Below are 57,671 nucleotides of genomic sequence, written 5' to 3'. Positions count from 1 at the left end.
ATTAGTTAATCCAGAGGAACAACATAAATATATGGGGACATTCCGTGAACGTTGCTACTTAAGTATGACTGTAGCTGAGATGAAAGATCCCATAAACAAAGAAAACTTTCTCAAAGAAATCGAAAAACAACCCGATGTTACGGTTCTTCTGAATGGCTCGCTACCTTTAACGATCCAGAATCAATATATCCAACTTGCTACCAAACAAAATGTACGCTTTACGATCGTTAATGATTATGTATCTGATGATCCCAATAGCTTTGGTTTATTAGTCGCTGCTAAAGAAGCGGTCAACGAGCCAGTCATTGATGTAGAAAAGAAATATCCCAAACAAGAGTCTCTTTCTCCAAAAGAACAGCCGAAGAAAAAAAGTTTTTGGGAACGACTATTTTAAGCTTATGCTGACTGTCATATTTCCCATAAAAGGCATGATACTCAAAACAATCTCTAAAAAAGAGAAGATACTAAAATTGACAAGCAATTTAAGTATCTTCTCTTTTTTTGGCGTTGAACACTATTTTCAATCTACAACATACCTCATTCAGTAAAAAATCTTTCACCTATGTTATCCCATAGCTAATTTCTTTTGATCTTCATAACTATTCAATCAATTTTAAGGGGCATTAACTAAATTCCATTCAACGTGCCCCGTATAATTTCCGGGTTGTGCTACCTTTGCATCAGTGATTTTGAGCGAGACATTTCCTAAATCATAATTATAGACAGAGGTATGAATTGCTTGAGTAGCTTTCATTATAACGGTTGGGCTATCCGTTTTTATTTCTGGTGAAATAGTACCTTGGACTTCACTACCACAATCAACCAAGTCCGTACTAGGATTAAATGGCGCATTTCCATCATTGATATTTTTCTTCACGATACCTTGGTTAGTTAGGACGATCGAGCTTGTTGGAATCTCCTGAGCGCTATCCCAAACAAGTTGCGCTTGTAGTGACCAACTATTATTAGTTTGACTCTCATCACATACACCGACATCAAAAGAAGTTTGTTTAATAAATGGAATATATTGCTCTCCTGATTCTTTTAATGGTGTTTCAAGAAAGCTAAATTTCTTAGGGATATAAGAAAGTCCAAATGAACTTGTTGTTCCCGGTCTCATATTGTCTGAAGGAGATGGCATTTCTGGTAATGGTGACCAGATGGCTTGATAAGTCGTATTGAGTAAGTCTGTCACCTGATTTCCACTGCCCCCTTCTTTTATGTTCCAGCCGATAAAAATGCTATTTGGTTTCTCAGCGACTAGAGTAGCTTTGAATTGATCAAGTGTTGCCATTTGTAGTTTAGGATCGGTAGGAGAAACCGCAACAGATTGGAAATAGTGTTTTGTTATACTATTATCTTCAAACGTCCCCCCGTTGGCATCAAAAGTTGGACCAGCGATTATCCGATTATTTGAAAGATAATTATAATTCAATAGTTTATTATCTTTGGCAATAACTAATAGTGGAGTCTTGTTGTCTGTAGTAAAGATATTAGTAGTATCAGTGACATTCGTCAGATCAAATTGTCTTAAATCTAATAAGTTTAACTCATTCATGCCAAGAAACATGCTGTTCATAATCTTTACTTTTTCGGTTTGAAAAGAGCTCAAATCTAATTTTTTTACACTAGATAAATAAGAAAACATATGATCCATATTTACTACTTGACGAACATCCCAATTTGCTAGTTCTAATTCTTGTAATTTTCGATCTGCATTGAACATATAATTCATATCTATAATATGGGAAGTATCCCAACCACTCAGATTTGCTTTAGTTAAAAGGGGATCATTAGCAAACATCGCTCCTGTGTTTGTCACTGTACTAACATCCAATCCCGTCAAATATACTTCCTTTAAATTCGACCAAAATTGAAAAGCATGTCTTAAATCTGTCGTTTGAATTGGTACTTTATTCCCCGAAGCAATTTTAAAACTGGTAATCGATTTATAATTAGGGAAAACTGCAGTGTTGATATTGTTCAAAATAGTCGGCTTTCCATTGATTACTGTAGGTACAATTATTTCTTGGCTCTTTCCAATGTATTTCGTTAAAAGATAACGATCCTTTTGTGGCGTCAACTGATATTGCCATTCCGATACAGTACCGGTTGCTGCTGTAACAGAGGAAGTTATTTGATCTACAGGCGATGTCGCTACATAACTTCCCTCAATAGAATGTTCATTCATTAGGTCTTTTAAAATGACACTGTTTGCTAGTTGTTCTTGCAATTGATTCTGTAATGAAACAGGCCAATGACTTAAATCTAAATTTTTTAATGCGTGACAATTAGTGACGAATCCTTTGACACTTTTAATCATGGTTGTCTTCCAATTGTTGATTCCCTCAATTTTTGTTAACTGTGGACAATCATTAAACATATCACTCAAATCTTCTGGCATTTCATTTTCTAAGATTGTCACTTGTGTTAAATTCGGACAATTCATAAACATGCCTCCTAAATTAGTCGCATCAAGTTTGTTGATCTTTACAGATTGTAATTGTGCACAGTTTTTAAACATTTCACTTGTATTAGTCACTTGACTAAAATCAGTCTGCCCAAAATCAACATTTCTAAGTGTTTGATTTCTAAAAAATACTTGTGACAAGTTGACACTATTTCCCTGATCACTAGCAATACAAGGGGCGAAAGGAAGATCAGCAGATACCGTCAAAGAATGCACTTCATTTTTGTTGATATCTCTCAAAAATTGTGGAGATAAGATTAGTTTTTTTATATTTGGTTGAATAGCATCTAAAAATGAAGAATTAATCACGATGGCTGGGACTTGGGTATTGTCTGACAATCCTGACAGCGTTAGTTCTGAATCATTCAATAGATAGTTGATGTGTTGATAGACTCCCTGATGAATTCCTCCTGTTGGCGAATTTTCTTTCTTAGTGAGTAGTTTTGGCGATTCTATTACTTGCTTCAAGTCGTTGTTTTCAACGGCAGTCGCTGTTTGCTCTGTTTGGCTATCTGCAAAGCCTGATTGTCCATAATAAACCATATTTCCTAACAAAATCATCATAATCGAAACATATTTTATTTTTCTCAAATCAGTCAGCTCCTCTTCACTTATAATTGTTTCGCCACAACGAAAAAGTAACCAATACCTAATAAGATGAAACAAATTGAAGTAATAAGAATTAGTGTATTAAGATAAAGAATCGTTTTATTTTCTTCTCCTATAATCACTCTTTTATAATTCATTAAAAATAGGTAAATGGCTAAGCTCATGAAGAGAATACCCGTTGAAATAATAAAAATCGGTATCGTATACATAATTGTTCACTCCTTCCAATCAAATAAATATAAGACTTATACTTATTTGATTCCTCCTTTGAAAGTATGTTATTTCTGTTCATAAAGTAAATCATTCATACTCCTATTTTTTCTAAAAATGGATATAAACGAAAAAAGAGAATGAGTACTCATTATTTTTTCTTATATCTTATAGCCAGATAGATGATGCCAGCTACATTGACTAAAAAGAGAATGATCCAACTAATTTGGAGTCATTGAGGAACAACAACGTGATAAAGCGACTGTTCATTGATATCATTAGCCGTTGTTGGATTGATCGTAAATTCTTTGCTAAATAACCATTCCTTGCCACCTGCCTTAACTGAACCAGTAAAAACATATGTCCCTGCTTTTAGTTCATCCTTTTTCCAATCAAATTGAAAAGGATAGACTGAATAAGGTGCAATATTTACATTTGTTTTTTGTTGCTCTTTGATGACTTTATCTGTATTTTTTTCAAGAATTTTACCTGCAACAGTTGCTTGATCAAATATATAAGGGTTAGGATTTAAAATATCTGCTTGAATGATTTTTCTTCCATTTGATAAAATCGGAGCGACTTTTTCTAAAGTAACAGAAATAGGTTGATTCATTTTGGTTTTTGCATTGTTGGTTAAAACTACTCCTAATGTGTAGTTATACGTATTTTCGATTGATACTTCTTTTTTCTGATCTTTTGGTGTTTTTTCAGCTTTCTCAGAAACCACGATTCCTCCGACGACCACACCGGGAAATTTTTCTTTGGGTAATGTAACCGTAAGAGAGGTATTTACTTCACTCTTTGCTGGTACTTTGACTTCTGACTGTGTCGATTTGACGATCGAAGTCAATGGTAATTTCAAATCTTTGTTGTCTTTTATCGTACCTGTATAATCTAACAAACCATTCACATTGGTATTTGCGTTTGTAACTTTAATCGTTAATCGTTTCTCCTGATTTGAACTATTGATCAATTTAACACCCAATTGATCTTGTGTACCTGGTTGCTCACATAGATAAAAATAGCCTAAATTAATATCAATTTGATGCACATTGGGAATACGTTCGATCGTATAGCCTCCCATTATTTCTTCTGCTTGAACATCCAACGTACCAATAAACATAAACATAAGAAATAAGATGATTGATTGCACTTTTTTTAACAATACCGTTCTTCCTTCCTTTTTTTGATTATCAGCAGCTCTTTGATCAAAAGCTTGGTCTGCCAATAATCAAAAAAAGGAAAAGAGTAAGTCCTTTCCCTTCTTAAGGTAATTATGGAGCAACCGATAGATTCCATTCGACATGTCCTGTATGTGTCCCTGCTGGCGTAGTTTTTGTATCTGCTATTTTAAGAGACACTTGTCCTAATCCATAATCATAGGTGTCATTATGCACAAATCCCTGTGTTCCTGACATCAATAAAACTTGAGCATCTGATGTAATCTCAACATTAGGCACAGCAGTAACTGAACCAGCTGGAGCGTCCACTAACTGACCATTTCCAGTATTGACCTTCGCATTAGTTCCAGTATGGGCAGTTTGAATCGACATTCCTTTTTCTCCATTATCCCAAACAACTTGTGCTTTTAAAGACCATCCCATAGTTTCCCGAGTTTTGTCTTTGACCCCGACATCAAATGTGCCAGAATTTTGCGGCATGGTCACAGGGATCGTTTGAGAGCCAGTTTCCAATAATTTTGTTGACGGGATTGTAAAAGTACCTGGTTCATAAGCAATCCCAAAGGCAACCGTAGGATTATTTGATTTATTCCCTGGATCAGATGAGCTGGCAGGATCTTTCGTATTACTTGGTGGCGTTGGATTAGTCCCACCATTTGTTGGTAATTCTAATGGCGCACTGATCGGTGTTTCAGCTGTTGCTGGACTCGGAGTCGTAGTTGTGCTTGCTGCGTATACCCTTGGATTATTAATTGATAAAAAAGAAGCCAACAAGCCAGTGCTGATTAAAAAAGTACTTTTTTTCATTTATTTCACTCACTTTCTTTTTCAAACATCGGGTATTTTTATACTGTCCTGATTGAACAAAAAAAGCGTATCATTAAACTAGATTCAGTTTTTGTTCGTTTTTTTTGATTTCATACTTGTTTTCAAAAAAATCTAAGAGACTGAGCAGTAAAAGTAGTAAACAGGGCGATCATTTGCACATGACTTTTAAAAATAAATCGTGTACTTAGCAACCCGATGCATAAAAAAAACCATAAAATCCGAAAATAACATCCTTATTTTCTGGATTCTATGGGTTATTTTTTAGCTAGTGAGTTTTGCCATAATGTGATTAATTTTGAGTCAGGATATTAAGTTCAGGATACAATAAATTCAACACGTCTAAAGTCAATCTTCTCCCTTTACCTGCAAATGGGTACACGTGCATATGCATCGCTGGATTAAAGTTAGCTTCGATAATCCCATAAGCAGTAGCGCTGTTTTCCGGTGCTACCTCTTTGTCCGGAATAATCAAATCGATTCCACTAATTTTTGCGCCTAAAGCTTCAACTGCAGAAACAGCTATCTGCTTATAACTTTCAGAAAATTCGTCTGTGACATCAATCGAATCGCCACCTGTACTAATATTAGAATTTTCTCGTAGATAAACAACCTGATCTTTCTGGGGAACAGAAGAAACGGTAAGCCCTTGTTCTTTTAACATCAGTTGCTCTAATTCTCCTAAATGAATTAGCTCTAAAGGTGCTCGATGGTTTGTGCCTCTTAAAGGATCAAGATTCTTTTCAGCGACCAATTCAGCAACTGTACGTTGTCCATCTCCAACGACATTAGCAGGTTTACGAAGCATGATTGCTTTGACTTTGCCATCAATCACAAAGAAGCGATATTCCGTGCCTGGCATAAATTCTTCTACTAAAATCGAACGATCTTCGCTAAAGGCAATCGCAAGTCCTGCTTGATAGTCAGCTAAATCAGCACCTTCTTTAAAAATCGTGATGCCTAGTCCATAGTTCGTTGATTTAGGTTTAATGACAAATGCTTTGTTTGCGAATCTTGGATAGGCTTTGACTGCTTCCTCCATTGTCGTAAACTCGGCTCCGTTTGGCACACGATAGCCGGCTTCTCTCAAGACTTTTTTAGTGACCGTTTTATTTTCCATGATCAAGGGAACGATATAGCTATCTTTACTTGTCATATTTGCATTTTTCACGTACTCAATATGATCGTGATGCTGTAACCGCAAAAATTGATCCGATTCGTCAATCACTTTCACTTCAATACCTTTTTGGATCGCATCAAATAACAAGATTTGCGTAGACAACTCCATCTCTCTAAATCCTGCGAGTTGATACGGACGTTCATGCGCTTTTTGATAGTAAGAAAGACCCAAAGAGGTAGCAAACTGATGTTGACTACTTTCTTTTGCTGCTTGATAGATTGTTCCTGCTAGTGTTTCACTTGGACGTTCCAGTTCTTCTAACATTTTTTCAATCAATGGTAGTGCCTCTAGTTGCTCAAGTTCGAGCGCCATTTTCTTCATATCAGTTAAAAGATAACGGCCTTCCTCGATAAACTCGGTTTGATTTAGAGGATGTTCAAGAGAGACGATTTCATTTTTTCTAGTTCCTTCTTCTACCCATTGATCAGCTGCTTCTTTTTCTTCCGTCCATAACATATAAGTTAAAAATAACTGTAAGAAACGAACTTGTTCTTGATCAATTCCTAAACGTGCATTGGGATTTAAATCGATATTTCTTAATTCGATATAACGCACACCCGTTTTAGCTAAATCTGCTACCCGTTTACCACCACGAAAACGAAGTGGCGTATAAAATTCTTTTTCTTCTGATAGTTTTCCTTCTTCAACCATCTTTTCAATGTCGAACAAATATTGCTCCATTGAAGCATACGAAACTTTGACATTTGGATGATTCGTATAACCATACGAACTATTCCGAATACTTCGAACTGGCTCATTAGGAGCTGGTTTATCAATGAAATAGTTTGCTTCACTTAATGGTGATGCCCCATAAAAATAGGTAATCAACCACCGATAGCGCAGAAAATTGCGCGCAGTTTTCAAATATAGCTCTGTTTTAAAAGCAGCAAACTCCGAAAACTCTGTTTGTTGCACAAACAACGATCGAAGCAAATCATCTCCAAATTCAAAATTAAAATGGATACCACTAACCATTTGCTTTCTTTTCCCATATTCTTTAGCTAAATAGCGGCGATATAACACATCTTCAAAATTTGCTAATTTTGCAATCATGATGTCTTCATCTTTTGCTGGCAATGCTGGTGGCATACTTAAAGGCCAGATCATTTCATTTTCAGGAATTGAGCGAGCAGCAACATCATAAATGGCTGACATATATTGGAAAAGCTCATGGATCGAATCGGTGACTGGTGTAATTAATTCAATTTGTGTTTCACTAAAGTCTGTCTGTATATATGGATGAAACGTACGATCGCCAAAAACACTTGGATGATCAGTACGTGTTAGATCTCCTGTAAGGTTCACTCGCTGTCCTTCTCGTTCCACACCAAAACGTGCTTGATCGATAAATGGACGTGAACTAGGATGTTTTAGTAATTGTTTAAAATTCATGTTGATTATCCTCCAGTTCGTATGCCTCTAATTATAGTAAAAAATAGCCAGAAAAAGAATGAAATTGTTTCAAAATATAAAAAAAGTCTGTCCAATTTTATGTACGCTTACTTCGTCGGTTGGGTTGGTTCACTCCCATACCTTACTAATACCATCATTATATGTAGAATTACCGTTACCTTTCTATAAGAAAAAGCATCTAGCTAAAAAGATTCAATTTTTTAGCTAGGTGCTCTTCTTGCTGATAAAAAGAATAACTGCTTACTCTTCTTTCAACAATCCTTTAAATAAACCAATAACAAAATCATTAGGTTCAAATGGTTCAAGATCATCGATTCCTTCGCCAAGCCCTACCAATTTCACTGGTAAGTGAAGTTCATTACGGATGGCTAACACGATCCCACCTTTGGCTGTACCATCTAGTTTGGTTAAAACAAGCCCAGTGACATCAGTTGTTTCTTTAAATTGTTTTGCTTGTACCATTGCATTTTGACCAGTAGTCGCATCTAGTACAAGTAATGTTTCATGAGGTGCATCTGGTAATTCTCGTTGAATGACACGTTTGATTTTTTCCAACTCATTCATCAAGTTGACTTTGTTTTGTAAACGTCCAGCTGTATCTACTAACAACACATCTGCCTGTTCACTTTTCGCACGTTCCATCGCATCATACACAACGGCTGCTGGGTCGCCACCAGCATTTCCCCGAACCACTTCGACACCAGCACGTTCGCCCCAAACCACTAATTGGTCAATCGCACCTGCTCGGAAAGTATCGGCTGCTGCCAGCAGCACTTTTTTTCCTTCATTTTTGTATTGGTGGGCTAGTTTTCCGATACTGGTTGTTTTTCCAACACCGTTTACCCCGACAAACAAAATAACTGTTAATCCTTCTTCTTGTAGATTTAATTCATTAACTTCGTTGATTCCTTCTTGTTCATATAAATCCACTAATTTTTCAATGATTGCATTTTGGATCTCAGCTGGTTTCTTTGCGTTTCTCAGTTTTACTTCTTGACGCAACGCTTCAGAAATCTGAATAGCCGTATCAAACCCAACATCCGCACCAATCAGTGTTTCTTCTAATTCTTCAAAAAAGTCTTCGTCTACTGTCCGAAAATTAGCAAACAATTCATTCATTCGTTCGCCAAATGTTTTTCTGGTTTTTTCTAACCCTTTATCATATTTCTCTTGTACTTCGACTTCTTCTGGTTCTTGTTGTTCACCAGTAAAAGCACGCTTGATTTTATCAAAAAAGCCCATATGATCCCCCCTAATCTAAAACAAATTTTTCGATAACTTTGGCTACACCATGTTCTAAGTTACTTGACGTAACATAATTCGCTGCTTCTTTAACAAATGGGACGGCATTTGCCATGGCAACACCCATTCCAGCGTATTCAATCATCGGCAAGTCATTTTCTTCATCCCCAATTGCCATGATCTCAGCTGGTTCTAAACCTAAATCTTTTGCTAGTAAAGAAATACCATAAGCTTTTGTCACACCTTTTGGCATAAATTCTAAAAGCATACTGCGGGTCTTGATGATTTCATAACGTTCATGAAATTCGGCTGGTATTTCTTTGATCTTAGGATCTAATTCCGCTTGCGGATAGGCAATAACTGCTTTATTCAACACAAACTCGTCTGTCAGATCTGCTAAATTTGCCGGTTGAAACTGCAATAATTTATTTAATGTGTTGTATAAAGATTTTTTCCCTGGTGCAGTCGGTAATTGTAAAACCACATGATCTGATAATATATCTAAGGGCAATGCCAATTTTTGCGCAAGATCATATAAACGATGGATATCAGCAACTTCCATCACTTTTTTCTCAATGATTTCTCCTGTATCATTTTTTTGAACAAGACCACCATTGAAGGTGATGCTATAATCCCCTTCGTCCACTAATCCTAACTCTTGCAAATAATGAGCCATTGCTGCTAAGGGACGACCAGTACATAAAACGATCTTAACACCTTTTTCTTTTGCTTTCGCTAAAGCTTGCTTATTCTCATCTGAAATTTGTTTTTCTTCATTCAATAATGTACCGTCTAAGTCGATCGCAATTAATTTAATCATTTATTTCCTTACACCTTCGTTTCCATTTTTTCTTCTTCATTGATATCTTCCATACGGACAGACACAATTTTTGAAACACCTGATTCTTGCATGGTTACTCCATATAAAACATCGGCAGCTACCATGGTACCTTTTCGGTGTGTGACCACGATGAATTGAGTGTCATCTTGGAAATCACTTAAATAACGTCCAAATCTTTTCACATTTGCTTCATCTAACGCAGCTTCTACTTCGTCTAAAATACAAAATGGAACAGGACAAACTCGGATGATTGAAAACAGCAAGGCGATAGCAGTTAATGCTCTTTCCCCTCCAGAAAGCAAGCTCAGACTTTGTAATTTCTTGCCTGGTGGTTGCACTTCGATTTCGATCCCTGTTTTTAATAGATCCGATGGGTCAGTCAATACCAATTCTGCGCGACCACCACCAAACATATTAGGAAAGACTACTTTAAACTCTTGCCTGATTGCTTCAAAGACTTCTTTAAAGCGAGCCCGTACTTCAGCATCCATTTCTTCCATTGTTTCAAACAATTGGTTCTTTGCAGATAACAAATCATCACGTTGTGTGGCTAAAAACGTATGTCGTTCATTCACTTGCTCAAATTGCTCAATCGAACGGATATTCACTGGTCCAAGGTCTGCGATCTGCTCTTTTAAGACTGCTACTTTCGTGCGACTACTTACAATATCGGAAGTTGGCTGGTAATCAGTGACAGCTTTTTCAAAGCTGATTTGGTATTCCGTTTGCAAATAGCTCAGCTGATGATCCAACAACATTTCTGCACGGTCTTTTTGCACTTCCAGTTTCGATTGTTCTGTTAGCTGTTGCTTTTGTTGTTGGTTTTTTTCAGCAAGTACTGTTTCAAGCTGATCGATTTCTTTTTGCGTACGTTCTCGTTGTTCCTTCACTGCCACTAGTTCTGCTTGTAGTTCTTCACGCTGTTGCGCAAGTTCCGTGATTTGGCTCGCTAAACTTTCTTCAGTGATTTCATGATCAGAAAAATCTGCAGTCAATGTTGCTAATTGTTGCTCTAAACTTGTCTGACGTTCAAGTGCTTCATTTTTTTGAACACGTGCTCCACGTAATTGGATCTGTAAATGATTGAATTGCTCTTTCAAGACAGCTAAATCTGCTTGTTCCTGTGCTTTTCGTGCTTGGACTTGTGATCGTTTTTCTTCCATTTGATCACTTTCTTGGTTCAGTGATTTGATCTCTTCATCGATTTGTTGTCGTTGTTGTTCGATTTCCTTTTGTCTTGCCGTTAACTCTGCTTGTTGTTTTTGATATGTTTCGATGAATTGTTGCAATTCTCTCGTTTCAAAGTTTGAGAGTTGCTTTTCTTTTTCAAAGCGTGCTAAGTCATTCGTGATATTTTGCAGTTGATTCGTTATTTCCTGCTCTTCAAACCGCAATTGTTCATTTTGCGTACGCAACTTTTCTTGTTTTTGGCTCAAGTCAGCGACTTTGGTTTGTAGTTCTTGAACAATTTTTTCTTGATTTTGCAACTGCTGATCTGCTTGTTCATATTCAGCTGTCAGCTGTTTCAATTCTTGATTTTGAGAGAAGAGACTGCCTTGATTTCCCCGTTTATTTGCTCCACCCGTCATGGAACCACCAGCATTCATCACGTCTCCTTCCAGAGACACTACTCGGTATTGGTATCGTATGGTCTGAGCAATAGCATTGGCACTAGTTAGATCCTTCGCTAATAAGATCGTTCCCAATAAATTGTGGACCACGGTTTGAATTTCTGCAGGGAATGTCACCTGTTCACTTGCGATACCTAAAAACCCATCTACCGCTGCTGCTTGCGAAAGAACGTGCGCAGGTAACTGTCTAGGTTTAATCGTTGTTAACGGTAAAAAGGTCGCTCTACCCCCTCTTTGCTTTTTCAAATAAGTGATTGCTTGACGTGCATCGTGTTCGTTTTCAACAATGACGTGTTGCGCTGCTCCACCTAGAGCTGTTTCGATTGCAAGGGTAAAAGAGCTAGGTACATCAATCAACTCAGCGACTGCACCTACGATACCAGATAATTGTTGTTTATGTTGTAAAACTAACCGAACGCCCTGGTAAAAACCAAAATAGTTTTCTTGGATTTCTTGTAAACTTTTTTGGCGTGCCTGTAATTGTTGGACTTGGTTCATCAATTGGTACATTTTAGGTTGTTCATTGGTTAATTTAGTTTGTACTGTTTTCCCTTTTGTTTGAACTTCTTCCAACTCATGTTGGTTCTTAACTAAAGCTTGTTGAAGATTTGCTTGTTTTTCAGATAGTTCCTGTTTTTGAGAGGATAACGCCAAGACAGAGGCTTCTACTTCTGATTGCTTCGCTAATGTTTGTTTACTTTTGGACGTTTCTTGTAAATATTGACGTTCAAGATATTTCAATTCATTTCCGACATTCGCTTGTTCTTGCATCAAATCAACATATTGATCTCGTAATTCAGATAATAATTCCTTCGTTGATTTTTGATATTTTTCCAATTCTTGTTGTGTCTTCATCAACTGTTGTTGTGCTTCTTGGATTTCTGTTTCTTTTTCAGTTGTTTCTTTTGTCAATTTTTCCTGAAGTTCCTCAAAATGCGCTACTTTCTTTTGCGCCTCGGCCAAAGAAGCCTGATATTCTTGCGTACTCTTTTGTGTATGCTTTGTCCGCTCTATTAAGACATCTTTTTGCCCTTCTGCTTGTTTTAATCTTTCAGACAATGCCAACAGACTTTGTTGACCTTTTTCAATTTGACGGTCTTTTTTGGCGTTTTGCTTTCTTTTTTCTGATAGTACGGCTTCTTGCGATTGGATATGTGTCGCTAATTTTGTCAGCTCTTGATTGAATTGTGTCAGCTGAGTTTGTTTTTCTTCCCACTCTTTTTTCGCTACGTTGATCTCCGTAATCATCAACGCTATATCCGTTTGGGTTAATTCTTCTTTTAACTGCAAAAATTTCTTAGCGATTTCACTTTGCTCAGCTAGAGGTGTTAATTGCTCTTGCAACTCGTAAATAATGTCTTGTACTCGACTAAGATTATCTTCTGTTTCAAATAACTTTTGTTCCGCTTTTTTCTTGCGTTGTTTATATTTTAATACACCTGCTGCTTCTTCAAATATTCCCCGACGGTCTTCTGGCTTACTACTAAAAATTGCTTCTACTTTCCCTTGTGAAATGATCGAAAACGATTCTTTTCCTAAACCTGAATCTAAGAACAGTTCTTGGATGTCTTTCAATCGACAAGGTTGTTTATTGATAAAAAAATCACTTTCGCCTGTTCGTCGATAGCGACGAGTCACGCTGATTTCTTGATAATCCAATGGTAAATAATGATCGGAATTATCCAAAAGTACTGTAACTTCTGCCACATTCAAAGGCTTACGAGAGTCTGAACCAGCGAAAATAATATCGGGCATTTTCCCCCCTCGAAGGCTCTTAGCAGATTGCTCGCCTAAAACCCAGCGGATTGCTTCAGTGATATTACTTTTGCCACTCCCATTTGGTCCAACGACGGCTGTCACACTATTTTCAAAATCAATCACTGTTTTATCTGCAAAGGATTTAAATCCAGCTATTTCAATTCGTTTTAAATACACGAAGCGTTCCCTCACTTACTTTTACAGTGCTGCCAGTGCATTTTCTGCAGCAGCTTGTTCTGCTAGTTTTTTCGATTTTCCTTGCCCAGTCCCAATCAACTTGTCATCTACATAGACTTCGATCCAAAAAATCCGTTCATGTGCCGGACCTTCCTCTTTTATTAATCGGTATTCAATAAATACATCACCTGATTTTTGCAACACTTCTTGCAACTTCGTTTTATGATCCATCTCATGTGAAAAAGCACCTGCTTTGACTTTTGGAAAGACAACTGTTTGAAGAAAGGCATGGGCTGCTTCAAACCCTTGATCAAGGTACAAAGCACCTAGAAAGGCTTCAAATAAGTCACAAAGAAGAGCTGGTCTGGTTCTTCCCCCAGAATTTTCTTCTCCTTTACCTAACATGATATATTTATCAAATCCACATTCTTTGGCAAACTTGGATAAACTATCTTCACGAACGATCGCCGCACGTGTCTTTGTTAGTTTCCCTTCTGGGATATCTGGATATAAACGATATAAATATTCTGAAACCATTAATTCTAATACGGCATCTCCTAAAAATTCTAATCGTTCATTATCTGATAATTGAAGGTTGCGATGCTCATTCACATAGGATGAATGGGTAAAAGCTTGTTCAAGTAAATTGAGATCGTGAAAAACGATAGTATACTTTTCTTTTAATTCATTTGTCAGCTGATTGTCCATTTTTCACATTCCTTTATGGATATTTTTTCAATACTTCCTTATTATACTGGTTTTTGTCTAAATTTGAAATGGTTCCGACAAAAGGTAAGTAAAGGTTTAATAAACCTCAAGAATCCAATGATTTTTTCGATTAAAGAATTTATTAGCTGATCATTTGATTGATTTGATAAATAGTATTCAAAAGTTGCCAGCTATACGAAAAGACCTCCCAAACCGTTTCCGTGTTTGGGAGGTCTTTCTCATTGCCAGATTCGTTCAATACTTTCGCTAAACGGCATGTATGTCCTTATTTTAAGAACGTGATTCTGCTGTTACCGTTACTTTCGCCCATGGATTTGGTGCATCATATGACCAATCCCAATCTTTAGTACGATCGCTCACTGGTAGTACTTCATTACGGAACAATGTTGGAATTGCGAAAGCTTCTTCAAATGCATATGCTTGCCATTTTTTATATGCTTCTTTTTGGTAATCTGCATCAAATGCTTCACTTGAATTGATATCATTGATCAATTTCGTATTTTCTTCTGATTCAAAACGAGTGTAGTTGAATGCTGCATTTGGTCCCCATAGTCCGTTTGGATTTGGATCAGTTCCTGTACTCCAAGCTGCTTGATATACATCAATTTCAGGATCGTCATTTTCTAATTTATCGTAGAATGAGTTAAATTCGATTAAACGTCCAGTCGTGTATTTCACATCTAAGCCGATTTTTTTCCATTGTTGCACATAGTAATCAGATAATGGTTGCGCTGTTTCGCCACCTGACATTGAAGCAAAGTTGATCGTTAATTTATTTCCGTCTTTATCTTCACGTAACCCATCACCATCTACATCTTTATAGCCAGCATCATCCAATAATTTGTTTGCTTTATCGATATCTTGCGTAAATCCTTTTAGATCGTCATCGTGGAATGATTCAAATACAGGAGGAATCAATGAAGTAGCATTGCTTCTTAACCCTGCATAGAAACGTTCTCCTACTGCATCGTTATCTAATGCATAACCCATTGCTTGTCGCAATGATTTATCTGCCATTTTAGAATTTGGATCGTATTCAACACTGCTCTTTTCAGCATTCCATTTACCTAATTTGAAGCCTAAGTAAGTGTATGATGTTTGTTCACGTCCTAAGTTTGTGTAACCTGAGACATCTTTATATGTGTCATACGTATCTGTAGGCATTTGGAAAATCATGTCATAAAGTTTTGAGTTCAAAGCTTCTGTTGCACTAGCAATCGGCAATGATTTCATCGTGATTTTTTTCAATTGTGGTTTGCCATTCCAGTAATATTCATTTGGTAGATACTCTACTGATTCTCCTGCAACGATATTACTCATGTAATATGGACCAAAAGTCACTGGATTTTTACGTACTTGATCACTTGATTCCATGTCTTTGATTGCTACACCTTCAAGTGTGTGTTTTGGAGCTGCATATGCCCAAATCCCACCACCTGATTGAAGCATACTTGGTTCCACTTTTTTATATTCGATTTCAACTGTCTTATTGTCCACTTTTTTGATACCTGAGATTGTCGGAGCGCTACCGCTATGGTATTCTTCCATCCCAACGATGTTTCGGAAGTTATCATCATAACGGATACCTGTATAATCCTTGTTACCGATAATTTCATAAGGGAAAATCACGTCATCTGCGGTTACATCTTTACCATCTGACCATTTTACATTGTCTTTTACTTTGATCGTTGCTTTTTTCGTCTCTTGGTCTAAATCTAAACTCGCTGCACCATCATTTGTGATCTTGAAGTCCGCATCATTTGTAAATAGTGCTTCATGAGAAGGTGCCATAAATGCTGCATCGTAAGAATCTTGATAAAATTCCCATTGGAACAATCCTTTGAATTGACTATCGGTTGCTACTGCAGCCTCCAATTCGCCATCTTTTATTGCATCTTTATCATTTTTCGTTGAGATTGGAAATGTTAATTCCTTCTTCTCACCGTTATTTGCTGAACTCCCAGAAGAGTTAGAACCTCCGCCGCTTCCACAAGCAGCTAATGCCATTACTGAAAAAAGTGTAACAACGCCTAAAATTGATTTCTTCATTCCTTATTTCCCCCTTTGCTTTCTTCTTTATCCTAATCGTTGGCGTGCATCGGCAGAACGCTTAAACGCTTGTCCAACATAGTTTATACTCAACATCAATACTAAAATTAGAATTGACGCAGGTAACCAGATCCATTGTCGATTCACTAAAACCTCACCGTTGCTGGCATAACCGATTAGTGTTCCTAAACTAGGAACATTTGCTGGTAAGCCAAACCCTAAGAAAGTCAAAGTGGTCTCGATCCCAATATTTGCTGCAAAGTTCATCGTTAAGTTGGTAATGATCAATGAACTTAAGTTAGGCATGATTTCACGGAACATGATTTTAAAATCACTTGTTCCCATTGTTTTTGAAGCACTCACATAATCACGCCTTGCTTCTGATAAAGTTTTACTTCTGAATAATCGAGCTTTAGCAACCCAATAAAATGCACTCATAATGAAGATGAACGACCAAACATTATATCTAGAGATAATCGATACAAATACGATAATAATCAACATAATCGGTAAAATCATAATGAAGTCAACGATACGCATCAAAATATTATCGATGATCCCCCCATAAAACCCAGAAATGATCCCTAGTCCAACCCCGATAATCGAAGTGATGACTGTGATTGCAAAACCAATGGTGACGGAGTTTCTTGCACCGATAATCAGTTGTCCTAAAACATCCCGACCACCTTCATCTGCTCCTAAAATAAATTTTGTCCCCTCGGTAGAGATAGCACCTGGAGCTGCATATTTATCAAAGATGCTGACATACATTACTTTATCTTGGTCTGTAAATAACGCACCGATAAAGATAACTAACAATAAAATAACGAGTAAACCTAATGAAAAAATGGCGATTTTATCTTTTTTAAATTCACGGGCAATCATTCGTAATCCCATTGGCGGGATACTTTCTTGCACAACGTCTTTCTTTTTATCACTCATTTGTCTTTTCTCCTTTCTGATTGAATTTTATTGGATACGGATACGTGGATCAACAATGCTCATGATGATATCTGAAAGCAAGGTTCCGATCAACGTCGCAATTCCTAAAATCAATACTAAGGAGGTAATAACTGTATAGTCACGTTGTCCGATCGAATCAATAAACAATTTACCGACTCCTGGGTAGCCAAAAATCTTTTCAATAACTACTGAACCAGCAATCAAGGAAGTAATTTCATAACCCATTTGTGAAGCCATCGGCAATGCCGCGTTTCGGAAAATATGACGACTAAATACTTTATTGGTTGGTACCCCTTTTGAACGGGCAGTTCGCACAAAGTCTAAAGATTTTGAATCAATGACTTCGCTACGTAAATACTGAATCGTTACAGCTGTAGCTAAAAAGGCTTGAGTGATCGATGGTAAAATGATGTATTTCATGCGATCAATCAACTGGGTGAAAAAGCCCCCTTGGATTCCTAACGTCTGGGAGCCGCTGGTTGGGAACCAACCTAGACGATAACCAAATACAAATAACATAATCAATCCAAAGATAAATAACGGAACAGCAAAACTAAAGAAATTGTAGATTACAACAGCTTTATCCAAAAATGAGTTTTGGTATCTGCCCGCCAACATACCTAGTGGTACAGCAATCAAATAAGTAATGATAACTGTTAAGATCGACAAGTAAAGAGTATTGACGATACGCTCACCAATCAAATCAGAAACTGAACGTTTGTATAAGAAACTTTGACCGAAGTCTCCTTGTAACGCATTCCCGATCCATCGGAAATACTGGACATACCAAGGATCATTCAAACCAGCTGCCTGTCTCATTTGCTCGATGACTGCTGGATCTTGGTTGGGGTTGATCAACCCGGTAAAAGGATCTCCAGGCATCGCTTTTGCCAACATAAAGATCAAAATACTAAGAATAATAACTTGTGGGATCATTAATAATACACGTCGTAATATCGTTTTCCACATTAGCTGGCACCTCCATCTTTCAACGCTACTTTATGCGTCGGTGTGATCGTACGGAGATCGTACACTCGACCAGTTGCATCGTAGTACTCCTTTTGATTTTGGATGTACTCACGTTCCACTCTTCGTCGATTCTCTTTGTGTAACTCCCGATTTTCGACATCAATCCGAGGGATAGCAGACAGTAAACGTTTCGTATAGATATGACGTGGATCATTATAAATATCTTCTCGTGTACCAATTTCAACGAATCGACCTTTATACATAATTGCGATATTATCACACATATGTTTCACGACTCCCAAGTCATGAGAAATAAATAAATAACTTAAACCAAATTCTTGTTGGATTCGTTTCATGAAATTTAATACTTGCGCCTGAACGGATAAATCCAATGCAGAAACTGGTTCATCTGCTACGATGAGTTTTGGGTTTGTCGCAACTGCACGTGCAACCCCTAAACGTTGACGCTGTCCACCTGAAAACTCATGTGGATATTTATACAGCGCATCTTCCGGCATCCCTACGATATCCAGTAGATTTTTCACTTTTTTCTTTTCCTCTTGATCACTCAAACGTTCAAAGTTACGGATCGGTTCTGCAATAATATCCAATACTCGCTTTTTAGGATTCAAGCTGGACATTGAGTCTTGGAAGATCATTTGAACATCTTTGTTATAGCCAATTTTTTGTCGGTTACTTTTTTTAGTGACATCTTTACCTTCATAAATGATTTGTCCTGAAGTCACTTTTTCTAATCCAACGACTGCTTTCCCTGTCGTTGATTTACCAGAACCAGATTCTCCGACTAAGCCATACGTTTTTCCTTTTTCAATAATGAAGTCGACACCATCTACTGCATATACATGATCCGTTACTCGATTAAAGAATCCACTACGAATAGGATAGTGTACTTTCAAATCGCTGATTGTAATTAATTCTGTCATCTACACCTCTCCTTTTTCGTCTCTAAAGTGGAAATGTTTGTAGCAAGAGCAACGAACCAAATGATTCGGAGCAATTTCATGAAGGACAGGGTTTTCTTCGTGATCACTGGCTGGAATCCAAGGAATCCGAGGAGCAAAACGACAACCAGTTCGTGGCATATTTTTCAAAGAAGGAACAACGCCTTCAATCACATGGAGCTCAGCTTCATGGTTCCCCTCTTGAGGAATAGAGTTCAACAATGAACGGGTATAAGGGTGTTTAGGATTTTCAAAAAGTTCTTTGACCCCAGCTACTTCAACAAATTGACCGCCATACATTACCGCTACCCGATCAGCCATTTCTGCCACAACACCTAAGTCATGCGTGATCAGAATGATTCCTGTTTTGGTTTCTTCTTGTAAGTCTTTTAATAAATCAAGAATTTGCGCTTGAATCGTTACATCTAGCGCTGTCGTTGGCTCATCTGCAATAACAATCGGTGGCTTACACGCAATCGCAATGGCGATGATTACCCGCTGTCTCATCCCCCCAGATAATTCATGAGGATATTGTCGTCCGACTCTGGCAGGATTAGGAATCCCAACTTGCTCCAACAATTCCAAGGCACGAGCTTGCCGTTGTTCAGCGTTCATTTTGGTATGATAAGATAACCCTTCCTTAATTTGATCTTCAATACGCATCAAAGGGTTTAACGCAGATAACGGATCTTGGAAAATCATCCCAATATCATTCCCGCGGATTTTGTTATACAAAGTTTCATTCAATTCAATCAAGTTTAAATCATTATATAAAATTTCGCCTGTGATCTTTGTGTTGTTTGGATCAAGTAACCCCATAATAGTAGTCGCTAATGTACTTTTCCCGCAACCAGATTCTCCAACGATTGCTAAGATCTCGTTTTTATCTAATGTAAAAGAAACGTCATCTACTGCATCGTAATACTCATCTTTAAGACGGAAGCCTGTATGTAGGTTCTGAACATCTAATAGTTGATTATCTGACAATCGAATACCCCTCTCTGCTCCCTGGTTGGAAGTTTTCTTAATAAAAAATGATATCCCACAGAATAAAACGTTTTATAATAAGCGTTATTCTAAGGATAGTGCAATATATTATTAATAATTATATATAAAACCCCTCTACAATGCAAGAAAATTTCAGTCAGTTGCCAGAATTGTCAGAAAAATCTATTTAAAATAAAGATAAATCACTTGAAAAATTAAAAAAAAGTGAGTAAAGATCCGATTGATCTTTACTCACTTTCATGCTGATGATTAGTTAAGATGATTGCTGATGTAGTCAACTGCCCCACCAACTGTTTCAATTTGTTCTGCATCTTCGTCAGAAATTTCTGTTCCAAACTCATCTTCAAGTTCCAAAACAAATTCCATGATGCTGATTGAGTCAGCTTTTAGGTCATCTTTGATATTTAATTCATCAGTTACTTTATCTGTATCAATTTCAAAATGATTTGAAATAATTTTCGCTACTTTATTAAATACTTCTTCACGTGACAATGTTTTCACCTCCAACAATTATCAAAATTGCCGATTTCCTTCACCAAGGCTAATTTTACTGACATTTTCTAATATTGTCCACCTTTTTTTCTATAGGGTCGTCGACGAGCAACCAGAAACATTATTCTGCAGGTTTTTCGAATTGTTCAACTAACTGCCCTACCACATTGGTTTCCAACATAGTGTGGATTTGTCTGATGGTATGTCTCACTGCATCTGGTCCAGTCGCACCGTGAGTTTTGATGACTGGTGCCTTTAATCCAAAAAGAACTGCTCCGCCATGTTTTGAATAATCCATTTCTGATTTTAATGAACGTAACCCATCTTTCAACAATAGTGCGCCCATTTTTCCTTTAAACCCTTCATTTAAAATGGCAGCTTTCAAAAGGTCCATCAGATTCATGGCTGTTCCCTCAATGGATTTCAATACTGCATTGCCTGTAAATCCATCGGTTACAACAACATCTGCTACCCCGTTCAATAGTTCCCTCGCTTCAACGTTTCCAATAAAATTCAAACTGGTTTCATTTTGAAGTAATTCGAAAGCTTTTTTAGTTAATTCGCTTCCTTTTGTTGCTTCCGTCCCATTATTCAATAAAGCAACTCGAGGTCTACCGATTCCTCGGACTTTTCTTGCATAAAATGAGCCTAAGATGCCATATTGTAATAAATGTTCCGGTTTATTTTCAGCATTTGCACCTAGATCAAGCATATCAAACCCTGCATTGGGTTGACCGACTACCGGTAAAGTAGACATCAGACCAGGGCGTTCGATGTTTTTGATACGACCAACAATAAAGAGTCCAGCTGCTAATAATGCGCCAGTGTTCCCCGCTGAAAAAATCGCGTCTGCTTCACCATTTTTGACAGCTTGTGCTGCCAAAACCATCGAAGCATTCTTTTTACGGCGAATGGCTTTAACTGGTTCATCATCACTATCGATTTTTTCATCTGTATGAATGATCGTCACATTGTGTTCTGTTGTTAGATATTTTCTTATTTCATTTTCCTTACCATAAAGGATAAATTCCACATCTGGGAAATCTTTTTGAGCTAAAGCCACACCTTCCACAATGGCTTGTGGTGCGTGATCTCCACCCATTGCATCTACGGCAATTTTCATTATTTCCACTCCTTTTTTATCATCACTATAAAGTATAGCACAGTCTATTAATCAAAATAACGATTATCTTGATTTTCCAAGTCTAAACTGCGGATCAAATGTTGGTATTCTGGCAATAGTTGCCAATCCTTTAACTGCCATAGCTTTTGTGCCTCATCACGAGCTACCTCTAATATATTACTATCTGTTACAAGATCAGCAATTGCAAATTGCGGTAAGCCTGATTGGCGAAAACCAAATACTTCTCCTGGTCCACGCAACTCTAAATCTTTCTCACTTAGAATAAAGCCATTGTTCGTTTCTGTCATTATTTTCATTCGCTCAATCCCTAATTCATTTTTAGGATTAGCTACCAATACACAATAAGAAGCATCACTACCACGTCCAACACGTCCACGTAATTGATGTAACTGTGCTAATCCAAAACGATCAGCATCCATGATCAACATGACTGTAGCATTCGGAACATTTACACCCACTTCGATGACCGTCGTTGAAACCAAGATTTGCATCTTGTTTTCTTTAAATGTTTCCATAATTGCTTCTTTTTCCTGGTTCTTCATTTTACCATGTAACAATCCGACTTCATACTGAGGCGCAAAAAGCGCACTTAATTTTTCATAAATTTCAACAGCGTTTTTAACGTCTAATGCTTCTGACTCTTCGATCAACGGGCAAATGACATACATTTGATGTCCTTTCGCCAGTTCCTTCCATGTCCAATCTAACACACTATTTAATTGTGGCGTACGAACCCATCTCGTCTCTATTGGAATCCGGCCAGCTGGAAGTTCGTCAATTACCGAAACATCCATTTCTCCGTATGCAGTAATCGCTAAAGTCCGAGGAATTGGTGTGGCTGTCATAAATAAAACATCTGGACGCCAGCCTTTTTCACGGAGTACTTTTCGCTGATTCACACCAAAACGATGTTGTTCATCCGTAATAACTAAACCTAAGTGTTGAAATTCGACTCCTTCTTGAATCAACGCATGGGTACCGACAACGATATCGATTTCTCCTTGTTCCAGCAATTCGAGTAGTTCTCTTCGTTCTTTGGCTTTCGTCGAACCCGTTAACAGAGCAAGTTTAACTTCTTGCGCATCAAATAATTGAAGAAGGCTTTCCATGTGTTGTTGTGCCAAAATTTCAGTTGGTACCATCAATGCGCCTTGAAACCCTGCAGTGACCGCCGCATATAAGGCAATTGCTGCAACAATCGTCTTTCCGCTACCTACATCACCTTGCAATAGGCGTTGCATATGTTGCGGACTTCTTAAGTCACGACAAATTTCATTCGTGACTCTTTTTTGGGCATCCGTCAATTCAAAAGGTAGTTTTTGAATAAATTGTTTCAAGCGCTGGATGTCATATAAAATTTCAATGCCATTTGTTTCTGCTTTTTCCGATTTTTTAAGCCCTTGAAGTCGCATTTGAAATAAAAAGAATTCTTCAAAGACAATTCTTCGTTTTGCTTGATGGTTTTCTTCATGATTTTTCGGAAAATGCATGCTTTTAACAGCTGTTGGCCGATCCAACAGTCGATATTTCTCAACTAATCCATTGGGAAGATTCTCTTCGATCAAATCACCATACTCTTCGAAACCTCTTCGAATCAAATCGACTAAAGTTGTTTGACGGATTGATTTATTGACATGATAGATTGGAGAAAAATCATCCACCGCTTGAGAACCCAAAATTTTCATACCATTTAATGACTTCCGTTTCGCATCCCATTTTCCATAGACAGCAATTTCTTCGGATAAGATCACTTTATCTTTCAAATATGGTTGATTGAAAAAAGAAACATTGAAAACAGCATGATCCTGCATCATACGAAATTGGAGTCGATTCTTTTTGTAGCCAAAGCGACTCATTACTGGTGGTGAAACAACCAGGCCTTTTAAAGTCACTTTTTCTTGATCAAGTATTTCATTTAAATTTCTTTCTTGAATGTCTTCATAGCGAAAAGGATAATAGGTCAATAGGTCTTCGATGGTTTGGATTCCCAGACTAGCAAGACTATCCGCCCTTTTTGCTCCCACACCGGCTAACATCGTCACTGGATCATTTAAAGACCTCATATTTCACCCTCCTTTACCGTATGTTTCACTATCAATCCATTCCTTAGAAATAGGGCTGCACCAACAACCTGGTACAGCCCCCGTTCTTTTACCGTTCGTTCAGGCGAAAAGGATTGTCCTTTTCTATTCTGCAGAGAATAAATACGGATAAACCGGTTGATCGCCTTGATGAATTTCAATTTCTAAATCTGGATGTTGTTCAACTAATTTAGCTGATAATTCTTCTGCTTGATGAACCGAACCACCTTCACCTGCTAAAATCGTCACAATTTCTGTTTCTTCAGTGATCATTTTTTCTAAGGTAGCGAATGAAGTTGCCATCATGTCAGAATCTGAGATAACGATTTTCCCGTCAATCATCCCTAAGAAATCGCCCTCAGTAATTTTCACACCATCAATGGTTGTGTCACGAATCGCATGAGTAATCTGCCCACTAACGACACTTGCAAGCATTTCTGTCATAGTCGCTTTGTTTTCTTCCAACGATACTTGATCATTAAATGAAAGTATCGCAGTTAATCCTTGAGAGATCGTTTTTGATGGTACGACCGCTACTGGGATATCTGCTACTTCAGCCGCTTGATCCGCAGCCATGAAGATATTTTTATTGTTTGGTAATACGATGACTTTATCCGCATTGACTTCCTTGATCGCTTTAACGATATCTTCCGTACTTGGGTTCATCGTTTGTCCACCACTAATGACATAGTTTGCTCCTAAACTTTCAAATAACTCTTGCACTCCTTTACCGGCTGCAATCGCTACGATCCCATAAGGTGTACGAGCTGCTTTTTGTGGTTTCGCTTGCTCATCGTGTTCTAAAATCGTTTCATGCTGTAAACGCATGTTGTCGACTTTGATTTTTACTAATGAACCAAATTTTTGTCCATAATTTAATACTTCACCTGGATTTTCGGTATGCACGTGGACCTTAATGATCTCATCATCATTAACAACCAATAATGAATCACCGATTCCATCTAAGTAATTACGAAATTCTTCATAGTCAAATTGGCTATCGACGGTTGGCCCTTCACCGATTTTTACCATGATTTCTGTACAGTAACCATAATGGATATCTTCTGTTGCTAATTGACCTTGGACACTGCGATGATGCTCAGCATTGACCATTTCATCCATTTCAGCTGGTGATGGTTCATAGACTTCTGTCATTTTGAATTCACCATTCAAGGCACTTAAGAAGCCTTCATATACAAATAGCAAACCTTGACCGCCACTATCGACGACACCGACTTCTTTTAACACTGGTAACAAATCAGGTGTTTTCGCTAAGGCACGTTTCCCACCTTTTACCACAGCCGTCATCACTTCAACAACGTCGTCACTTGTTTTAGCTTTCTTTTCTCCTGCTTTTGCAGCTTCACGGGCTACTGTCAAAATGGTTCCTTCAACAGGCTTCATGACTGCTTTATAAGCTGTCTCAACGCCATGCGTAAAAGCCGCAGCTAAATCTGCAGCGTTTAACACTGTCACATCAGGTATTTGCTTTGAAAAGCCTCGGAATAATTGAGACAAAATAACTCCTGAATTTCCTCTGGCTCCCATTAGTAGGCCTTTTGATAACATTGCTGCTAACTCGCCTACTTTTTCAGAAGTAGAATCAGCAACTGCTTTAGCTCCACTTGTCATAGATAAATTCATATTTGTACCTGTATCTCCATCAGGAACTGGGAATACATTTAACGAATTGACATATTCTGCATTTACTTGCAGACGATTCGCGCCCGCCTGAACCATTTCCTGGAATTGGCTTGCACTGATTTCTGTTACACTCACCTAGATAATCCTCCTTCAGATCGACTGCTGAATCATTCAGCAAGCCTTCTGCCTAGTCTGGCAGTACACGAACACCTTGGACGAAAACATTAACAGAATTGGCTGTTACACCTAGTAATGTCTCCAAGTTGTATTTTACTTTTTCTTGGACATTGCGAGAAACTTCTGAAATTTTTGTACCATAACTAATGATCGTATAAACATCTACTGCGATGCCATTAGCTTCTTGGCGAACAACTACTCCTCGAGAATAATTTTCTTTTCGTAGAATTTCAGTAATATTATCTTTTATTTGGTTCTTGCTGGCCATTCCTACAACACCGAACACATCTGTTGCGGCGCCACCAACAACTGTTGCAATCACATCATTGGTAATTTCAATGGTTCCAGCTGACGTTTGAATTTTTACAGCCATGAATGAGCCTCCTTAACGGGCAAAATACTCCCATTTTTCTTCTATCATATTTTATCATAGCGTCACCCGAAATAAAAGGCAGTTACCCTAAAGTACTCAAAAACCGCTGAAAATTTTAAAATTAGTCCTGTATAATTTACAATTATTCCCATGGATTGTCAATTCTTGCTATGAAAAGACACTTGCATATTACCCCTTCATATGATATGTTATTCTGGTATGAGCTGAATTATTCTATCGCTCCAAATCGAGGTAAAGGGGGAAAATTACATGGCAAAAGTTTGTTACTTTACTGGTCGCAAGACAAAAAGTGGAAACAATCGTTCTCATGCGATGAACTCAACAAAACGTACTGTTAAACCTAACTTACAAAAAGTTCGCGTTATGATCGACGGAAAACCTAAAAAAGTTTGGGTGTCAACTCGTGCTTTGAAGTCAGGAAAAGTTGCACGCGTTTAATTGAATGAAGTTTGAACCGTTCGGTGCGTGAACGGTTTTTATTTTTATTATAATGCCTTACTTTTCATAAAAGAAGTTAGTTGAAAAGCCTACAAATGATCTTGATGAACGATCATTTGTAGGCTTTTTAGGTTTTGCCAAGTCCTTAATATTAAACATGTATTCTTTTAAAAACTGGTATTTTATTATTTATAAAATCAGTTTATATAAGTTTTCTTGCCTTTTATTTTCAAAATAAACGTTATTTATTATTGTTTTTTTATTTTTTTGGAAATGCCAAGTCTTTTCATGTAGTTAAAAATATGAATATGATAAACTAGAGATAACTTCATATTTCATAGAAATTTGGTGAATGAATCAATGAAAACAAAAATCAAACTTTTTTTAAAAGAAAATGGTCGTTATGCTTTTGCTAGTTTTCTGATCCCTTTTTTGATACTTGCGTTAGTTTACTTAAGTATCGGAATTTATCCAGGAAGTAGCCGAAGCATTCTTGCAAGTGATGCATTTTCTCAATTTTCAAATTTCCATGCAAGCTTTCGGAACATGTTATTAGGAAAGCAAAGTATTTTTTATACTTGGAACGCTTCATTAGGTCTGAATTATTTATCTTTAATTTCATATTACTTAGGCGGATTATTTACTCCGCTTGTTCTTTTGTTTCCTAATAATATGATGCCTGATGCTTTATATTTTCTAACTCTGCTTAAAGTTGGGTTTGCTGGATTATCTTTTTGGTTCCTTGCGCGGACGTATAAAATTCCACGTTGGGGACAAGTGGCTTTAAGTGTTAGCTATGCTTCGATCTCTTTCATTACCGCTCATTCTGAGATCATTATGTGGTTGGATGCGTTTATTTATCTTCCACTTATTATTTTGGGTATCCATCGGGTCATGGATTATAAACGACCAACATTATTATTTGTTAGTTACTTATTGCTCTTTTTATCCAGTTTTTATATGGGCTTTATGATCGGTATTTTTTCTTTTCTTTATTTTATGGCAAGGCTGTTTACAAAATGGTCACTCTACAAAAAATCGATTGTACCTTATGGGATTACTTCCTTATTAGCTGGTGGAGCATCAATGATCATTATTCTTCCAGCAGTCTTGGATCTCCGATCAAATGGCGAAACATTAACACAGATCACTACACTAAAAACCGAAGCTACCTCATATTTGGATATCATCATGAAAAACATGATCGGTGTCTATGACACAACCAAATATGGCTCCATTCCTTTTATTTATGCTGGTTTGTTTCCATTAGTTTTATGTCTATTTTATTTTGCTAGTCGAAAAATCAACTTAAAGAACAAACTTTTGTATGGTAGTTTATTTGCTTTATTGATTGCTAGTTTCTATCTTGTACCACTCAACCTCTTTTGGCATGGTATGCATGCGCCTAATATGTTTTTGTTCCGCTATTCCTATTTGTTTTCTTTTCTCGTCCTTTTGTTAGCGGCCAAAGGATGGGAACGAATAACTAAAGAGGATCAAGGCTTACTCCTAAGTATCATCATCATTTTAGCAGCAGTTTTTGCTATCGCATGGGGACTTAAGCCTAATAATAGTTACTCTTATATTACAACGACATCGTTTGTCTTAACGATTGTTTTCTTGAGTCTTTACGCGTTAACAATTGGCTTTTTCCAGCAACCAAAACAGCCCGTTAAATACCTTAGCTTATTGTTACTGTTACTGATGACAGGAGAAGCAAGTGTCAATACGAATAGTATGATTCATGGGATATTAGACGATTGGAATTATGCTTCACGAAGCTTATATACTGATCCTGCTCCTAGCATCAAGTCACTTGTTGATCAGACAAAACAAGAATCGGATACTTTTTATCGATTAGAAAATCTTGATCCGATTTCTCCTAATGATTCCATTAACTATGGCTATAGTGGTATCAGTTTGTTTTCTTCTATTAGAAACAGGAACTCTTCTGCTTATCTAGATTCGTTAGGCTTTCGTTCAAGAGGAACAAATCTTAATATCCGCTACGCAAACAATACGTTATTGATGGATGGGTTTACAGGAATAAAATATAATATTGCTAAAAACGACAGTAGCTTTAGCAAATATGGCTTTGTGAAAGAAAGTCAGAGCGATGACTATACACTCTATAAAAATCTAAATGCTTTACCGCTAGCTTTTACAGCACCAGTAGATATTAATCACGTGGAACAACCATTAACTGACAATCTCACGAGTCAAACCAATTTGATCAATCGGCTGGCTGATTTAAATGAGCGGTATTTTACTTTCTACACACCAACTTTGAAAAGCCAACAAAACGTCACAGTAAACAAGACGTCTACCGGGGTGACTTATTCTGAAACCACGAATAACCAGCCCAAAACGCTCACTTGGGAAGTGCGTGTACCAGCAAACACACAAGCTTATCTCAGTTTGTTCCCTACTAACTATGCCCAATTAGAAAGTTCTACCGCCACGATTACTGTCAACGGTGTGTCACGAAAGACTCAGATCAGTATTTCTGGACAATATTATGATCTAGGATATTATCCTCAAGACACAACAGTTACTTTCTCTGCTAGTTTTTATGGCACAAAAGAGGTTAGCTTTATGGAACCTAAAGTTCTTGGACTTGATGTTGTTGCTTATCAAGCAGCAATGAATCAAATCAAAGAAAATGGTGTTGCTATGAAAACGACCGGCCGAACCGCCACTGGTACTGTCAACACATCCGAAGAAAGAATGCTAGTCACAACGATCCCTTATGATGCTGGCTGGTCCGCAAAAATCGATGGAAAGGCAGTCAAAGTCGAAAACTTCAAAGATGCCTTTGTAATGATCAAACTACCTGCAGGCAAACATACCGTCACTTTTAGTTACTTACCTCAAGGTTTTATCATCGGATCGATTTTGTTCGTTCTTTGTATCGGACTTTTTATCCTATATGTGTGGTATCAAAAGAAAGAGCCCAAAGTAAATAAGCGATATAAACATAGTTAATGATCCACTCAGCGCCATCATTTCTAAAATTGAAATGATGGCGCTGATTTTTACGTTGATGACTCTTGTAGTTCTGATTACTTATCTACTACCGTATTCAGTAATTTCATTATGTTCTGTTATCTTCCTTACAGGACTTGTGGAGCCTGCAATCCTTGACGTTGATTGCAGACTCGAACTTGATTCACGCCTTTTCTCCAAAAGCTCTCCTAAGCGTTGAACATCACCCTGTTGATTAGATGAACTGCCATTATTTAAATTCCCACCTCCGGAAAGAGAGGGTGAATTGTCAAGGATCCAATCGCTTATTTTTATTATTTCAACCTACAAAACATGTTCCGTCATGGCAAAACCTACCAAATAAAAAAAGACAGAAAGAAACTTTTCTTCTTTCTGTCCCAATTATTCTATCTCTCATAACCAACATCAATTTCTGATCATTCCTCAACGAAGTTAAAAAGTTAAATGTTCTGGTTTATTGATTACTTATCTGTCGTACCCAACGGCGCCCTTAGGATTATTTACCCGGCTTACAAGATTTGGAGATGCTGTAGGTCTTTCAGACTGCGAATCTATTTTGACCACCTGTGTGCCACAGTCTCCTAAAATTACTCTCAGTTCTTTTTTCTGACCATTACTCAACCTACCGTTATCTACCTTTCCATTCTCCACTTCTCCGTTATTAAACTTGCCATTATTCCCCTCTTCATTACTTAATTGTCTAGCGATTCTTTGATATATTGGGTTGTTTTGCAAGTCTCTAATATTATTCACATATGTAGATTTAGACAAAGGAACTCCACCTGTTTTTTTGGTTTGAGAGGTAAGTTGATTTAAACTGCCTGTTTTTCCTTCTTGTCCTGACTTCTCCTCACTCGGTAATATCAAAGAGGTGTTTTCTGTAAATTCTTTTTTTGCAGACTCTGCTGTTCTTTCTTGTGCTACTGGATTATTTAACTTTATTTGATTTAATACGTCAACGAATTTTCTTCTATGCTCTCCTTGATCAGAAGGTTTAGTTTCTGACGATTCCTTTGTTATTGGCACTGGTATTACTGTTGTCTGATGTATGGGCAGGTTCTTTAGGAATATGTTACCCATAGCGTTTTTAAAAATTTCTTTCTCAGTTGCTGTCATAGCCATAAACGATTTTGAACCAGTTGTTTCTCCCAATATGCTAGTTGGATTTTCCATCTTCGCACTCGATAGTACTGATGGATTATTGTTTGCCGAATTTTTTGCTGAGGCTGATGTTACTATTTTTGGCTGTATGGATGGGTTTTGTTGGAATATATTACCCATAGCATTTTTAAAATTTTCTTTCTCAGCTGCTGTCATAGCCATAAACGATTTTGAACCGGTTGTTTCTCCCAATACGCTAGTTGCATTTCCCATCTTCGCACTCGATAGTATTGATGGATTATTGTTTGCCGAATTTTTTGCTGGGTCTGGTGTTACTATTTTTGGCTGTATGGGTAGTTTTTGTTGGAATATATTACCCATAGCGTTTTTAAATTTTTTTTTCTCATCTGCTGTCATAGCCATAAACGATTTTGAACCGGTTGTTTCTCCCAATATGCTAGTTGCATTTCCCATCTTCGCACTCGATAGTATTGATGGATTATTGTTTGCCGAATTTTTTGCTGGGTCTGGTGTTACTATTTTTGGCTGTATGGATGCGTTTTGTTGGAATATATTACCCATAGCGTTTTTAAAATTTTCTTTCTCATCTAGTCTCGTCTCAATAAAGGGTTTTTCCTCATGTACTTCTCCCAGTATGCTGATTAAAGTATTCTGATCTAATTTTTCATTGCTCATATCATTTATTCTCCTTTCGCTCATTAGGTTCTATTATAAAGAAAAGAATCCTCTCTTTAGCAACAACTTTTTCTTTTTTATATACTTTATGTTATTTCGATTGTTATTTTAAATAATAGTTATTTTATATTTCTATAAAATTGATCATTTAGCTACTTAGATGCTAGTAATATCTTTTTACTGTTATTATTTTTTGGATAATTAAAACTCATAAAAAAATAAAAAAACGTTCCGTTTAGAGAAATATTTTTTCTCTAAACGAAACGTGTGAATAAAAGGTCTTTATTAATCATACACCACTTCATACAGATATAACCCTTCTGGATGAGCTGTGGGTCCTGCAGCATTTCGATCTTTTTTCGCAATGATTTCGGGTATACTATCCTCTGAAAGTCGTCCGTTCCCAATCTTCAGCAACGTACCGACAAGGATCCGAATCATCTTGTACAAGAAACCATTCCCACGAAAAGTAAATAACAACTCATCCCCGGCCTCATTGACTTCCATCTTTGCTTCATAGATCGTTCTTACTTTGTCCTCGATTGAACTTCCAGAAGCACAAAAAGAAGTGAAATCATGGGTACCTATTAAGTCAGGCAATGCTCGTTGAATTTTCGATAAATCAAGTGGATAGGGGAAATAACTTGCGTAATGCCGACGAAACGGACTGCGTGGTTTTCCAATATCGACCCGAAACTGGTAAGTTTTTTCTTTTACTAAATAGCGCGCGTGAAAATCATCTGAAACGATCTCAACGGCTTTAACTGCGATATCTTCTGACGATTGCGTATCTAATGCAAAACGCATACGTTCTAAAGGTCGTTCTTCAGGATAATCAAAATGGATCACTTGCCCCATCGCATGGACCCCTGCATCAGTACGGCCAGAACCAAAGACAGTGATCTCTTTTCCATTGGCCATTTTCTTTAGCGTTTTTTCCATTTCCTCTTGGACAGTACGACCATTTGGTTGCTTCTGAAAACCATTAAAATGGGTACCATCATAGGCAATAATTGCTTTATAACGTGTCATACTTTCACCTACTCATCAACTTCTTAAAAAGACTAATGCAATGGTCATCAAGACAAAAACAACAAGGACCATCGTATCTCGTTGATGCCAATGCAGTATGCGGTACTTTGTTCTTCCTTCACCACCTTGGTATCCTCTTGCTTCCATGGCAGTCGCTAAATCTTCTGCCCGGTTAAAACTGCTAACAAACAAAGGAATCAGTAAAGGAATAACTGCTTTCATTTTTTGGACTAGACTTCCTTCACCAAAATCAACCCCACGGGCTCGTTGTGCATTCATGATTTTCTCTGTTTCATCCATCAACGTTGGTACGAATCGTAGAGCAATCGAAAGCATCAACGAAATTTCATGCACCGGAAAGCGAACTGCTTTTAATGGGCGAAGTAAATACTCAATCGCATCAGATAATTCCAAAGGTGGAGTCGTTAATGTTAATAAGGTAGACATAAAAATGATTAGTACAAATCGGCAAAAAATAAACAGCCCATTCATTACACCGAACTCCGTAATATTGAAGATTCCCCAACTCCAGTAGGTAGCACCACCGCTAGTAAATAATACTTGGAGTGCCACTGTAAATAAAATCAACCAGATCAAAGGACGGATGCCTCGGATGAAAAATTTGAAATCTACCTTTGAGAGAAAGACAGCAAGTAAAGTGAAAACAGCTAATAACGCATAAGTCTGCCAATTATTTGCCAAAAAAATAATTCCAATAAAGTAGAAACTTGCTAATAACTTTGCTCGAGGGTCTAATCGATGGATCAAGGAATCTCCAGGCATGTATCGACCAAAAATTAATTTATTCATCATAAGGTTGTCCCCCTACTAATGCTACGAGCTGATCTGCTAATTCATCTGCAGTGATTGGAAGTTCGGAAAAAAGCGCTGTTCGACTATTCAGCTTTTCCGCAAATTCTGTCGCAGTCGGAACACCTAATTGCTTTTCTTTGAGCCAAGATAGATTTTGAAAAACTGCATGAGGTTGACCGCTATTTACAATCCTACCTTTTTCTAAGACATAAACATAATCAGCGTAATTTGCCACATCATCCATTAAATGAGTGACCAATACGATCGTGATTTTTTGTTCTTTGTGCAGTCGCCAGAACATATCCATCATTTCTTTTCGACCTTGAGGATCAAGTCCAGCCGTTGGTTCGTCTAATACTAGTACTTCCGGCTTCATAGCAAGTACACCTGCAATCGCTACTCGACGCATTTGTCCTCCTGATAATTCAAAAGGAGAACGCTCTAAGTAAGTTTCATCTAAACCAACTTGTTCTAATGTTTCTTTAGCTAAATCTCGTGCATCTTCCTCACTGACACCAAAGTTCTTTGGTCCAAAAGCAATGTCTTTTGCTACCGTTTCTTCAAATAATTGGGCTTCAGGAAACTGAAAAACAATACCTACTTTTTTACGAATGGGTTTTAAGTTTTTATTATTCGTATCGGGCTTGATTTGTCGATCGCCAATATGTACGATCCCACTGGTAGGTTTAATCAACGCATTCAAATGTTGCAGTAAGGTTGATTTCCCACTTCCAGTATGCCCGACTAAGGCTGTGTAGCTATTTTCTTTAATCATTAAATCAATATCAAATAATGCACGTTGTTCGAATGGTGTGTTTGGTTGATAGGTGAAATCTACTTTTTCAAAACGGATGTCCATAACCATTCCACCATCCTTTCTTCTGTCATATATTCACTAGGAACATCAATTCCTCGTTGCTTCAAGGCGCTTTTCAATTTTTCAGGAAAAGGAAGATCTAACCCTAAATTGATCAATTCTGGACCAGCAGAAAAGATTTGTTCTGGTGTGCCTTCATTGACTAATTCTCCTTGTTTCATCACTAATATCCGATTGGCATTTGCTGCCTCATCGATATCATGAGTGATAGATATGACGGTCAAATTACTTTCATCTTTGATTTTTTTAATCGTGGAAATCACTTCTTCACGACCTTCTGGATCAAGCATACTAGTAGCTTCATCTAAGATAATAATATCTGGACGTAGAGCTACGACTCCAGCAATGGCTACTCGTTGTTTTTGTCCACCAGAAAGTCTTGCTGGTTCACGTTTGGCAAAATCGATCATACGTACCTTTTCTAGCGCATCTTGTACACGGATCACCATTTCTTCTCTAGGTATACCTTGGTTCTCAAGACCAAAAGCAACATCATCTTCAACAGTAGATCCAACAAATTGGTTGTCTGGATTTTGGAAAACCATTCCAACCATTTGACGGATCGACCAGATATTTTCTTCATTAAGTGTTTGATTGCCAACTTTCACAATACCAGACTCTGGTAGAAGCAACCCATTGATTGTTTTTGCAAGTGTTGATTTCCCTGATCCATTATGTCCGATGATTGCGATCCACTCACCTTGCTTGATGGTAAATGAAATGTCTTTTAATGCTGGACGAGGGTCATCAGGTTGATATTTGTAATTAATCTTTCCTAATTCAATTATTGGCTCCATAATTACTCCTTCTCCATCCTAAGTTCCTACTAACACTATCAAAAAACACCTGATTTTTCAATTGTTTCCGTTTTAATTAAAGTGTTTTTTTACACCTTCAATTAGATGTCTTGACAGGTAATTGAAGGTACAAAAAAACACTTTATGATGAGTGCATACTCCCCAAACCGATAGATTTGGGGAGTAGCGCTGAGCTAGACTCGGAAGAGTTAACTTCCAACATCATAACACTCTAAAAGAATCATCTATAAAGTGATGTTATTAGTGTGATTTTAGACAAGTTCTAAGACAACCATTGGTGCACCATCACCGCGTCTTGGTTCTGTCTTCAAGATACGAGTGTAGCCACCTTGACGTTCAGCATAACGAGGTGCAATATCATTAAATAGTTTTTGTAAAGCTGATTCAATGACGATGTCCTCATTTTCTTCACGTACGCTAGCAACTTCATTACGTACAAAAGCCGCAGCTTGACGACGTGCATGTAAGTCTCCACGTTTGCCTAAAGTGATCATTTTTTCTGTAGTTGAGCGAACTTCTTTCGCACGAGCTTCAGTAGTCACAATACGTTCGTTAATTAATAAGTCAGTTGTTAAATCACGCAACATCGCTTTACGTTGGCTAGATGTGCGTCCTAGTTTACGATAACTCACGTTGGTTTCCCTCCTTCGTAAAAGGTTTTAATCTTCCTTACGTAAACCTAAACCTAAGTCGTGTAATTTAGCTTTCACTTCTTCTAATGATTTACGTCCTAAGTTACGGACTTTGATCATTTCTGGCTCAGATTTATTTGTAAGTTCTTGTACAGTATTGATTCCTGCACGTTTCAAACAATTATAAGAGCGAACAGACAAGTCTAATTCTTCAATTGTCATTTCTAACATTTTTTCTTTTTGTGTTTCTTCTTTTTCGACCATGATTTCAGCATTTTTAGCTTCATCAGTTAGGTTTACAAAGATGTCTAAATGTTCTGTCATGATTTTTGCAGATAAACTCATTGCTTCCAACGGTTCGATTGAACCATCTGTCCAAATCTCCATCGTCAATTTATCAAAATCTTCACGGTGTCCAACACGAGTGTTTTCTACTTGGTAGTTCACACGACGAACTGGCGTGTAGATTGAATCGACTGGAAGTACACCAATTGGCATATCTTCTTTTTTGTTTTCATCTGCTTGAACATAACCACGTCCTGGCTTCACTGTTAAGCGAGCGTGGAACGTAGCTCCTTCAGAGACGCTACAGATGTACATATCTTTGTTAAGAATTTCTACCTCACTATCAACGATAATATCGCCAGCAGTTACTGTAGCAGGTCCGGTAATATCGATTTCAAGGGTTTTTTCTTCTTGACCATACATTTTAAGTGCTAAGCCTTTAATGTTCAAGATGATTTGAGTGACGTCTTCTCTTACCCCTTTAATGGTAGAGAATTCATGCAGTACACCATCGATTTGAATATTAGTGATGGCAGCACCTGGCAAAGAAGATAATAAAATACGACGTAGGGAATTCCCTAAAGTAGTCCCATATCCTCTTTCAAGAGGTTCAACGATGAACTTGCCATAATCTTTTTCTTCATCAATTTTTGCGATTCTTGGTTTTTCGAACTCAATCATTCTTATCTTTACCCCTTTCAAAACGAAAAGTGTCTTGTTCAATGACGTTACTAATAGAACTCAAAATGAGCGGCACTCATTAAACACGACGGCGTTTTGGAGGGCGGGCACCATTATGAGGAACTGGAGTCACGTCACGAATTGCAGTCACTTCTAAACCTGTAGCTTGTAATGAACGAATTGCTGCTTCACGTCCAGAACCAGGTCCTTTAACTGTTACTTCAACAGTTTTTAATCCGTGTTCCATTGCTGCTTTTGTAGCTGTTTCTGCTGCCATTTGAGCGGCAAAAGGAGTTGATTTTTTGCTTCCTTTGAAGCCTAATGAACCAGCTGATGACCACGCTAATGCATTCCCGTGAGTATCAGTGATCATGATGATAGTGTTGTTGAATGTAGAATGGATATGTGCAATACCTGCTTCTATATTCTTTTTCACACGGCGTTTACGATTCACTTTTTTTGCTGCCATGAAGTTCTAACCTCCTTCACTTAAGAATTATTTTTTCTTGCCAGCGATAGCGCGAGCTGGACCTTTACGAGTACGTGCATTGTTTTTCGTGTTTTGTCCACGAACAGGCAATCCACGACGATGACGGATTCCACGGTATGAACCGATTTCCATCAAACGTTTGATGTTTAAGTTCACTTCACGACGAAGGTCACCTTCAACTTTTAATTTATCTACTTCTGCACGGATAGCATCTGTTTGTTCATTCGTTAATTCACGAACACGAACATCTTCAGATACACCAGCATCAGCTAAGATTTTTTTAGCAGTAGTGTTACCAATACCATAGATATAAGTAAGAGAAACTACTACACGTTTATCACGAGGAATATCTACTCCTGCAATACGAGCCATATTTATTGCACCTCCAATTATCCTTGACGTTGTTTATGTTTTGGATTTGCTGGGCAAATCACCATAACGCGTCCTTTACGACGAATTACTTTACAATGTTCGCACATTGGTTTTACTGATGGTCTTACTTTCATGATAATACCTCCTGTAGTTTTACGGAGTACAATTATTTAAAGCGATAAGTAATACGGCCACGGTTTAAATCATACGGAGACAATTCAACCGTCACTTTGTCACCAGGTAAGATACGGATGTAATGCATACGGATTTTACCTGAAACAGTAGCAAGAACTTGGTGTCCGTTTTCTAGTTCAACTTTAAACATTGCATTCGGCAAAGTTTCGACGACTGTACCTTCGACTTCAATCATATCTTCTTTTGCCACGCACAGTACCTCCTTGTACTTGTTTCGCATTTTCACACGATAAAATGGCGGAAACTGCAGTTCCCACCTCAAAATTCTCAAAATGGATCATCTAGAGGATTTCTCTAGAAGTCGGACTGACATATTCTATCATAATTTATTGAACTTGACAAGAGTAACTGCTTAATGCAAGTCGGCTACGGGCAATCGTGCTATTTTTCAATAATTTTTTGGACATCAGTAAATACAGCATCGATTTCACGATCACCATCGATAGTGTTTAGCAAACCTTGTTCTTTGTAATAGGCCAAGATTGGTTCACTATTTTTGATGTTGATAGCCAGACGATTTTTAACCGTCTCAGGTTTATCATCTTCTCTTTGATAGAATTCATGCCCACCACAACGATCACATGTATCTTCAACTTTTGTAGGGTTAAAAATTTTATGATAAGTTGCTCCACAATTGCTGCAAATGAATCGGCCAGCTAAACGCTCAACCAATACATCTTCACCAACATGGATATCGATGACTGCATCAATTTTTTTGTCTAAGTCTTTTAACATTGCATCTAGCGCTTCTGCTTGCTCAAGTGTACGGGGAAAACCATCTAATAAGAAGCCTTTTTCCGTATCAGGTTCAGCTAAGCGCTCTTTCACGATTCCATTTGTTACTTCATCAGGAACTAATTCACCTTTATCAATATAAGACTTTGCTTCCAAGCCAAGAGCTGTTTCATTTTGCATTGCTGCACGGAACATGTCTCCTGTTGAGATGTGAGGAATATGATAAGCATCAATGATTTTTTCTGCTTGTGTTCCTTTACCTGCGCCTGGTAGCCCCATTAAAATGAGGTTCATTGTTTTCCCTCCTAATAAATGTGAGAACGTGTGTTGAGGAAAAACCTCAACACGCTTTCTTACTCGATAAATCCAACGTACTTACGTTTCAGCATTAAGCCTTCTAACTGTTTCGCAGTTTCTAAAGCTACACCGATGACGATCAGTAAGCTAGTACCACCTAACCCAATGGACTGAGGCAGATTCCAAATCATTTGAGCAATGATCGGTAATAAAGCCACTAAACCAAGGAAAATCGCACCGACTGTACTTAAACGCATCAATAAGCTTGAGACATACTCTTCAGTTCCTTTACCAGGACGTACGCTTGGTATATAGCTTCCTTGTTTTTGTAAGTTTTCCGCTAATTTCTCAGGGTTTACTTGAACAAAAGCATAGAAGAATGTGAATGCGACGATCAAGATCGTATAAATAGTTGCACCAGGTGCAGTATTATAGTTAAAGATCTGCATCATTATTTTATACCAGTTTTCAGCCCCAAATCTTCCACTCAATGCTTGTAAAACCGCATTAGGTGTCGCAATAAACGAACTTGCAAAGATAACCGGGATAACCCCAGCCACATTGACTTTCAACGGTAGATAACTACTTGTTGGCGCCCCTGCTACACGTTTCGTATATTGAATTGGGATTTTGCGTTCAGCTTGTTGGAAAAATGTAACGCACGTTACGATCAATAGGATTGCAACGATTAAAATAGCAATGAAAATTGCAGATTTCCAGATATCTGATTGATTGATATTTACGAAATAGTCTTCATAAATTTCTTTTACACTTTCAGGAAGTCGAGAAATGATCCCTGCAAAGATGATCATTGATACTCCGTTACCGATTCCTTTTTCTGTGATTTGTTCTCCTAACCAAGTGACAAACATTGTACCCGCAGTCAAAATCAGACCGATAGTAACATAGGTTGAAACGTTAGGGTTATTCACAAAACCTAGTTGAGCATACTGGTTAAATCCAGCAGTGATCCCAACTGATTGGACAAATGCCAATACTAATGTCAGGTATCGAGTTGCTTGATTCAACTTCTTACGACCAACCTCCCCTTGTTTTGACCATTCAACAAAACGTGGCACGATATCCATTTGTAACAATTGGATAACGATCGAAGCTGTAATGTAAGGCGAAACCCCCATTGAGAAGATGGAGAAGTTTTGCATCGCACTACCACTCACCAAGTTCAACATGTTGAAAAAAGGCAAAGAAGAAAGGTTTTGCAATGAACTAGCATTTACTCCGGGCACAGTGATATGTGCACCTAAGCGAAACACAAATAGAACAAAAACAGTAAATAGGATTTTGGATCTAATGTCTTTTACTTTAAAAGCATCTTTTAACAGTTTGAACATTAGATCACCTCAATTGACCCACCAGCAGCAACGATTGCTTCTTCAGCTGCCTTAGAAAATTTTGCGGCTTTCACAGTCAATTTCTTAGTTAACTCACCGTTAGCTAATACTTTGATTCCAGATTTTTCGTTTTTCACGATTCCAGCTTCTACTAAAGCAACTGGAGTTACTTCAGCACCATCTTCAAAACGATTTAGGACATCAAGGTTGATGACTGCATAATCTTTGCGGTTCACGTTTGTGAAACCACGTTTTGGTAAACGACGGAATAATGGAGTTTGACCCCCTTCAAATCCTAGACGTACACCACCGCCTGAACGAGCTTTTTGACCTTTTTGACCACGTCCAGCAGTTTTTCCGTTACCAGAAGAAGTACCACGTCCAACACGGTTACGTACTTGTCGTGAACCTTCTGCAGGTTTTAATTCATGAAGTTTCATAGGTTTGGCACCTCCTTAATATTCTAGTTCATATTTCTTACTATATACTAGGTTTGTTTAATTAGATTTCTTCAACGTCCACCAAGTGAGAAACAGTGTTGATCATGCCTTTGATTGCTTCATTAGCAGGTTTAACCACTGAGCTGTTAATCTTTGTAAGACCTAACGCTTTTACTGTATCACGTTGGTTTTGAGGACGTCCGATAATACTGCGTTTTAAAGTAACTTTTAATTCAGCCATTATTTTTGTCCTCCTTATCCGATTAATTCTTCAACTGATTTGCCGCGAAGTTCTGCAACTTCTTCTGCACGTTTCAATTGTTTCAAACCTTCAACAGTTGCACGAACAACGTTGATTGGTGTATTTGAACCTAAAGATTTAGAAGTGATATCTGCTACCCCTGCTAATTCCAATACGGCACGAACTGGTCCACCAGCAGCAACCCCAGAACCTTCAACAGCAGGTTTCATTAGGATTCTACCACCACTAAAAGCACCGATGACTTCGTGTGGGATTGTTGAACCAACCATAGGTACTTCAACTAAGTTTTTCTTCGCATCTTCAATTGCTTTACGGATTGCTTCAGGTACTTCTTGTGCTTTACCAGTACCAAATCCTACATGTCCGTTTTTGTCACCGACAACAACTAAAGCAGCAAAACGTAGACGACGTCCACCTTTAACAACTTTTGTTACACGGTTAATTGCAACAACGCGGTCTTCTAATTCCAAATGTTTTGGATCGATATAAACCATGAATGGTATTCCTCCTTTTCCTAAAATTCTAGTCCATTTTCGCGAGCAGCTTCAGCTAAAGCTTGCACACGGCCATGGTAAAGGTATCCACCACGGTCAAAGACTACTACTTTAATGCCTTTTTCAGTTGCACGTTCAGCAACTAATTTACCGACAGCTTGTGCTGCTTCTGTTTTTGTTCCACCTGAAATTTCTTTATCCAAGGTAGAGGCACTTGCTAGCGTTACACCCGCTACGTCATCAATAATTTGAGCGTAGATGTTTTTGTTAGAACGAAAAACGTTCAAGCGTGGGCGCTCAGCAGTACCAGAGATATTGTTACGTACACGACGATGTCTTTTCTGACGTGTTTTGTTCTTATCTGGTTTTGTAATCACAATTGTCACCTCTTTAATTTTATTGTACTGCACTTAGGCAGAAACACCAAAGTCTCGAAAAATAGAAGCTGCGGCACAAGTTAAATCTCTTTTGAATGAAGGTAAACTTCTGCAAAATCCTTTTTTCCTGCTGCTGGCTTCTATGCAATTTTTCTAAACTATTTACCAGTTTTACCTTCTTTACGGCGTACATATTCGCCAACATAACGAATACCTTTACCTTTATAAGGTTCTGGAGGACGAGTTCCGCGAATGTTCGCAGCTAATTCGCCAACTTCTTCTTTGTTCGCACCTTTAACAATTACTTGTGTGTTAGCTGGTACTTCAACAGTTACGCCAGCTGGTGGTGTGATTTCTACTGGATGTGAGTAACCTACGTTCAAGACAAGTTTTGATCCTTGTAATTGCGCACGGTACCCAACCCCGATCAATTCTAATGCTTTTTGGAATCCTTCACTAACACCTACAACCATGTTGTTGAAGTTAGCACGAGTTGTTCCATGGATTGTTTTCATTTCTTTACTGTCATTTGGACGAGTGAAAGTCACTTCGTTTCCTTCGATATTCATTTTGATATCAGAAGAGAAAGTACGTGTTAATTCACCTTTAGGTCCTTTAACTGTAATGTTGTTTCCATCTTGAGTAACTGTTACTCCTTCAGGGATCACAACAACTTTATTTCCAATACGGCTCACTTAAAGACACCTCCTTGTAAATTCTAGTTGATTACCATACGTAAGCGATAACTTCGCCGCCGATATTTTTTTCACGAGCTTCTTTATCAGTAACAACACCTTCAGAAGTCGAAATGATTGCGATACCTAAACCGTTCAATACTTTTGGTACTTCGTCAGCTTTGACATAAGCACGCAAACCTGGTTTAGAGATACGTTTTAAGTTAGTGATAACACGTTCGCCGTTTTTACCAAATTTTAGGAAAACACGGATCACGCCTTGTTTGTCATCTTCGATATATTCAACATCACGAACGAAACCTTCACGTTTTAAGATTTCAGCGATGTCACGTTTAATTTTTGATGCAGGAACTTCTAAAGACTCATGTTTAACCATGTTTGCGTTACGGATACGAGTTAGAAAATCTGCAATTGGATCTGTCATGACCATTGATCTTTTACCTCCTTCTTATGCGAATTTACTTTTTTACCAGCTAGCTTTCTTCACGCCGGGAATTTGACCTTTATAGGCAAGTTCGCGGAAGCAAATACGGCAAAGATGGAACTTACGATAAACTGAATGTGGACGTCCGCAACGTTCGCAACGAGTGTAAGCTTGTGTTGAATGTTTTGCAGGGCGTTTGTTTTTAGCAATCATTGATTTTTTAGCCACGTAGTTCGCCTCCTTTAATTATTTTTGGAATGGCATGCCTAATTGTGTCAACAACTCACGAGATTCTTCATCTGAGTTAGCTGTCGTTACAATAACGATGTCCATACCACGTACTTTATCTACTAAATCGTAATCTACTTCTGGGAAGATCAATTGTTCTTTAATACCTAAAGTATAGTTTCCACGACCGTCAAAGGCTTTTTTACTTACACCATGGAAGTCACGTACACGTGGTAGAGAAACTGAAACCAATTTGTCTAGAAATTCGTACATTCTTTCTCCGCGCAAGGTAACTTTTGCCCCAATTGGCATTCCTTCACGTAAACGGAATCCAGCGATTGATTTTTTAGCTTTAGTAATCATTGGTTTTTGTCCAGTGATCAAAGTTAATTCTTCAACTGCTTTATCTAAGTTTTTAGCGTTTGATACCGCATCACCAACACCCATGTTGATGACGATTTTTTCAACTTTAGGTGTTTGCATAACAGAGCTATAGTTAAATTTTTCCATCAATGATGGAGTTACTTCTTTAAGATATTTTTCTTTTAGGCGGTTCATTCAGTAAGCCCCTCCTTCCTTAAACTTATTTATTATCTAAAACTTCACCGGTTTTTTTAGAAACGCGGACTTTTTTGCCATCTACTTCTTTGTAGCCAACTCGGCCAGCTACGCCAGTAGAGTCGATCACCATCACGTTAGAAACATGAATTGGTGCTTCCATCTCAACAATTCCACCTTGAGGAGCAGCTTGAGAAGGTTTTTGGTGTTTTTTAACAACATTCACACCTTCGACAATGACTTTATCTTTTTTCGGAAACGCTGCTAATACAACGCCTTCTTTATTTTTGTCTTTTCCAGTGATAACTTTAACTTTATCGCCTTTTTTAACAAACATAACTGTTTCGCACCTCCTTTGATAAGTGTCTCAAGATTATAAAACTTCTGGTGCTAGTGAAACGATCTTCATGAAGTTGTTTTCACGTAGTTCACGTGCAACCGGCCCAAAGATACGCGTTCCACGAGGGCTTTTATCATCACGAATAATCACTGCAGCATTTTCATCAAATTTAATATATGAACCGTCTGTACGACGAGCTCCTGATTTTGTTCGAACGATAACGGCTTTTACGACGTCACCTTTTTTGACAACCCCACCTGGCGTTGCTTGTTTAACCGTAGCAACGATCACATCACCGATGTTAGCAGTTTTACGACCAGAACCACCAAGGACTTTGATCGTCAAAATTTCACGTGCGCCTGAATTATCAGCGACTTTTAAACGACTTTCTGCTTGGATCACGTTGTGTATCCTCCTTTCAGATTTTGCATTCAATCTATATAGGAAAATCTCGTGTTATTAGATAATAACTGCTTCTTCGACTACTTCCAACAAACGGAAACGTTTTGTAGCTGATAATGGACGAGTTTCCATAATTTTCACGATGTCGCCAACTTTAGCTGTGTTGTTTTCATCATGCACTTTGTATTTCTTAGAATAGTTCATGCGTTTGCCATAGATAGGGTGGTTTTTCTTTGTTTCAACAGAAACTGTAATGGTTTTATCCATTTTGTCAGATACCACGCGACCTTGATAAACTTTGCGTTGATTTCTTTCTTCAGTCATACGCTTAATGGCCTCCTTCCATAATTACTTAGCTTGTTCACGCAATACAGTTTTGATGCGTGCAATCGATTTACGTACTTCTTTAATACGTGCAGTGTTTTCTAATTGACCTGTTGCTAATTGGAATCTAAGATTAAACAATTCTTCTTTTAATTGTTTTTCTTGATCAAGCATTTCGGCAGTGGTTAATTCTCTGATTTCTTTAACCTTCATTCGATTCACCACCCATTTCCTCACGTTTTACGATCTTAGTTTTCATTGGTAATTTGTGAGAAGCTAGACGTAACGCTTCACGAGCCACTTCTTCAGACACGCCTGCAATTTCAAACATGATTTTACCACGTTTTACTGGTGCAACCCATCCTTCAGGTGCCCCTTTACCAGAACCCATACGTACCCCAATTGCTTTGGCAGTATAAGATTTGTGAGGGAAAATTTTAATCCATACTTTCCCACCACGTTTCATGTAACGAGTCATTGCGATACGAGCAGCTTCGATTTGGCGGTTAGTGATCCAATGTGAATCAACAGCTTGCAAACCGTATTCACCGAATGCTACTTCTTTACCACCTTTGGCTTCCCCGCGCATTTTTCCGCGGAATTCACGACGGTGTTTTACACGTTTAGGTACTAACATGATTATTTCCCTCCTTTCTCAGTGTTTTTTTTAGTTGGAAGAATTTCTCCACGATAGATCCACACTTTAACTCCTAGTTTTCCGTATGTTGTATCTGCTTCTTCCCATGCGTAATCAATATCCGCACGTAATGTGTGAAGAGGAACAGTTCCTTCTGAGTATCCTTCTGAACGAGCGATGTCCGCACCGTTTAGACGTCCAGATACTTGAGTTTTGATCCCTTTAGCGCCAGCACGCATTGAACGTTGGATGGCTTGTTTTTGAGCGCGACGGAAAGCAACACGATTTTCTAATTGACGTGCGATTCCTTCACCTACTAATTTTGCATCTAGATCTGGTTTTTTGATTTCCACGATGTTGATATGGATTCTTTTACCAGTTAATTTATTTAATTCTTTTCTTAGGTTTTCGACTTCAGATCCGCCTTTACCAATAACCATACCTGGTTTTGCTGTGTGAATTGAAATGTTAACACGGCCTGTAGCACGTTCGATTTCAATTGTTGATACAGCAGCATCAGCAAGTTTAGTTGAAATAAATTTACGGATTCTTAAATCTTCGTGTAAGAACTCTGCATACTCTTTTTCAGCATACCATTTAGCATCCCAGTCGCGGATGATGCCTACACGCATTCCAATTGGATGTACTTTTTGACCCACTGATTATCCCTCCTTATTTTTCTGATACGACTACCGTGATATGACTTGTACGTTTGTTGATTGGAGAAGCTGATCCTTTTGCACGTGGACGGAAACGTTTCATTGTTGGTCCTTCGTTAACAAATGCTTCAGATACTACCAAGTTTTCAACATCTAAGTCAAAATTGTTTTCTGCATTCGCAACTGCTGACATCAATACTTTTTCAATGATTCCAGCAGATTTGTTTGGTGTGAATTTCAAGATTGAAATTGCATCCGCAACACTTTTACCTCTGATAAGGTCAATTACTAAACGGGCTTTTCGAGGTGAAGTGCGAACTGTTTTTGCAGTTGCTTTAGCTGATGTGATTTGTTCTGCCATTTGGTTTTATCCTCCCCTCAATTAGCGTTTCGTTTTCTTATCGTCTGCAGCATGGCCACGATAAGTTCTTGTTGGTGCGAATTCACCTAGTTTGTGTCCTACCATATCTTCTTGGATGTAAACTGGTACGTGTTTACGTCCATCGTATACTGCGATGGTATATCCAACAAAACTTGGGAAAATGGTCGAACGACGAGACCAAGTTTTGATAACTTTTTTCTTTTCAACCCCTGCTTGAGCTTCAACTTTGTTCATTAAATGCTCATCAACGAAAGGTCCTTTCTTTAAACTACGACCCATGGTGAACCTCCTCTCAAAATGTGCGACACATGGTCAAAGAAATTATTTATTTTTACGACGACGAACAATAAGTTTGTCTGATTTAGCTTTTTTATCACGAGTTTTGTAACCAAGTGCTGGTTGTCCCCAAGGAGAAACTGGTGCTTTACGTCCGATAGGAGCTTTACCTTCACCACCACCGTGTGGGTGATCGTTAGGGTTCATTACGCTACCACGTACAGTTGGGCGTTTACGCATCCAACGAGAGCGTCCAGCTTTACCGATGTTGATCAATTCGTGTTGTTCGTTACCTACTGAACCGATTGTTGCACGGCAAGCAGCTAAGATCATACGAACTTCACCAGAGTTTAAGCGGATCAATACGTATTTGCCTTCTTTACCAAGTACTTGAGCACTTGTACCAGCAGAACGGATTAATTGTCCACCTTTACCAGGTTTCATTTCAATATTGTGGATAACAGTACCAACTGGAATGTTTTCTAAAGGAAGAGCATTTCCGACTTTGATATCTGCATCTGGACCTGAAACAAGTTTCATTCCAACTTGTAGTCCTTTTGGTGCTAAGATGTAAGCTTTCACTCCATCTTCATAGTGTACTAACGCGATGTTAGCTGAACGGTTTGGATCGTATTCGATCGTTTGAACAGTTGCAACAACGTTATCTTTATTACGTTTGAAGTCGATCACGCGATATTGGCGTTTGTGTCCGCCGCCTTGGTGACGTACAGTGATGCGGCCGTTATTGTTACGTCCAGCATGGTTTTTCAATGGTTGTAACAATGATTTTTCAGGTGTTGATGTTGTGATTTCAGCAAAATCAGAACCTGTCATGTTACGACGACCATTTGAGGTAGGTTTGTACTTTTTAATCGCCACGTTTTTCCCTCCTAATTTAATGAGTTATCTAGTAAGTGCTTATTCAGCAGCTTCGAATAATTGGATTTCTTTTGAATCTTCAGTCAATGTAACGATCGCTTTGCGACGTTTTTTTGTATATCCTGCATATTTGCCCATACGTTTGAATTTCGCACGTACGTTCACGATGTTCACGTTTTTAACTTTTACGTCAAAAGCAGCTTCAACCGCTTGTTTTACTAAAGTTTTGTTTGCACGAGTGTCCACTTCAAAAGTATATTTCTTGTCATCCATGGCAAGCATTGATTTTTCAGTGATCACTGGGCGTTTGATTACGTCTAGTAAGTTCATTATGCAAGCACCTCCTCAATTTGAGTAAGAGCAGTTTGTGTTGCTAACACTTTTGTATTTGAAACAACATCTAGAACACTTACGTTATCAGAAGTTACTACAGTTACGTTTGGTAAGTTACGTGCTGATAAAGCAGCAAAGTCGTTACCATTCTCTAGAACAACCAATACTTTAGAGTCAATAGATAAGTTAGCAAGAACTTGTTTAAATTCTTTTGTTTTTGGTGCATCGAAGCTTAATCCTTCAATTGCTACCAAGTTGTTTTCAGCAACTTTTTCTGACAATACAGATTTCATTGCTAAACGACGAACTTTTTTAGGAAGTTTGTAGCTGTAAGAACGTGGTGTTGGTCCAAAGACTACGCCACCTCCACGCCATTGTGGTGAGCGGATTGATCCTTGACGAGCACGACCAGTTCCTTTTTGACGCCACGGTTTACGTCCACCGCCTCGAACAGCACTACGGTTTTTAACCGCATGTGTTCCTTGTCTTAATGACGCACGTTGCATAACGATTGCATCGTAAACAACACTTTCATTTGGTTCAATTCCGAAGATTTCTTCGTTAAGTGTGATTTCACCGTTTTGGCTTCCATCTTGTTTGAATAATGCTACATTCGGCATTCCTTAGTTCCTCCTTTCATCCTACTATTATTTAGCTTTCACAGCTGATTTGATAGTGATTAATGATTTTTTAGCTCCAGGAACATTTCCTTTAATTAAGATAACGTTTCTTTCTGCATCAACGCGAACAACTTCCAAGTTTTGGATTGTTACGCGGTTGCCACCCATACGGCCAGCAAGACGTTTGTTTTTGAATACACGGTTAGGTGCAACTGGACCCATTGACCCAGGACGACGATGGTAGCGAGAACCGTGAGCCATTGGTCCGCGGCTTTGGCCGTGACGTTTGATAACCCCTTGGAATCCTTTACCTTTCGTAGTACCTGTTACATCAATAATGTCTCCTGCTTGGAAAACATCTACTGTAATTTCTTTTCCTACTTCATATTCTCCTAGCTCAACATTTTTGAATTCACGAATGAAGCGCTTAGGAGCCGTGTTTGCTTTTGCAACATGACCTTTCGCAGGTTTGTTTGATAAAACTTCACGCATATCTTGGTAACCAACTTGAATAGCTTCGTAGCCATCAGTTTCCATTGTTTTCACTTGTAGCACTACGTTTGGAGTAGCTTCTACAACAGTTACTGGAATTAATTCGCCAGATTCAGTGAAGATTTGTGTCATTCCCACTTTTTTCCCTAAGATTCCTTTGGTCATGAGTACACCTCCATTAATTTTATTTTAATATTATAGTTTGATTTCGATGTTAACACCAGATGGTAAGTCTAGCTTCATCAAAGCATCAACAGTTTTTGGTGTTGGGTTCACAATGTCGATAAGACGTTTGTGTGTACGCATTTCGAATTGTTCGCGTGAATCTTTGTATTTGTGAGTCGCACGAATAACTGTGTAAAGACTGCGTTCAGTTGGTAATGGAATTGGACCAGACACGCTAGCTCCAGTTCTTTTTGCAGTTTCCACGATTTTATCCGCCGCTTGATCTAAAATACGGTGTTCATACGCTTTTAAACGGATACGAATTTTTTGTTTTGCCATCTTGTTCCCTCCTTCGCCTATTTTGAAAAGTAGACATAGCTCCACGAAAATTTCCGTCACGCTCGTTCGTGGCAAAGCGTCCGGGCGTGTCGCAACCTCTCGTTTCTTAGCCGACGAAATCCTATAGATCACGTCTGTGACATTTACGTTTAGGTAAACGCACCTTTGTAATTATAATATATCTAAATCCACAAAGCAAGGCTTTTTTCCTGTAAAAAACAATTTGTTTTCATAATTTTTCATTTAGATAACTTTAGATGCCTCTTATCCTTAAATGTCACATTTTATTTCTACTAAACTTCCTTCCTATAGTAGTTCGCCTATCTTCAGTTATTCAAAAAAACCGCAGAACCCCCAATCATGTTGGTTTCTACGGTTTTTTATTCTATTAACTATCGGAAGTGATAGACGATCTAAGCCATACACTTTTCTTGAAAAACAAAGTTTGGATTATTTTTTTTAGTTCTGTTCTTGTCGCCAAGGTTGAATATTCGCTTGACGATAGACTTTTGCTTGGTTGATTGAATGGAAGAGTTCCATCTTTTGCTTCACCACTTCTTTTGCTGCTGCGATACATTCAGGATAAATGGCATTTGGGTCCCATAGCTCTGTTGTAGCTAAGATCTCACGACACTTTTTATAAAAAGCATATTTATAGTCGGATGAAATATTGACTTTCTGAATACCGATTTGCACTGCTTTTGCAATTTCTTCGTCTGGGTTAGCCGATCCTCCATGTAAAACTAGCGGAATGGCTACTTTTTCTTTAATACTTGTTAAAACATCCATTTTCAATGCTGGCTTGACATCTTTTGGATAGATACCATGAGCGGTTCCGATTGCCACCGCTAACGAATCGATTCCTGTACGTTCCACAAATTCCTGTGCATCTTCCGGCTTCGTATAAATGACTTCCGATACACCGCCTTCTACTGAAGTACCCGTGTTACCAATCGTTCCTAGTTCGCCTTCAACTGAGACCCCGATCTTATGGCAAACATCTACCACTTCTTTTGTTAGTGCAATATTTTCTTCAAATGGCAACAAGGAGCCGTCGATCATAACTGAACTAAACCCACAATGAATCCCTCGCATGATACTTGCTAAGCTATCGCCATGATCCATATGGATAACGAAAGGCACAGTGCTGTTTTTCGCTCGGCTCACTGCATATTGGAAAAACTCATCTTTGGTAAAGTCTAATTCTGTCGGATGGACTGCAATGATTGCGGGTGCATCATTTTCTTCTGCCGCCTCAATGACTACTCGTAAAAAGTTGCTGTCAGCAACGTTAAACGCCCCTACTGCAAAATGATTTTCCTTGGCAATTTCTAACATTTGATTCATATTGATTAACATCGTCTATTTTCTCCATTTCTATGATTTATTGGTTGAACCTGATAGTTGAATGTATTGCTGAACTAACTCTTTTCCTGCTATGACTGTTTGTTGGATGAGAGTGGGGTATTCGATCGTTGGCTCCTGTTGTAGAAGCTGTTGGCATCTTTGTTGTTGCGCCTTCATAAAATCAGAACCAACATTAATCTTATTGATTCCTAACTCAATGGATTGGCGAATGTTGTCTTTTCCCGCTCCTGACCCCCCATGTAAAACTAACGGAAGTTGAGTCTTCTCTTTTATTTCTTGGACAATATCGAAACGAAAACGTGGTTTGTACCCTTTAGGATAATCTCCGTGACTGGAGCCATAGGAAATCGCTAAGCAGTCCACACCCGTTTCATTGATCAATCGGATTGCTTCTGCTGGGTCCGTACACATGGCATCATCTGTAAAATGGTCGCCTGTGACTGCCCCCATATTTCCTACTTCTGCTTCTACGCTCGCATCATACGTTTGGGCAAATTGAACCATCGCTCTCGTTATTTCGATATTCTGATCCAAGGGATACATCGAAGCATCCATCATGACGCTGGAAAATCCTTCTTGTAAGCACTGCTTGACAAATGCGATGTCTTGACCATGATCTAGATTAATCGCTACTTCGACTTTGGCATCCTGTGCCATACGGATGATGGGCTTCGTTAAATAATGATAATTGATGTGTTGCTTTAAGTGATCTTGCAATAAATCTATGATGATCGGCGCATGTAATTCCTCAGCAGCTTGGATCGTTGCTTTAGCTGTTTCTAGATTAAAGCAATTGATCGCCATGACAGCATAGTTTTCTTGATTTGCTTTTTTGAGCATCTCTTTCATTGACACATACATATCAAATCCTTCTCTCTACAGTTTTTAAGATAATTTAATAGAAGAAAAATCTACTTCTTCCTCTTCTTCCTCTACGACAGGGTGTTCAGCTGGCGCCTTTTTCAAAACAAACAATAGAATGCCGGTAACTGCAGAACCAATCAATAAGGCAAAGGTAAACTTCAACGGATCCGTCATTGCTGGGATAATAAAGACCCCACCAGAAGGAACTGGTGACCCAATTCCCCACGACATACTCAAACCTCCGCCAATCGCTGCACCAGCTGTACACGAAATGATCACACGAAGCGGATCAACTGCCGCTAAGGGGATAACGCCTTCCGTAATCATGCAAAGTCCCATCGGAAAAGCAATCTTAATGTTGTTTTCTTCTTCTTTTGAATATTTTGTTTGCCGAAATAACTTAGATAAAACCCATGAAATGGTGACACCGAAAGGCGGAACCATTGACGCTAACACTTTCACAGCTTCTGGTTCTTGCACACCTTCCAAAAGCATCCCATCAGCAAACAATGAGGCTACCTTATTGACTGGTCCACCAAAATCAAAGGCAGCCATCCCACCGACAATTGACCCAAAGAGGAATTTTCCAGAACCTTGTAGTCCTTGTAAAAAATCGGTCATCGCTTCTGTTGCCCAAACAATCGGCACACCTACCACGAAAAACATCAATAAACCGATACTAAGGGTCGCTAACAGTGGGATGATCATCATCGGCATCAATCCTTGTGCCCACTTAGGAACTTTGAGATATTTCACCAATAACAGGACAAAGAACCCCACCAAGTAACCGCCTAACATACCACCTAAAAAACCTGCGCCAATGGCATTGGCAATTAACCCCATAAACAAACCTGGACCAATCCCTGGGCGATCGGCAATGGAATAGGCAATCGCTGCAGAAATCACTGGAGCCAATAATCCCATGCCCAAAACCCCTAGAGAAACTAAGGCATCGGGTACAGAATAAGACGCTTGATAATCATTGATGACTTGCCCACCTGTTAAATTCCCAATAGCGATCAAGAGTCCAGCGGTCACAACAACTGGTAACATGTATGAAATAGCTGTCAGTGCATGCTTTTTTAATTGTAGTTGACGAAGCATCCAATTCCTCTCCTTTTATGTTTTACTGAGTTCTTCTTCAATTTTAGTAATCAACCCTTTCGGTGCTTTAATGACCATGTTCGTAGGAATCTCAATCACTTTTTTTCCTTCGAACCGCTCCTTGCCACCAATTTTGATATCTGCTGCAATAATGACGACATCTGCCTGCTTGATCTCCTCCTTCGATAACTCGTCTTCTGTACCAATTGTTCCTTGTGTTTCGATGTGCACTTCATGTCCTAATGCTTTTGCTGCTTTTTCTAATTTTTGTTTGGCAATATACGTATGTGCAATTCCTGAAGTACAGGCTGCTACTCCGACGATCTTCATTTTTCCTTCCTCCTTTTCTTTTAGACAGTTGGTTCTTTTGCTAATAGTTCCATTAATTCTGTTTTACTAGTTGCCTGATTCATTTTTTCGATAATGGTATCTTCTGCTAATAACATTGCTACTTTTTGTAATAATTTGATATGAACGGTATTGGCATCTGTATCTTTTACTGCAAATAAGATAATGACCTTTACAGGCTGCTCATCTAATGATTCCCAAGGGATCGGGGTCTCGACTTTACCCACAACCAAAGAAGTCTGAATGACACTCGCTGATTTTCCGTGGGGAATCGCCACACCGTTTCCAATCCCTGTGATTCCTTCTTTCTCCCGTTGAAAGACATCTGATGAAAAATCATCAACATCTTTGATAATGCCGTTTTCTTTTAGTAATTCACTTAATTCGAGAATCGCTTCTTTTTTTGTTTTCGCTTTCATTTCTAAACGTATCAGTTTTTCTGTAATCACATTTGCGATACTAAATTCTGACATTACCTGTTTTGTAACCATTTCACATCTCTCCTAACATTTGCTTCACACGTTTTTCGTCTTGCTTGGTAAATACTGAGTTTACTAATATCGTGGGAATCTTCGGTGGCTCATTCAAACAAACCGTTGTTAAAATCAAATCGATCTTACTAAATTCCGCTTGGTTTTTCTGGTACTGCCGAGAAGATAAAACAGCAATAATCTCTAATTCAGGAAAGGCTTTTTTTACTTTGACTTTCAATAGTTCTGAAGTTCCAACACCACTACTACACATGATCAATACACGTTTTTTTATTGGGGCTAACTCTTTGTATCTCACAAAGTATAATGTTAAAAATCCAATTTCATCTTTGGATATATGGTTTGTATGAAATTTTTTTTGGACCATTTTACTGACAAATTCTACTAATTGAAACGTTTCCTGGTACTCTAATTCAATATCGTGCAATAAATCATTTTTGATTGTGATCTCATGTTTTAATCGATACAATAGCGGCTGAATGTGACTATACAAATCATGTCGGTTTCGTTCTTGATCAATCGCTACTCCCATGAGCCGGCTCATCGTAGCAGAAAAAAAACGGGTGATTTCTTCAGCTTCATTTGAGATATTTTGATGTTTAATCGAACCATTTTCGATCCTGGAGGAAATCAAGTATTGAAAAAGATAAAAAGTTTCACTTTCAGGGAGAGTCGTATTTAAATATTGACCTAATTTGAGCATGACTTGCTTTGATAGTTGGTACAGTTCCTGGTTATAATGGATCAGCGCCTGATCTTCTTCATCTAAATCCCACGTATCTTCTTCTAAATACACGACCCCTTCACGGAAGCGTTTGACTAAGATATAAATATGAGAAAAAATATTCATTGCATATGGATAGGCAATTCGGCTGACTAGTTTTTGTTCGATAAACTCAACGATCGAAGTAATAAAATTGATATCAAATGAGCTGATCATTGGGTGACTAGGAACCACTTTTTTATCTTCCAATAAATGGATACTTAATAGCATATTCACTACTTTACGAATATGTTTTTCTGTTCCTTCGATACCAATTCGGGTACCTTGTCGTTTAAGTTGGAGGTGGTTTTTCATTAAAAATAAACTGATCTTAGCCAAATCATTACTAATTACCGGATCACTGACATAATACGGATGGAACAATTCATTGATTAATAACTTCTTGGGTGCCTTAAACAACAAATTAAGCAAAATCGCATTTCTTCTTTCCAAAGGTCCTTGACTCGTTCGACTTTCATTATGCGTTGCACTCACATTTAAATATTTATCGTAGTCTAACCGAAATCCTTTGCCTGCCTCTGCCAAAATGATTTCCCCGGTTTCAGACACATCATTTATCTTTTTAATCGTGCGGTAGACCGTTTTCGTAGAAACATGGGCAAATTCAGCTAACTCCTGAGCTGTAAGGGATAAGCCATGTTTAACAAAGTATTCGACCATTTCTTTCTCTCTTTTGCTTAGCTGCATTTGTTCAACCTCCTTGTTTATACTATAACGGAATTTTCTGACAACTCATTTTTTGTTCTGTCCATTACTCTGGACATTTTTAAAAGCGTTTACAAAAAAATGGCAAAAAAGACAAAAAACACCGAAGCAGGCAAAAACCTGTCTTCGATGTTTTACACGATACATCAGAGTACATAAAAGTAATGAATAGACGAAACGATGAAAATAAGTAACTATTGATTGGTGTCAGTAGTTTTCTTCCTTAATTACTCTTAACATGACCAATCACAGCATTTGCTTTAACTACCCCACTAGCATCCATCGTTAGCTTCGCCACTTTTTCACCATTGGTAAAAGCAACGATCAGATCTGATTGTTTGTTTGCCGATTGTAGTGCCACCAAGTCCATGGTTGCAATTAATTGACCACGTGCAACTTTTTGTCCCTCTTCAACGTAGATCGTAAAAGGCGCTCCTTTTAAGTTCACAGTATCGATCCCCATATGCAAGAGAACTTCAATTCCTGATTCCGTTTTGATACCAACTGCATGTTTCGTTGGAAAAATATTGATAATCGTACCAGCGATTGGAGCAAACACTTCGCCATTCGTTGGTAGAATCGCAAACCCGTCTCCCATCATTTTTTGTGAAAAGACATCATCTGCCACTTCTGTGATTGGCATTAGCTTCCCATTTGCTACCGCAAAAATATCTTGGTTTTGTGGATCAACGACTGTTTTGGTTGTCACAGTAGGCGTGGACTGAGCAGTTCCTTTGCCACTACTTCCATGAATTTTTTTCATTTCATCTGCAACAAATTGGACTTCCGTTCCAACGATCACTTGAATATTTTTGGCATCAATTACTTTCAGGCCTGGAACGCCAGTCGCTTTGATTTTCCCTTGATCAACTTTTGCCGTATCTTTTACATACAAGCGTAAACGTGTCGTGCAATTGTCAATGGAAACAACGTTCGCTGCACCACCTAATGCTTGATAAAGTTGATTAGCTAGCGTGGCAAATCGATTGTCACCAGTTGGCACTGTTCCTACTTCCCCATTTTCTGCAACTCCAGTATCTTCTTCACGCCCCGGAGTCATCAAATTGAATTTTTTGATGACAAATAAAAATGTAAAGTAATAAATCACACCCATCGCCAAGCCTAATACCAATAGCATTAATGGTTGATTGGCAATAGGTACACGTAAGCTTAAGAAGAAATCAATAAAGCCGGCGCTAAAATTAAAGCCCGCTGTCCAATGGAAGGTTGCTGCGATAAACATCGAAATCCCTGTTAAAGCAGCATGAACGACGTACAATGGCCAAGCGACAAACATAAATGAAAATTCTAACGGTTCAGTCACCCCTGTAAAGAAAGAAGCGAAAGCGGCAGCTAACATCAAAGATGCGGTCACTTTTTTCTTTTCTGGTCGCGCACATTGATAGATAGCAAGTGCACCAGCAGGTAACCCAAACATCATGACCGGGAAGAAACCAGCTTGGTACATACCGGTGACTCCTTTTACCCCTTCACTTGCCCAGAATTTACCGATATCATCAATTCCAGCTAAATTGAACCAAAAAACATTGTTCAGTGCATGGTGTAAACCAGTTGGAATCAGCAAACGGTTGAAGAAGCCATATAGACCAGCACCTAACGCGCCCATTCCAGAGATCAATTCACCGAAACTAACCAATGTATCATAAACTGGTGGCCAAACAAAAATCAATAAAGCAGAAATAATTGCCATTAAACCAGCTGTTACGATTGGTACTGCTCGTTTTCCACTAAAGAAAGATAACGCCATTGGCAATTTAACTCCGCTGAAGCGATTATACATCGCACCAGCGACTAAGCCTGCCAAAATTCCAATAAATACATTTTTATTATTGATTGCATCAAAAGCGATATTCACTTTTTCAACATCCACTTTAGTAAACAATGCGACAGAAGCACTATTGACTAATGTGACTGGTGCTAAAAAGGCGATCAATCCTGCCAATGCTGATGAACCATCTTTGTCCTTAGACATCCCCAATGCTAACCCAACAGCAAAAATGATTCCTAAATTATCTAAGACTGTTCCTCCAGCTTTGATCATAAAAGCGGCAAAAATGTTATTGCCACCCCAACCAGTCGGATCGATCCAATAACCAATCCCCATGAATAAAGCAGCTACTGGTAGGGTTGCTACTGGTAACATCAAGGAACGTCCCATTCGTTGTAAGTATGTTTTCATTTTGTTCTCCTATTCTGTTGTCCCTCGCAAGCGTTCGATATGAATAACTAAATAACCAAGTTCTTCGCTTGTAATAGACATTTGATATTGTTTAGTTAAAAGTACTCGAATTTTTTTTGCGACTGCATAACTTCCTGAATATTTTCGTTTGACTATCTCAATAATCTCCTCGTCTAAGACCGCATACTGCTGATTGTGATACCGTTGGATCAACAACCGAAGATGGTTTGCTAAACGAGAATAATTCAGTGCCATTTGTTCGGAATGGATATCGATCCTCAGCTCTTTTTCAATCAACTGGATAATTTCCGACACGATCGTGACTTCGCGAATGCTACGATGATTACTAGTTTGTCCGCTATGACCACTATGGATATGTATCGCTATATAACCCGCTTCATCATATGTATAAGGAATAGCTAAAGTGTGATTCAAATAATCAACTGCCCATTGCGCAATACTAAATTCTTCGTGGTACAGCGCCTCGATTTCTCGCAGTAATTTATTTCGAA

The 57,671-nt window shown here is 38.3% G+C and carries 64 protein-coding genes (2 of these 64 cut by a window edge); 3 read left to right on the top strand and 61 right to left on the bottom strand.

Translation table 11 applies throughout. The features are described 5' to 3' along the window. Positions 1–394: the 3' portion of a YueI family protein gene (locus IGK91_RS00575; RefSeq protein WP_010720405.1), read on the top strand. The gene continues 53 nt to the left of window position 1, outside the view; 394 of the gene's 447 nt are visible here — the last part of the coding sequence; the start codon falls outside the window, past its left edge; its stop codon occupies positions 392–394. Positions 395–613: 219 nt separating this feature from the next. On the opposite strand, the gene IGK91_RS00570 is transcribed toward IGK91_RS00575, so the two are convergent. The 19 genes from IGK91_RS00570 to IGK91_RS00480 form a co-directional block, all read right to left on the bottom strand. After that, a complete protein-coding gene (locus tag IGK91_RS00570; RefSeq protein ID WP_081123103.1) occupies positions 614–3,061 on the bottom strand; it encodes a BspA family leucine-rich repeat surface protein in 2,448 nt (815 codons plus the stop codon). Between the two features lie 20 nt (positions 3,062–3,081). Beyond that, entirely contained in the window at positions 3,082–3,288 is a 207-nt protein-coding gene (locus IGK91_RS00565) for a hypothetical protein (protein ID WP_010736814.1), read from the bottom strand. Positions 3,289–3,521: 233 nt separating this feature from the next. Beyond that, complete coding sequence (locus IGK91_RS00560; RefSeq protein WP_258924946.1) at positions 3,522–4,454, bottom strand: DUF3324 domain-containing protein; 933 nt, start codon at positions 4,452–4,454, stop codon at positions 3,522–3,524. A 109-nt stretch (positions 4,455–4,563) separates the two neighbouring features. Next, positions 4,564–5,277, bottom strand: a complete 714-nt coding sequence (locus IGK91_RS00555; RefSeq protein WP_010736812.1) for a hypothetical protein — start codon at positions 5,275–5,277, stop codon at positions 4,564–4,566. 310 nt (positions 5,278–5,587) lie between these two features. Continuing rightward, positions 5,588–7,867 (bottom strand): bifunctional glutamate--cysteine ligase GshA/glutathione synthetase GshB, encoded by a 2,280-nt coding sequence (gene gshAB, locus IGK91_RS00550; RefSeq protein ID WP_010736811.1) that lies wholly within the window; start codon positions 7,865–7,867, stop codon positions 5,588–5,590. Between the two features lie 261 nt (positions 7,868–8,128). Further along, positions 8,129–9,130, bottom strand: coding sequence for a signal recognition particle-docking protein FtsY (gene ftsY, locus IGK91_RS00545; protein WP_010720411.1), 1,002 nt, complete (start codon positions 9,128–9,130; stop codon positions 8,129–8,131). A 10-nt stretch (positions 9,131–9,140) separates the two neighbouring features. Next, positions 9,141–9,950, bottom strand: coding sequence for a Cof-type HAD-IIB family hydrolase (locus IGK91_RS00540; RefSeq protein ID WP_034866719.1), 810 nt, complete (start codon positions 9,948–9,950; stop codon positions 9,141–9,143). Positions 9,951–9,958: 8 nt separating this feature from the next. Beyond that, positions 9,959–13,537 (bottom strand): chromosome segregation protein SMC, encoded by a 3,579-nt coding sequence (smc, locus tag IGK91_RS00535; RefSeq protein ID WP_081129467.1) that lies wholly within the window; start codon positions 13,535–13,537, stop codon positions 9,959–9,961. Positions 13,538–13,558: 21 nt separating this feature from the next. Continuing rightward, positions 13,559–14,245, bottom strand: coding sequence for a ribonuclease III (gene rnc / locus IGK91_RS00530; protein ID WP_010720414.1), 687 nt, complete (start codon positions 14,243–14,245; stop codon positions 13,559–13,561). 291 nt (positions 14,246–14,536) lie between these two features. Further along, complete coding sequence (locus IGK91_RS00525; RefSeq protein ID WP_010720415.1) at positions 14,537–16,315, bottom strand: oligopeptide ABC transporter substrate-binding protein; 1,779 nt, start codon at positions 16,313–16,315, stop codon at positions 14,537–14,539. Between the two features lie 27 nt (positions 16,316–16,342). Further along, positions 16,343–17,257: an ABC transporter permease gene (locus tag IGK91_RS00520; protein WP_010720416.1), complete on the bottom strand. Its 915-nt coding sequence runs from the start codon at positions 17,255–17,257 to the stop codon at positions 16,343–16,345. Between the two features lie 27 nt (positions 17,258–17,284). Continuing rightward, the gene (opp4B, locus tag IGK91_RS00515; protein ID WP_010720417.1) at positions 17,285–18,247 is read right to left on the bottom strand and encodes an oligopeptide ABC transporter permease; all 963 of its coding nucleotides are present in this window, start codon (positions 18,245–18,247) and stop codon (positions 17,285–17,287) included. Beyond that, entirely contained in the window at positions 18,247–19,191 is a 945-nt protein-coding gene (locus IGK91_RS00510) for an ABC transporter ATP-binding protein (protein WP_010720418.1), read from the bottom strand. Before IGK91_RS00510 ends, opp4B begins: the two co-directional genes overlap by 1 nt. After that, entirely contained in the window at positions 19,192–20,196 is a 1,005-nt protein-coding gene (locus IGK91_RS00505; protein ID WP_010736807.1) for an ABC transporter ATP-binding protein, read from the bottom strand. A gap of 270 nt (positions 20,197–20,466) precedes the next feature. Further along, the gene (acpP, locus tag IGK91_RS00500; protein WP_010720420.1) at positions 20,467–20,709 is read right to left on the bottom strand and encodes an acyl carrier protein; all 243 of its coding nucleotides are present in this window, start codon (positions 20,707–20,709) and stop codon (positions 20,467–20,469) included. Between the two features lie 121 nt (positions 20,710–20,830). Further along, a complete protein-coding gene (plsX, locus tag IGK91_RS00495; protein ID WP_010720421.1) occupies positions 20,831–21,832 on the bottom strand; it encodes a phosphate acyltransferase PlsX in 1,002 nt (333 codons plus the stop codon). 47 nt (positions 21,833–21,879) lie between these two features. After that, positions 21,880–23,916, bottom strand: a complete 2,037-nt coding sequence (gene recG / locus IGK91_RS00490) for an ATP-dependent DNA helicase RecG (RefSeq protein WP_430605310.1) — start codon at positions 23,914–23,916, stop codon at positions 21,880–21,882. A 123-nt stretch (positions 23,917–24,039) separates the two neighbouring features. Beyond that, complete coding sequence (locus IGK91_RS00485; protein ID WP_081123100.1) at positions 24,040–25,713, bottom strand: DAK2 domain-containing protein; 1,674 nt, start codon at positions 25,711–25,713, stop codon at positions 24,040–24,042. Positions 25,714–25,765: 52 nt separating this feature from the next. Then, on the bottom strand, positions 25,766–26,128 hold the full coding sequence (locus IGK91_RS00480; RefSeq protein ID WP_010720424.1) for an Asp23/Gls24 family envelope stress response protein: 363 nt from the start codon (positions 26,126–26,128) through the stop codon (positions 25,766–25,768). Between the two features lie 270 nt (positions 26,129–26,398). Here IGK91_RS00480 and rpmB point away from each other — a divergent pair, with 270 nt between their 5' ends. Beyond that, the gene (gene rpmB / locus IGK91_RS00475; protein WP_010720425.1) at positions 26,399–26,587 is read left to right on the top strand and encodes a 50S ribosomal protein L28; all 189 of its coding nucleotides are present in this window, start codon (positions 26,399–26,401) and stop codon (positions 26,585–26,587) included. Positions 26,588–26,947: 360 nt separating this feature from the next. Further along, the gene (locus IGK91_RS00470; RefSeq protein ID WP_034866722.1) at positions 26,948–29,572 is read left to right on the top strand and encodes a YfhO family protein; all 2,625 of its coding nucleotides are present in this window, start codon (positions 26,948–26,950) and stop codon (positions 29,570–29,572) included. 486 nt (positions 29,573–30,058) lie between these two features. Here the strand turns inward: IGK91_RS00470 and IGK91_RS00465 are convergent, their stop codons facing one another. From IGK91_RS00465 to IGK91_RS00260, 42 genes are all read right to left on the bottom strand, one after another. Next, entirely contained in the window at positions 30,059–31,390 is a 1,332-nt protein-coding gene (locus IGK91_RS00465; protein WP_010736803.1) for a hypothetical protein, read from the bottom strand. A 285-nt stretch (positions 31,391–31,675) separates the two neighbouring features. After that, the gene (gene truA, locus IGK91_RS00460) at positions 31,676–32,422 is read right to left on the bottom strand and encodes a tRNA pseudouridine(38-40) synthase TruA (RefSeq protein WP_010736802.1); all 747 of its coding nucleotides are present in this window, start codon (positions 32,420–32,422) and stop codon (positions 31,676–31,678) included. A 15-nt stretch (positions 32,423–32,437) separates the two neighbouring features. After that, positions 32,438–33,235, bottom strand: a complete 798-nt coding sequence (locus IGK91_RS00455; RefSeq protein ID WP_010720435.1) for an energy-coupling factor transporter transmembrane component T family protein — start codon at positions 33,233–33,235, stop codon at positions 32,438–32,440. Next, a complete protein-coding gene (locus IGK91_RS00450) occupies positions 33,225–34,094 on the bottom strand; it encodes an energy-coupling factor ABC transporter ATP-binding protein (protein WP_014834362.1) in 870 nt (289 codons plus the stop codon). Before IGK91_RS00450 ends, IGK91_RS00455 begins: the two co-directional genes overlap by 11 nt. Beyond that, positions 34,070–34,909, bottom strand: a complete 840-nt coding sequence (locus IGK91_RS00445) for an energy-coupling factor ABC transporter ATP-binding protein (RefSeq protein ID WP_010736800.1) — start codon at positions 34,907–34,909, stop codon at positions 34,070–34,072. Before IGK91_RS00445 ends, IGK91_RS00450 begins: the two co-directional genes overlap by 25 nt. Positions 34,910–35,181: 272 nt before the next feature. Continuing rightward, entirely contained in the window at positions 35,182–35,562 is a 381-nt protein-coding gene (gene rplQ, locus IGK91_RS00440) for a 50S ribosomal protein L17 (protein ID WP_005880733.1), read from the bottom strand. Between the two features lie 27 nt (positions 35,563–35,589). Beyond that, positions 35,590–36,528, bottom strand: a complete 939-nt coding sequence (locus IGK91_RS00435) for a DNA-directed RNA polymerase subunit alpha (RefSeq protein WP_005880735.1) — start codon at positions 36,526–36,528, stop codon at positions 35,590–35,592. A gap of 79 nt (positions 36,529–36,607) precedes the next feature. Beyond that, positions 36,608–36,997 (bottom strand): 30S ribosomal protein S11, encoded by a 390-nt coding sequence (gene rpsK / locus IGK91_RS00430; protein WP_002288714.1) that lies wholly within the window; start codon positions 36,995–36,997, stop codon positions 36,608–36,610. A 27-nt stretch (positions 36,998–37,024) separates the two neighbouring features. Then, positions 37,025–37,390 carry a 30S ribosomal protein S13 gene (rpsM, locus tag IGK91_RS00425; RefSeq protein ID WP_002288713.1) on the bottom strand — a complete coding sequence of 122 codons (366 nt, stop codon included), beginning with the start codon at positions 37,388–37,390 and terminating at the stop codon, positions 37,025–37,027. A gap of 17 nt (positions 37,391–37,407) precedes the next feature. Further along, the gene (gene rpmJ / locus IGK91_RS00420; RefSeq protein ID WP_002288710.1) at positions 37,408–37,524 is read right to left on the bottom strand and encodes a 50S ribosomal protein L36; all 117 of its coding nucleotides are present in this window, start codon (positions 37,522–37,524) and stop codon (positions 37,408–37,410) included. A 32-nt stretch (positions 37,525–37,556) separates the two neighbouring features. Further along, complete coding sequence (gene infA / locus IGK91_RS00415) at positions 37,557–37,775, bottom strand: translation initiation factor IF-1 (protein WP_002288695.1); 219 nt, start codon at positions 37,773–37,775, stop codon at positions 37,557–37,559. 191 nt (positions 37,776–37,966) lie between these two features. Continuing rightward, the gene (locus IGK91_RS00410; RefSeq protein ID WP_010720438.1) at positions 37,967–38,614 is read right to left on the bottom strand and encodes an adenylate kinase; all 648 of its coding nucleotides are present in this window, start codon (positions 38,612–38,614) and stop codon (positions 37,967–37,969) included. A 59-nt stretch (positions 38,615–38,673) separates the two neighbouring features. After that, on the bottom strand, positions 38,674–39,969 hold the full coding sequence (gene secY, locus IGK91_RS00405; RefSeq protein ID WP_430605309.1) for a preprotein translocase subunit SecY: 1,296 nt from the start codon (positions 39,967–39,969) through the stop codon (positions 38,674–38,676). Then, positions 39,969–40,409 (bottom strand): 50S ribosomal protein L15, encoded by a 441-nt coding sequence (gene rplO, locus IGK91_RS00400; RefSeq protein ID WP_010720440.1) that lies wholly within the window; start codon positions 40,407–40,409, stop codon positions 39,969–39,971. The genes secY and rplO overlap by 1 nt, the downstream gene beginning before the upstream one ends. A gap of 61 nt (positions 40,410–40,470) precedes the next feature. Next, complete coding sequence (gene rpmD, locus IGK91_RS00395; RefSeq protein ID WP_010720441.1) at positions 40,471–40,650, bottom strand: 50S ribosomal protein L30; 180 nt, start codon at positions 40,648–40,650, stop codon at positions 40,471–40,473. Positions 40,651–40,664: 14 nt separating this feature from the next. Next, positions 40,665–41,165 (bottom strand): 30S ribosomal protein S5, encoded by a 501-nt coding sequence (gene rpsE / locus IGK91_RS00390; RefSeq protein WP_002288681.1) that lies wholly within the window; start codon positions 41,163–41,165, stop codon positions 40,665–40,667. 20 nt (positions 41,166–41,185) lie between these two features. After that, entirely contained in the window at positions 41,186–41,542 is a 357-nt protein-coding gene (rplR, locus tag IGK91_RS00385; protein ID WP_005880747.1) for a 50S ribosomal protein L18, read from the bottom strand. A 158-nt stretch (positions 41,543–41,700) separates the two neighbouring features. Continuing rightward, a complete protein-coding gene (gene rplF, locus IGK91_RS00380; RefSeq protein ID WP_010720442.1) occupies positions 41,701–42,237 on the bottom strand; it encodes a 50S ribosomal protein L6 in 537 nt (178 codons plus the stop codon). A 31-nt stretch (positions 42,238–42,268) separates the two neighbouring features. Continuing rightward, on the bottom strand, positions 42,269–42,667 hold the full coding sequence (gene rpsH / locus IGK91_RS00375; protein ID WP_002288675.1) for a 30S ribosomal protein S8: 399 nt from the start codon (positions 42,665–42,667) through the stop codon (positions 42,269–42,271). 36 nt (positions 42,668–42,703) lie between these two features. Beyond that, positions 42,704–42,889, bottom strand: a complete 186-nt coding sequence (locus IGK91_RS00370; RefSeq protein ID WP_002356214.1) for a type Z 30S ribosomal protein S14 — start codon at positions 42,887–42,889, stop codon at positions 42,704–42,706. A gap of 18 nt (positions 42,890–42,907) precedes the next feature. Then, entirely contained in the window at positions 42,908–43,447 is a 540-nt protein-coding gene (gene rplE / locus IGK91_RS00365; protein ID WP_002288671.1) for a 50S ribosomal protein L5, read from the bottom strand. 25 nt (positions 43,448–43,472) lie between these two features. Continuing rightward, positions 43,473–43,784 carry a 50S ribosomal protein L24 gene (gene rplX / locus IGK91_RS00360; RefSeq protein WP_010720443.1) on the bottom strand — a complete coding sequence of 104 codons (312 nt, stop codon included), beginning with the start codon at positions 43,782–43,784 and terminating at the stop codon, positions 43,473–43,475. A 36-nt stretch (positions 43,785–43,820) separates the two neighbouring features. Continuing rightward, the gene (gene rplN, locus IGK91_RS00355; RefSeq protein WP_002288669.1) at positions 43,821–44,189 is read right to left on the bottom strand and encodes a 50S ribosomal protein L14; all 369 of its coding nucleotides are present in this window, start codon (positions 44,187–44,189) and stop codon (positions 43,821–43,823) included. A gap of 57 nt (positions 44,190–44,246) precedes the next feature. Continuing rightward, positions 44,247–44,513 carry a 30S ribosomal protein S17 gene (gene rpsQ, locus IGK91_RS00350; RefSeq protein ID WP_010720444.1) on the bottom strand — a complete coding sequence of 89 codons (267 nt, stop codon included), beginning with the start codon at positions 44,511–44,513 and terminating at the stop codon, positions 44,247–44,249. 24 nt (positions 44,514–44,537) lie between these two features. Further along, complete coding sequence (gene rpmC, locus IGK91_RS00345; RefSeq protein ID WP_002288664.1) at positions 44,538–44,726, bottom strand: 50S ribosomal protein L29; 189 nt, start codon at positions 44,724–44,726, stop codon at positions 44,538–44,540. After that, entirely contained in the window at positions 44,716–45,150 is a 435-nt protein-coding gene (gene rplP / locus IGK91_RS00340) for a 50S ribosomal protein L16 (protein ID WP_010720445.1), read from the bottom strand. Before rplP ends, rpmC begins: the two co-directional genes overlap by 11 nt. Positions 45,151–45,152: 2 nt before the next feature. Then, the gene (rpsC, locus tag IGK91_RS00335) at positions 45,153–45,809 is read right to left on the bottom strand and encodes a 30S ribosomal protein S3 (protein WP_010720446.1); all 657 of its coding nucleotides are present in this window, start codon (positions 45,807–45,809) and stop codon (positions 45,153–45,155) included. 13 nt (positions 45,810–45,822) lie between these two features. Beyond that, positions 45,823–46,170: a 50S ribosomal protein L22 gene (gene rplV, locus IGK91_RS00330; protein WP_002288657.1), complete on the bottom strand. Its 348-nt coding sequence runs from the start codon at positions 46,168–46,170 to the stop codon at positions 45,823–45,825. A gap of 21 nt (positions 46,171–46,191) precedes the next feature. After that, a complete protein-coding gene (gene rpsS, locus IGK91_RS00325; RefSeq protein WP_010720447.1) occupies positions 46,192–46,470 on the bottom strand; it encodes a 30S ribosomal protein S19 in 279 nt (92 codons plus the stop codon). Between the two features lie 42 nt (positions 46,471–46,512). Next, on the bottom strand, positions 46,513–47,346 hold the full coding sequence (rplB, locus tag IGK91_RS00320; protein ID WP_010720448.1) for a 50S ribosomal protein L2: 834 nt from the start codon (positions 47,344–47,346) through the stop codon (positions 46,513–46,515). A gap of 39 nt (positions 47,347–47,385) precedes the next feature. Next, positions 47,386–47,676, bottom strand: coding sequence for a 50S ribosomal protein L23 (gene rplW / locus IGK91_RS00315; protein WP_002290449.1), 291 nt, complete (start codon positions 47,674–47,676; stop codon positions 47,386–47,388). After that, on the bottom strand, positions 47,676–48,299 hold the full coding sequence (gene rplD, locus IGK91_RS00310; RefSeq protein WP_010720449.1) for a 50S ribosomal protein L4: 624 nt from the start codon (positions 48,297–48,299) through the stop codon (positions 47,676–47,678). Before rplD ends, rplW begins: the two co-directional genes overlap by 1 nt. 27 nt (positions 48,300–48,326) lie before the next feature. Then, on the bottom strand, positions 48,327–48,956 hold the full coding sequence (rplC, locus tag IGK91_RS00305) for a 50S ribosomal protein L3 (protein ID WP_002290445.1): 630 nt from the start codon (positions 48,954–48,956) through the stop codon (positions 48,327–48,329). Between the two features lie 30 nt (positions 48,957–48,986). Further along, positions 48,987–49,295 carry a 30S ribosomal protein S10 gene (gene rpsJ, locus IGK91_RS00300; protein WP_010720450.1) on the bottom strand — a complete coding sequence of 103 codons (309 nt, stop codon included), beginning with the start codon at positions 49,293–49,295 and terminating at the stop codon, positions 48,987–48,989. 459 nt (positions 49,296–49,754) lie between these two features. Continuing rightward, positions 49,755–50,654, bottom strand: coding sequence for a ketose-bisphosphate aldolase (locus tag IGK91_RS00295; protein WP_010736799.1), 900 nt, complete (start codon positions 50,652–50,654; stop codon positions 49,755–49,757). 18 nt (positions 50,655–50,672) lie between these two features. Further along, positions 50,673–51,524 carry a class II fructose-bisphosphate aldolase gene (locus IGK91_RS00290; protein ID WP_010720452.1) on the bottom strand — a complete coding sequence of 284 codons (852 nt, stop codon included), beginning with the start codon at positions 51,522–51,524 and terminating at the stop codon, positions 50,673–50,675. Between the two features lie 24 nt (positions 51,525–51,548). Beyond that, positions 51,549–52,631, bottom strand: a complete 1,083-nt coding sequence (locus IGK91_RS00285; protein ID WP_010720453.1) for a PTS fructose transporter subunit IIC — start codon at positions 52,629–52,631, stop codon at positions 51,549–51,551. Positions 52,632–52,646: 15 nt separating this feature from the next. Next, positions 52,647–52,961: a PTS fructose transporter subunit IIB gene (locus tag IGK91_RS00280; protein ID WP_010736797.1), complete on the bottom strand. Its 315-nt coding sequence runs from the start codon at positions 52,959–52,961 to the stop codon at positions 52,647–52,649. A 20-nt stretch (positions 52,962–52,981) separates the two neighbouring features. Next, a complete protein-coding gene (locus IGK91_RS00275; protein ID WP_010720455.1) occupies positions 52,982–53,470 on the bottom strand; it encodes a PTS sugar transporter subunit IIA in 489 nt (162 codons plus the stop codon). Between the two features lies 1 nt (position 53,471). Then, positions 53,472–54,941, bottom strand: a complete 1,470-nt coding sequence (locus IGK91_RS00270) for a BglG family transcription antiterminator (protein WP_010736796.1) — start codon at positions 54,939–54,941, stop codon at positions 53,472–53,474. Between the two features lie 241 nt (positions 54,942–55,182). After that, positions 55,183–57,159, bottom strand: a complete 1,977-nt coding sequence (gene nagE, locus IGK91_RS00265) for an N-acetylglucosamine-specific PTS transporter subunit IIBC (protein WP_010736795.1) — start codon at positions 57,157–57,159, stop codon at positions 55,183–55,185. 9 nt (positions 57,160–57,168) lie between these two features. Next, positions 57,169–57,671: the 3' portion of a PRD domain-containing protein gene (locus tag IGK91_RS00260; protein WP_010736794.1), read on the bottom strand. 334 nt of this gene lie beyond the right edge of the window; 503 of the gene's 837 nt are visible here — the last part of the coding sequence; its start codon lies off the right edge, out of view — the gene reads right to left on this strand; it ends in the stop codon at positions 57,169–57,171.

Source organism: Enterococcus sp. DIV1208 (genome assembly GCF_050530455.1).
Taxonomy (GTDB): domain Bacteria; phylum Bacillota; class Bacilli; order Lactobacillales; family Enterococcaceae; genus Enterococcus_B; species Enterococcus_B hirae.
The sequence above is the reverse complement of the archived record's forward strand: the minus strand, read 5'-3'. Positions and strand labels throughout refer to the sequence as shown.

Coding starts and splice junctions, on each gene's coding strand:
- rpsJ (WP_010720450.1), bottom strand. CDS start 49,295: ATGGCAAAACAAAAAATTCGTATCCGTTTAAAAGCGTATGAACACCGT.
- rpsK (WP_002288714.1), bottom strand. CDS start 36,997: ATGGCAGCAAAAAAAGTGAATCGTAAACGCCGTGTGAAAAAGAATATA.
- rpmD (WP_010720441.1), bottom strand. CDS start 40,650: ATGGCTGAATTAAAAGTTACTTTAAAACGCAGTATTATCGGACGTCCT.
- IGK91_RS00480 (WP_010720424.1), bottom strand. CDS start 26,128: ATGGCTGTAAAAATTCAAACGTCAGCTGGAACCATTGAAATTACCAAT.
- rpmJ (WP_002288710.1), bottom strand. CDS start 37,524: ATGAAAGTAAGACCATCAGTAAAACCAATGTGCGAACATTGTAAAGTA.
- secY (WP_430605309.1), bottom strand. CDS start 39,969: ATGTTCAAACTGTTAAAAGATGCTTTTAAAGTAAAAGACATTAGATCC.
- truA (WP_010736802.1), bottom strand. CDS start 32,422: ATGACACGTTATAAAGCAATTATTGCCTATGATGGTACCCATTTTAAT.
- rplC (WP_002290445.1), bottom strand. CDS start 48,956: ATGACCAAAGGAATCTTAGGGAAAAAAGTGGGAATGACACAAATCTTC.
- rpsQ (WP_010720444.1), bottom strand. CDS start 44,513: ATGACTGAAGAAAGAAATCAACGCAAAGTTTATCAAGGTCGCGTGGTA.
- IGK91_RS00410 (WP_010720438.1), bottom strand. CDS start 38,614: ATGAACCTCATTTTAATGGGGCTACCAGGCGCAGGTAAAGGAACACAA.
- IGK91_RS00520 (WP_010720416.1), bottom strand. CDS start 17,257: ATGAGTGATAAAAAGAAAGACGTTGTGCAAGAAAGTATCCCGCCAATG.
- rplO (WP_010720440.1), bottom strand. CDS start 40,409: ATGAAACTTCATGAATTAAAACCTGCAGAAGGTTCACGACAAGTACGT.
- IGK91_RS00465 (WP_010736803.1), bottom strand. CDS start 31,390: ATGAGCAATGAAAAATTAGATCAGAATACTTTAATCAGCATACTGGGA.
- rplE (WP_002288671.1), bottom strand. CDS start 43,447: ATGAACCGCCTAAAAGAAAAATATCTTAAAGAAGTAACTCCATCATTG.
- rpmB (WP_010720425.1), top strand. CDS start 26,399: ATGGCAAAAGTTTGTTACTTTACTGGTCGCAAGACAAAAAGTGGAAAC.
- IGK91_RS00525 (WP_010720415.1), bottom strand. CDS start 16,315: ATGAAGAAATCAATTTTAGGCGTTGTTACACTTTTTTCAGTAATGGCA.
- rplV (WP_002288657.1), bottom strand. CDS start 46,170: ATGGCAGAACAAATCACATCAGCTAAAGCAACTGCAAAAACAGTTCGC.
- rplW (WP_002290449.1), bottom strand. CDS start 47,676: ATGAACTTACTAGACGTAATCAAACGCCCAGTGATCACTGAAAAATCA.
- IGK91_RS00455 (WP_010720435.1), bottom strand. CDS start 33,235: ATGATGAATAAATTAATTTTTGGTCGATACATGCCTGGAGATTCCTTG.
- rplX (WP_010720443.1), bottom strand. CDS start 43,784: ATGTTTGTTAAAAAAGGCGATAAAGTTAAAGTTATCACTGGAAAAGAC.
- IGK91_RS00295 (WP_010736799.1), bottom strand. CDS start 50,654: ATGTTAATCAATATGAATCAAATGTTAGAAATTGCCAAGGAAAATCAT.
- plsX (WP_010720421.1), bottom strand. CDS start 21,832: ATGAAAATTGCCGTAGATGCAATGGGTGGAGATCACGCACCACAAGCC.
- rplD (WP_010720449.1), bottom strand. CDS start 48,299: ATGCCGAATGTAGCATTATTCAAACAAGATGGAAGCCAAAACGGTGAA.
- IGK91_RS00555 (WP_010736812.1), bottom strand. CDS start 5,277: ATGAAAAAAAGTACTTTTTTAATCAGCACTGGCTTGTTGGCTTCTTTT.
- IGK91_RS00270 (WP_010736796.1), bottom strand. CDS start 54,941: ATGCAGCTAAGCAAAAGAGAGAAAGAAATGGTCGAATACTTTGTTAAA.
- IGK91_RS00450 (WP_014834362.1), bottom strand. CDS start 34,094: ATGGACATCCGTTTTGAAAAAGTAGATTTCACCTATCAACCAAACACA.
- ftsY (WP_010720411.1), bottom strand. CDS start 9,130: ATGGGCTTTTTTGATAAAATCAAGCGTGCTTTTACTGGTGAACAACAA.
- IGK91_RS00275 (WP_010720455.1), bottom strand. CDS start 53,470: ATGGTTACAAAACAGGTAATGTCAGAATTTAGTATCGCAAATGTGATT.
- IGK91_RS00445 (WP_010736800.1), bottom strand. CDS start 34,909: ATGGAGCCAATAATTGAATTAGGAAAGATTAATTACAAATATCAACCT.
- IGK91_RS00285 (WP_010720453.1), bottom strand. CDS start 52,631: ATGCTTCGTCAACTACAATTAAAAAAGCATGCACTGACAGCTATTTCA.
- recG (WP_430605310.1), bottom strand. CDS start 23,916: ATGAGGTCTTTAAATGATCCAGTGACGATGTTAGCCGGTGTGGGAGCA.
- rnc (WP_010720414.1), bottom strand. CDS start 14,245: ATGGACAATCAGCTGACAAATGAATTAAAAGAAAAGTATACTATCGTT.
- IGK91_RS00565 (WP_010736814.1), bottom strand. CDS start 3,288: ATGTATACGATACCGATTTTTATTATTTCAACGGGTATTCTCTTCATG.
- IGK91_RS00435 (WP_005880735.1), bottom strand. CDS start 36,528: ATGATTGAGTTCGAAAAACCAAGAATCGCAAAAATTGATGAAGAAAAA.
- opp4B (WP_010720417.1), bottom strand. CDS start 18,247: ATGTGGAAAACGATATTACGACGTGTATTATTAATGATCCCACAAGTT.
- IGK91_RS00540 (WP_034866719.1), bottom strand. CDS start 9,950: ATGATTAAATTAATTGCGATCGACTTAGACGGTACATTATTGAATGAA.
- IGK91_RS00280 (WP_010736797.1), bottom strand. CDS start 52,961: ATGAAGATCGTCGGAGTAGCAGCCTGTACTTCAGGAATTGCACATACG.
- nagE (WP_010736795.1), bottom strand. CDS start 57,159: ATGAAAACATACTTACAACGAATGGGACGTTCCTTGATGTTACCAGTA.
- rpsE (WP_002288681.1), bottom strand. CDS start 41,165: ATGGTTTATATCGATCCAAAACATTTGGAATTAGAAGACCGCGTTGTT.
- rpsH (WP_002288675.1), bottom strand. CDS start 42,667: ATGGTCATGACAGATCCAATTGCAGATTTTCTAACTCGTATCCGTAAC.
- IGK91_RS00470 (WP_034866722.1), top strand. CDS start 26,948: ATGAAAACAAAAATCAAACTTTTTTTAAAAGAAAATGGTCGTTATGCT.
- rplP (WP_010720445.1), bottom strand. CDS start 45,150: ATGTTAGTACCTAAACGTGTAAAACACCGTCGTGAATTCCGCGGAAAA.
- gshAB (WP_010736811.1), bottom strand. CDS start 7,867: ATGAATTTTAAACAATTACTAAAACATCCTAGTTCACGTCCATTTATC.
- rpsS (WP_010720447.1), bottom strand. CDS start 46,470: ATGGGTCGTAGTTTAAAGAAAGGACCTTTCGTTGATGAGCATTTAATG.
- IGK91_RS00290 (WP_010720452.1), bottom strand. CDS start 51,524: ATGTATGTGTCAATGAAAGAGATGCTCAAAAAAGCAAATCAAGAAAAC.
- IGK91_RS00510 (WP_010720418.1), bottom strand. CDS start 19,191: ATGACAGAATTAATTACAATCAGCGATTTGAAAGTACACTATCCTATT.
- rpsM (WP_002288713.1), bottom strand. CDS start 37,390: ATGGCTCGTATTGCAGGAGTAGATATTCCTCGTGATAAACGTGTAGTA.
- rpmC (WP_002288664.1), bottom strand. CDS start 44,726: ATGAAGGTTAAAGAAATCAGAGAATTAACCACTGCCGAAATGCTTGAT.